The sequence below is a fragment of the Streptomyces sp. NPDC006339 genome (genome assembly GCF_040612775.1).
In the GTDB taxonomy this organism is placed as follows: Bacteria; Actinomycetota; Actinomycetes; order Streptomycetales; family Streptomycetaceae; genus Streptomyces.
The window spans coordinates 1-44473 of the sequence record NZ_JBEXQW010000061.1 but is presented as its reverse complement, the minus strand read 5'-3'; the positions used below and the strand labels follow the sequence as shown (position 1 = coordinate 44473).

Sequence of the window (44473 nt, the reverse complement as noted above, 5' to 3'; positions counted from 1 at the left end):
CTGGACGTCATGCGCGACCTGGCCGAGTCCGGCATGACGATGATCGTCGTCACCCACGAGATGGGCTTCGCCCGCGAGGTCGGCGACTCCCTCGTGTTCATGGACGGCGGCGTCGTCGTCGAGTCCGGCAACCCCCGGGACGTCCTGACCAATCCCCGGCACGACCGCACCAAGGCGTTCCTGTCCAAGGTCCCGTAGGTCACTACGGCACCGGCGGCCGCCCCCGGTAGGCCGCCGGTGCCTCCTCCAGCGCCGCCGGCGTCTCCAGCCCTTCCAGCGCCGCCGGCGCCTCCGATCCCTGCTTCGGTTCAGCGGCTTTCGGCCTGTTCATCTGTCAGGTTCCGTACGCCACCCGCCGTATTCGCGCCATCCATGGTGCGACGGGAAGGCCCTTCCCGGAGGAGAAGTCCGAGGACAGGGGCGTTTCCGGCGCCCTTTCGACGGCGTGATTCCGGCCGCCGTCGTGAAACGTGACGGTCCACACGGTGGACCGCCGCCTTCCCCGTGGTTCTAATTGTCGGGCCCATTCGAACGGGCTGTCCGAAAGGGCGTCACGGGGGCTTGCGAGGAGGTCACCGATCGGGGAAGGGCGCGCCGCTCCGCGCGGCGCCTTCGGCATGCCCGAGGAGCATGCCCGGACGCCTCGGTGTGACCGCGCCGAGTGGTCCGGCCTTCGCCTGATCCGTTTTCCTTACTCCTTCAACTCTCCCATCTTCAACAAATGGTATCCGGGCCGCACGACTTCCGCCGCGATCCGGCGGAAGCCGAAACTGACGAAGAGGGAAAACGATGACGGACAACAGTCGTACGATCCGGCCACCCCGGAGCGACGACCGGTTCGAGAAGTTTCCGCTGACGGAGATCCAGTACGCCTACTGGGTGGGCCGCGGCTCCAATTTCGTACTCGGCAACGTGGCGCCGCACGCGTACTTCGAACTCGAAGGACGACGGCTCGACCCCGACGTCCTCTCCCACGGCTGGCGGACCCTGATCGAGCGCCACGACATGCTGCGCGCGGTCGTGGACGAGGACGGCCGGCAGCGCGTCCTCGCCTCCGTCCCGGCCTTCGAGGTCCGATGTACCGACCTCCGGTCGGCACCGCCGGACGAGGCCGAACGCGTCCTGACGGACATCCGCGAGGAGATGTCCCACCACGTCTACACCGCCGCCGACTGGCCCCTGTTCGACATCCGCCTCTCCCGGCTGCCCGACCACGACCGGCTGCACGTCAGCGTCGACCTGCTCATGGTCGACCTCGCCAGCCTCACGCTCCTGTTCAGCGAGTGGAGCGCCCTGTGCCGGGACCCCGGGCTCGAACTGCCCCCGGTCGACGTGACCTTCCGCGACTACGCGCTGGCCCTCGAACAGGGCTCCCAGGCCCCCCGGCACCAGAAGGCCCTCGACTACTGGACCTCGCGCGCCACCACACTCGCCCCGCCGCCCGACCTCCCCCTCGCCAAGGCGCCCGTCGCCGTCCACAAGCCCCGCTTCACCCACCGCGAGTACCACCTGCCCGAGGCGGACTGGAAGCGTCTCCAGGAGCGCTGCGAGGCCCGCGGCCTCACCCCGACCGCCGTCCTCGCCGCCGTGTTCTCCGAGGTGCTCGCCGTGTGGAGCGGTACCCGCCGCTTCACCCTCAACCTCACCCTCTTCAACCGGCTGCCGCTGCTCCTGGACCGCAACGAGGCCGGCAAACGCGTCGTCCACCCCCACCTGCGCCGCATGGTCGGCGACTTCACCTCCATCTGCCTCCTCGAAGTGGACGCCTCGACCGGCCGCACGCTCGGCGAACGCGCCGAGGCCACCCAGACCCAGCTCCAGAAGGACCTGCGCCACCGCCAGGTCAGCGCACTGCAGACGCTGCGCGAACGGCGCCGGCTCGGCCTGCAGAGCGGCTTCGAGACGATGCCCGTCGTCTTCACCAGCGGCCTCGGCACCGCCGCCGACGTCAGCGACGCCATGGGCTACTTCGGCGACATCTCCTACCGCGTCAGCCAGACCCCGCAGGTCTGGCTCGACCACCAGGTCGTCGACTTCACCGGCTCCCTCGACCTGACCTGGGACTGCGTGGAGGAACTCTTCCCCGAGGGCCTCCTGGACGACATGTTCGCCACCTACTGCGCCACCGTCGCCCGGCTCGCCCAGGAGGACACCCCCTGGGACGAGGAACTGACCGTCACCCTCCCCGCGCACCAACTGACCGGCCGCGCCCGGGCCAACGCGACCGACGGCCCGCGCCCCGACGGCCTGCTCCACGAGCCCTTCCTCGACCGGGCCGCCGCCCACCCCGAGCGGCCCGCCGTGCTGACCGCCGACCGCGAGGTCACCTACGGCGAACTCGCCGCCCGCGCCTCGTCCGTACGGCACCAGGTGCGCCGCGCCACGGGGGACGGGGACGTGCGCGACCGGCTCGTCGGCATCACCCTCGACAAGGGCCCGGAGCAGGTGGCCGCCGCGTACGGCGTGATGATGGCCGGCGCCGCGTACCTCCCCGTCGGCGCCGCCCTCCCCGCACAGCGCCGCGCCCGCATCCTCGCCGACGGCCGGGCCCCCGCGATCGTCACCGACCGCGCCCTCGACGCCGCCCTGGAGTGGCCCGAGGGAGTGCCGCGCCTCCTCGTCGACGACCCCGAGGCCCCCGCCGGCGACGAGCCGGGCACCGGTCGGCCGGACGCCGGTCCCGCCCGCCCGGACGACCTCGCGTACGTCCTCTACACCTCCGGCTCCACCGGCACGCCCAAGGGCGTCATGATCGAGCACGGCGCCGTCCTCAACACCGTCGCCGACATCAACGAACGCTTCCGCGTCGGTCCCGACGACCGCGTCTTCGGCCTCGCCGACCTCGGCTTCGACCTGTCCGTCTACGACCTCTTCGGCACCCTCGCCGCCGGCGCCGCGCTCGTCCTGCCCGACCCCGACATGCGCTCCGAACCGGCCCACTGGGCCAAGCTCATGGCCCAGCACGGCGTCACCGTGTGGAACTCCGTGCCCGCCCAGATGCAGATGCTCGTCGAGCACCTCGAAGCCGGCGGCGAGGTCCCCGAACGGCTCCGGCTGATCATGCTCAGCGGCGACTGGATCCCCGTCGACCTGCCCGGCCGCATCCACGACCTGTGGCCGGACGCCGAGATCATCAGCCTCGGCGGCGCGACCGAAGCCTCCATCTGGTCCATCCACCACCCCGTCGACGAGGTCCCGCAGGGCGCGAAGAGCGTGCCGTACGGCGTACCGCTGCGCAACCAGACCTTCCACGTCCTCGACGAACGCATGGAGCCCTGCCCGGTCTGGACCGCCGGCCAGCTCCACATCGGCGGCGCCGGACTCGCCCGCGGCTACTGGGCCGACGAGGAGCGCACCGCCGAGTCCTTCGTCACCCATCCGCGCACCGGCGAACGCCTCTACCGCACCGGCGACTTCGGCCGCTACCGCACCGACGGGACCATCGAGTTCCTCGGCCGCCGCGACGGCCAGGTCAAGATCAACGGCCATCGGGTCGAACTCGGCGAGATCGAGGCCACCCTCTCCCGGCACCCCGGCGTCGACGCCTCGGTCGTCGTGAAGTCCGCCGACGGCGCCGGCGCCGCCCGCCTCCACGGCTACGTGGTGCCCTCGCCCCGCGACGAGACGCTGTTCGTGACCGAGCACGCCGAGCCCGGAACGAGCCGGGACCTCTGGCAGACCCTCGCCGCGACGGCCGGCCGGCCCGGCACCGGCCCCGCTCCCGAGCGGCTGCGCGCCGCCTGGGACGTGCTCGACGAGGTGTACACGCTCGCCACCGCCGCCGCCTTCCGCTCCTTCGGCCTCCCGCACGAGCCGGGCGCCGCCTTCGACCCGGCGGCGCTGCGGGGCGCGGGCGTCGCCCCCCGCTACGAGCGGTGGCTGGCCCGCGCCGTCGCCCGCCTGGAGACCACCGGACACCTCACCACGGGACCCGGCGGGACGACCGTCGCCCGCCCCCTGCCGGAGGCCCTGCCCGAGGAGCTGAAGGCCCGCGCCCGCGACGTCCTGGCGGACGTCCTCGGCATCGAGCGGGACGTCACCGACTGGATGCTCACCCTCGCCGACGGCCTCGCCGACGTCCTCACCCAGAGCGTCCACTCGGCCGAGCTGTACGCCTCCGACCGCACCCCCGGCGTCTACGACCGGCTCTTCGGCCCCACCTACGAGGCGGCCGCCGACGCCGTCCGCGCGCTCGTCGGCCGGTGGCCCGCCGACCGCACCCTCAAGGCGCTGGAGGTCGGCGCCGGCTACGGCTCGCTCACCCGGCACCTGCTGCCCCTGCTGCCCGAGGACCGCGCCGAATACCTGTTCACCGACATCTCGCGCTACTTCACCGACCGGGCCAGGACCGAGTTCGCGGACCATCCCGCCCTCCGCTACGACCTGTTCGACCTCGACCAGCCGCCCGCCGTCCAGGGCTTCGGCGACCAGGCCGCTGACCTCGTCGTCGCCGCCAGCGTGCTGCACGACATGCGGCGGATCCGCCCCACCCTGCGCAACCTGCGCTCCATGACCGCACCGGGCGGCATCCTGCTCATGGTCGAACAGACCACCTTCCACCCGTGGTTCGACCTCGTCATGGGCCTTCAGCAGGGCTTCGACAACTTCGAGGACACCGACCTGCGCACCGGGCACTGCCTGCTCGACCGCGAGCAGTGGGCCGCCGAGCTCGCCGCCGCCGGCTTCGCCCGCAGCCGGGTCCTCACCACGGCCGGCGGCCCCGGCTCCGTCGGCTTCGACGTGATCGTCGCCCAGGCCCCCGACACCCGCCGCCGCTTCGCCCCCGAAGCACTGCGGGACTTCGCGGCCGCACGCCTCCCCAAGCACATGGTGCCCGCCCAGATCCTCGCCCTGGACGAACTGCCGCTGAACGCCACCGGCAAGGTGGACCGGGCGGCCCTCGCCAAGGCGGGCGCGCGCGGAGCCGCCCGCGGCAGGCCGGCCAAGCCGCCGCGCACCGACCGGCAGCGCAAGCTCGCCGAGATCTGGCGCGAGGTCCTGGGACTCAGCCGGGTCGACCTCGACGACGACTTCCTCGACGCGGGCGGCGACTCCCTGCTGGCCGCGCGGCTCGTCGCCCATCTGCAGACCGCGTTCGACGTCACCGTGCCGGTCGGCACGGTCCTCCAGTACACGACGGTGGAGGCGCTCGACGGCTACCTCGAGCAGCTTCTCGGACCGTCCGAGCTCATGCCCGGGGAGAAGTGATGAACCAGAGCCAGCACACCGACAGCGGCCGGACGGCACCGCCCGCCGGCAGGTCCACCGGCACGTCCACCGGCACGTCCGCCGTCACACCGGGAAGCCGCCCCTCCGCCGACGCGATCGAGGCGTGGGTCCTCGGCTTCCTCGCCGAGATCCTCGACGTCCCCGCCGACGACCTCGACCCCACCACACCCCTCGACGAACTCGGCGTCGACTCGGCCACCACGCTCGTCCTGTGCGCCGGCCTCAGCGAGGAGTTCGCCCTGCCCGTACGGCCCCGGGACGTGTTCGACCACTTCACGGCCGACGCCCTCGCCCGGCACCTGACGGCACCTCAGCCCGCGGGAGTGTGAGAGTCCCGTGAGCACCTCCACGCCGCCCCGCTGGATCCTCGGCGGGGCGCCGCGGCCGGCCGCCCCCAAGGTCTACTGCTTTCCCCACGGGGGCGGCTCCGCCGCCGAGTACCTGCGCTGGGCCCGCGACCTCAGGGCCGGCGAACCGCAGGCCGTGCAACTGCCCGGACGCGGCTCGCGCCTGCGCGAACCCGCCCTCCCGTCGATGGACGCGCTCGTCGACGCGCTCCTCGACGGCGTCCGGCCCCCGGCCGGCGCACCCTTCGTGTTCTTCGGGCACAGCTTCGGCTCGCTCGTGGCGTTCGAGTTCACCCGCGCCCTGCGCGCCGCCGGCCGCCCCCAGCCCGCGCACCTGGTCGTCTCCGGCTACCCCGCCCCGCACCTGCCGCGCGCCGCGTCGCGCCTGCACCTGCTGGGCGACCGCGAGCTCCTCGACACGGTCGCCGCACTGCACGGCGGCATCCCGCCCGAGGTGCTGGCCGACGACGACATGGTGGCCCTCGCCGCCGGCGCCCTGCGCGCCGACTACCGGATCCTGGAGACCTACACCCACCGGCCCGAGGCACCCCTGTCCGTCCCCGTCACCGTCCTGGGCGGCACGGAGGACCGGGTCACCGCCGAACAGCTCGACGCCTGGCGGGAGCTGACCGACGCGGAGGTGACCGTACGGCGCTTCCCGGGCGGCCACTTCTACCTGCGGGACCGGCCGGGCCCCGTCCTGCGGGCGCTCTCCGGCGCCCTCGCCTCGGCGGCCGCGCGGGAGAGGAACGCACCGTGCTGACCTTCGCCGCCGCCTCCCTGGTCCTCATCATGATCCCCGGCCCCGACCAGGCGCTGATCACCCGCAGCGCGCTGGCGGGCGGCCGGCGCGCGGGCCTGCTCACCATGGTGGGCGGTGTGCTCGGCCTGGTCGTGCACGTCGGCGCGGCCGTCCTCGGCATCTCCGCGGTGCTGATCGCCTCGGCCACCGCGTTCACCGTCCTGAAGGTCGTCGGTGCCGTCTACCTGGTGTGGATGGGCATCGCGACCCTCCGCGGCGCCCGCCGCACCCTGCGGGAGAAGCCCGAGGACGCCGACGCGGCGGACCAGGGCGGCGCCGACGGCCGATACGTGCGCCACGGCTTCCTGTCCAACGCCCTCAACCCGAAGGTCGCCCTGTTCTTCGTGACCTTCCTCCCGCAGTTCCTGCCTCCCGACGGCCGTGTCTTCCCCAGAGCCATGGTCCTGTCCCTGGTGTTCGCCGCGCTGTACCTGCTCTGGTTCAGCCTCTACGTGATCACTGTCGACCGGCTCGGCAGAATCCTGCGGCGCCCCCGCGTCCGCGCCCGCGTCGAGCAGGTCACCGGCCTCCTGCTGATCGGCTTCGCGGTCCGCCTCGCCCTCCAGTCGCCCTGACGGGGCGGTGGCCGGGCGGGTCAGGCGCAGCAGGGGTCGTCCGGGCGGGTGGGCGCGGGGGCGGCGCAGCAGCCCTTGCCGCGCCAGGCGTCGCGGCCCTCCTTGACGGCGACGGCCGCGATGACGAGCGCGGCGACCGGGTCGGCCCAGGCCCAGCCCAGGGTGGCGTGGAGGAGCAGGCCGACGAGGAGGACGGCGGAGAGGTACGTGCACAGGAGCGTCTGGCGCGAGTCGGCGACGGCGCTGGCGGAGCCGAGTGCGCGTCCGGCGCGCCGCTGGGCGGAGGACAGGAACGGCATCACCGCGAGCGACAGGGCGGCGAGCACGATCCCGGCGATGGACCGTTCCGCCTCGCCGGCGCCGGTGAGCGCGCGGACGGCGTCCACGGTCACGTACGCGGCGAGCGCGAAGAACGAGAAGGCGATGATCCGCAGGGCGGTGCGCTCCCGTCCCTCGCGGACGGCGTGGTCGCGGGCGGAGAACTGCCAGGCGACCGCCGTGGCGGAGGACACCTCGATCACGGAGTCGAGGCCGAAGCCGATGAGGGCGGTGGACGAGGCGATCGTGCCGGCGGTGAGCGCGACGATCGCCTCGATGACGTTGTACGCGATGGTGGCGGCGACCAGGAGCCGTATGCGGCGGGTGAGCGCGTCACGGCGGGCGGGGGAGGGCCCGAGGGATACGGCCACGTCAGCAGCAGCCCTTCTCGTCGGCGTCCCGGCAGGTGCGGTCGGTCTCGACGGCGACCACGGCGGCGCGCAGGTCGTCCAGCGCGTGCCCCAGGCGCTCGTCGGCCAGCGCGTAGCGGGTCCGGCGGCCGTCGGGGACGCCGACGACGAGACCGCAGTCCCGCAGGCAGGCCAGGTGGTTGGAAAGCCGGGTCCGCGAGACCCCGAGGGCGTCGGCGAGGTCGGCCGGATAGGCCGGCTCCTGACGCAGGGCGAGAAGGATCCGGCAACGGATGGGATCGGCGAGTGCGCGCCCGAACCGGGCCAGCACCTCGACGTCGGGGGCGAGGGTCAGCATGCGGTGACCGTACACGGATCTCTGAATTCAGGAAAGCCTGAACTGTGGAGTGCGGGAGACGCCGGGGGGACGGTGAGCGGGCCCTCGCGTGTCAATCAAGGTTGACGCGAGGGGCGTGTCAACGTAAGTTGACGTCATGACCGATGCGACCGATCTCGCCGCACGGGCGGGCGACCGGGACCCCCGAGTCGGGCTCCGGGCCGTCTCCGCCCTGCGGCGACTGCTGGAACAACTGGAAGCCGTCCAGGTGCGCAGCGCGCGCAACCAGGGCTGGTCGTGGCAGGAGATCGCGACCGAACTGGGCGTCAGCCGACAGGCCGTCCACAAGAAGTACGGGAGGCAGTGATGTTCGAACGGTTCACCCGAGCCGCACGTTCCGTCGTCAAGGGAGCGGCGGTCCACGCGGAGCGCGGCGGCGCGACCGCCGTCACCCACGAGCACCTGCTGCTGGCCCTGCTCGATCAGGACGACACCCGGGCCGCGGCCGCGCTGCGCACGCTCTGCCCGGCGGACCGCCGCCCGTCCCTGGTGGCCGCCCTGAGCGACGCCCGGCGGCGGGCGGGACTGTCCCGGGCGGACACGGAGGCCCTGGCCGACCTCGGCATCGACGTCGGCGCGATCGTGGCCCACGTCGAGGAGACCCACGGCGCCGGCGCCCTCGCCGCCGACCGCAAGGACCCCGGTCGGTGGTCGGGCCGCCGCCCCTTCTCCCGCGAGGCCAAGACCGTCCTGGAGAAGTCCCTCCGGGTGGCACTGGCACGCAAAGACCGCGAGATAGGCGACGAACACATCCTCCTGGCCCTCACCACGACCGGCGGCGTCGTCGCGGAGACCCTGGCCGACCACGGCGTCACCTACGCCGCCGTCGACAGCGCTCTCGCGCTCCCGGCGACACCCTGACCCTCCGCCTCGCCTTCGGCCGGCAGCGCCGCCGGAGCCCGAACGGGCGTACGGGAGAATCCGGATGTGACGTCGACGAGAATCCTTGCCGATCTGGAAGCGGGCATGGCCGAGCTGGCCACGCCGATGCGGGTGTACGTGGTGGCCGGGCGGTTCGGGGAGGCGGGGGCCGATCTGCCGGAGCTGGCGGGGCGGATCCGCGCGCTCTTGGGCGTGGTCGCGGCGGACGAGGCGTGGGAGCGCTTCCTGCCCGGTTACGTGCCGCCGACCGTGCCGCAGATCTGCGCCGCGCTGGAACCGCTGGAGACGCACGAGGCCGCCGCGTTCCTGGCCGAGCTCGCCTCCGTCGACCTGGTCTGGCCGAGCCATCGGCACCTGCCCGCCGAGACCGCCGCGCGCGCCGCCGAGCGTGTGGTCTCCCTGCTCGGTCCGGAGGGGAGCTGGTGGACCAACCACGACGCCGCGTGCGGCGCCGTGAACGGGCTCACCCCGCTGTTCGACAGCCTCCTCGCCGTGACGGACGGGGAGCACTTCGCGGTGGCCCTGCAGATCGCCGACGACTGAGCCGGCGCTCACCCTCGCCGTCTCGACGCGCGCATTCGTCCCATCTCGCCTAGTTTGTGGTCGTCGAAGCGTTCTTCGGAAGGAGTTCCCCCATGGCTAAGAAGGCCAAGGGCAAGATGGAGCAGGCCAAGGGCAAGGCGAAGGAAGCCGCGGGCAAGATGACCGGCAACGAACGCATGCAGGCCGAAGGAAAGACGGACCAGGTCAAGGGCAAGGCCCGGGAGACCAAGGGCAAGGCGGAGGAGCAGACCCGCGGAGTCAAGGACTCCCTGCGCGGCCGCCGCCAGGAGTCCTGACCGGGACGTCCTCGCGGAGGCCCTCGGCGCCCGGCGTCGAGGGCCTCCGCGCGCACCCGTGCGGCACCCGCCCCGTCGTACGAGCCGCGTCATGCCACGCGACGGCGGGGCCCGGGGCGCGTCCCCGCCGGGGTCAGCCCGCCGGGACCTCGTCGACGAAGGCCGTGCCGGCGCTCCGGTAGGCGGCGATCTTCGCGGCCACCTGGGCCGGGGTCAGGACCTGGTCCTTGACGTGCAGGACGTAGTCGACCTGCTGGTCGTACGCGCGCGGCGTCGTCGAGGTCTGGCCGTCGAGGTCGATCAGCCACTGGTTGAAGTTGATCGACATGGGCCGTTCCGGCAGGTACGCGGCGTCATGCGTGCCGAACAGCCGCCCGTCGACGTAGTACGTGATCGCGCGGTCGTCGATGGTCACGACCAGGTCGTGCCAGCCGGCGAACGACTGCCGGCTCTCGCTGTGCTGGTTGACCGCCTGCCACGGGTCGGGGTTGTACGTCTCCCACGAGGTCGTGTAGAGGATGTTGGCCGGCTCGCCCCAGCCGCCGTTGGGCAGATACTCGAAGTCGTACTCCGCGTAGTCGTCGGCCATCGGCGCCTTGAGGTCGTTGATGGTGAAGAAGGTCTGGACGACGCGGTCGCCGTCGGGACCGGACCTCGGCGCGTCGGAGAACCGGACCCGCGCGGCGTAGGTGCCGTTCTTGAACTTCATGGCCCTGGTCAGGACTTCCGTGTGCCGCGTGGACTCGCCGGTGCCGGCGGTCGACGTCTCCAGGTTCATCACCGTGTTGCCGGACTGGTTCACGAAGGTGACCTTCGACGGGTCCCACGTGGCGCCGGGCACGCCGGGGCCGCCGGAGTTGGAGCGGACGCTCCAGCCGTGGGCGGACATCGCGGGGTCCGTGTGCGAGGTGTAGGTGAAGTCGTCGAAGAGGGCCTGGCCGCCGCCGGGCGGATCCGTCGGGTCGGTGGGGTCGGTCGGGTCCGTGGGATCCGTCGGGTCGTTGCCTTCGGGGGCGGTGCCCCACACCGTGGTGTCGGCGACCTGTGCGGTGACCTTCGACCAGTCGGCGTACACGGTCTGGGTGCCGCCGAAGGAGTAGTCGTCGCTCTGCCGCAGCGTCTGCCAATTGGACTGGTGGAAGCGCACCTGCATGTCGCCGGTGTCGGTCCCGGGGGCCAGCGACCCCGCGCTCGACGTGAAGCCGACCTCCAGGTAGCGGTCGGCCGTGGCGGTGGGGCGGGCCAGTGTGCCGAACGTGCCGGTGATCCCGGCGCAGCCGCGGACGGCCCAGGAGCAGGCGAAGCGGTAGGTGGCCGTGGGGGAGTCGGCCTTGAAGTAGTAGCGGATCCTGACCTGGCTGAGCGGGATCGTCGAGGAGCCGGTGTTCCGCACCTTGAACCAGGGCTCGCTCTGGTCCGCGGTGGCTCCGGAGGCGCTGGTGCGGTACTGCACGGCCACCGAGCCGGCGACCGCGTCGGCGGACGCGGAGGCGGTCGTGACGGGCAGCGTGGCCAGGGCGGTGCTCCCGAGCAGCGCCGTCAGGGCGAGGGCCGCACGGGTGCGGCGGGTCCGGCGGGGGCGGGTGGGTCGAGTGCTCATCCGTGTTCCTTTCGGTGACTCCCACCCCTTGCGGGGAGAGCAAGGGAGAGTTCGGGGCGTGGCGCCCGCACTTGACCAGTAGACCGTGAGGGGTTTACCAGTTGGTGCGGAGATGAAAGTGGCATGGACCACTGGGGGCGTCAACCCTGCGCGCGGCACACGGACTTGCGCGATGCGCTGCACCGTACGGCTGGATCGGCGGGCGTCCCGCTGTCTAGACTGGGCTGACCAGCTCACCAGTCACCCTGACCAGTTGCCGTGCCCGCGCCCGCGCCCGTGTCCGTAACGGGTGACCGCGGCCGTCCTCACGAACGAGAGGCCCCCTTGGAGATCGACACCGCAGCCTCCGGGGCGATGCTGAAGCGGGAGCGGGTCCGCCAGGCGATCCTCGAACTCATCGAGGCGCGGCGCCCCGGCGACGCCATCCCCTCCGAGCGGGTCCTGTGCGCCGAACTCGGCGTCTCGCGCCCGACTTTGCGTGCCGCGGTCGACGAACTCGTCGTCGCGGGCCTGCTCGTCCGCGAGCACGGCAGGGGCATGTTCGTGGCCGCGGAGAAGATCACGCAGGAACTGGTCTCGGACCGCAACGCCTTCAGCCTGCCGCGGGCCGGCGGCGTGTGGACCAGCAGACTGCTCGAGCTCCGTACCCTGCCGGCGGGCGCGCGGGTCGGTCGCAGGCTGCGGATCCCGCCGGCGGCGGAGATCCACTACGTGGCCCGTCTCCGGCTCGTCGACGGCACGCCCATGGCCATCGAGCACCTGCACGTCCGGGCCGATCTGGTGCCGGGTCTGACCGGTGAGGAACTGGAGCAGGGTGACCTGTACGAGCATCTGCGCGACCGGCACGGCATCCAGGTCAGCGAAGCCGTGCAGTCCATCGAACCCACCGTCGTCACCCGCGCCGAAGCGGACCTGCTCGACGTGCCGGAGTTCTCCCCGGCCCTGCTCTTCGAGCGGCTCACCACGGACGCCCACGACCGTCCGGTGGAATACGTGCACTCCCTCTACCGGGGCGACCGCTACCGCATCGTCTCCCGCCTCGCCCTCGGCCCCAGCGCCGCCCCCGCCGGAAGCCCCGACGGGCACCACCCCGGCATCCCCCCGGGCGACTTCGCCGGCGGTGACCCCGTCACCTTCTCGACCCGAGGAGTCGTCCAGCAGACCCTGTGACCGCGCCGGGCGGTGGGGGAAGGTCCCGGCCGGCGAGGCCGGAGCGGCTGTGCCGCAGATCACAACGGCCGCCTGTCAGGTCCGGGGCGCGCTCCTTGTCAGAGGGGTGTCACCGGCACGGAGGCCGGTGCCCGACCCTGGGAGACCTCGATGAGCCACCACCACCACGTCGTCGTTCTGGGCGCCGGCTACACGGGGATGTTCGCGGCCGTCCGGCTCGCCCACCGCACCCGCCGGACCGGTGTGAAGATCACCCTGGTCAACCCTTCCGGCCGGTTCGTCGAGCGGCTGCGGATGCACCAGATCGCGGCCGGGCAGGAGCTGGCCGTCCACCGGATCCCCGACCTGCTCGCCGGCACGGGCGTCACCTTCGTCCAGGGCGCCGCGACCGCCCTCGACCCCGAGGCCCGCACCGTCACCGTCGACGGCACCACGTCCCTCGGCTATGACACGCTCGTCTACGCGCTGGGCAGCTCGACCGACACCGCCACGGTTCCCGGCGCCGACGTCCACGCGTACACCCTCGACAGCCCCGAGATCGCCGGCCGGTTCGCCGCGCGGCTCCCCGAGATCGAGCGGACCGGCGGCACCGTCACCGTCTGCGGCGGCGGCCTGACCGGCATCGAGGCGGCCACCGAGATCGCCGAGAGCCACCCCGGACTGCGGGTCACCCTCCTCACCACCGACGAACCGGGCGCCATGATGGGCGCCAAGGCCCGCGGCCACCTCCACCGCGCGCTCGACCGCCTCGGCGTCACCGTGCGGGCCGGTGTCCGGGTCGCCAAGGTGCTGCCCCGGTCCGTCGAGCTGGCCGACGGCCGCGTCATCCCCTCCGACGCCTGTCTGTGGACCGCAGGCGTCACGGTGCCGCCGCTCGCCGCCGACGCCGGGATCGCCACCGACGGCCGCGGTCTGATCCTGGTCGACGCCACCCTGCGGTCGGTGTCCCACCCGACGATCCACGCCATCGGCGACGCCGCCGCCGTCCGCCTGGCCTGGGGGCGGATCCACGGCACCTGCCAGAGCGGCCTGCCCACCGCCCAGTACACCGCCGACACCATCGCCCGGCTCGTACGCGGCAAGGACGTGAAGCCCTTCCGCTTCGGCTACTTCCACCAGCCGGTCAGCCTCGGCCGCCGTGACGCCGTCATCCAGTTCACCAAGGCCGACGACACCCCGCGCCGCTCCTACCTGAGCGGGCGCGCTGCCGTCGCGTACAAGGAGATGGTCAGCGGCAGCCCCCTCATGACCTACCGCTTCAGCAAGCGCATGAACGTCACCACCATCGTCTCCAAGGGCGGCCGCGCCACCCGCCGGCCCGTGGCATGACCACGGCACCGGTACGCCGGGCGCGCCTGCTGCCTGGCGCCGTGCCCCACCCGCTCGTACGACCACGTCGGTCGCCCACCGGTGTGCACGACCGGTTACGGGGCAGCCGAGCGTCGAGCCCGGGCGCGGTGACCCTCGCGGAGTCACGGACGGCCGGGTGCGACGGGGGAGGGGATCCGCCCCTCGCCAGGACCGGGGAGGCTCCGTGGGGGTTACGCAGAAGGCTCAGGCGACGCGGACGACCGAGGACGGACGGGGGTTTCCCGCTCCCCTCGTCGCCGAGGCGCCGGACGGGCACCTGTCCGACGCGGAGCTCGGAAGGCCGGTCAGGGTGCGCATCGCACCCGAGGGCGGGGTCGTGTCCGGCGAGACGTACACACTGCTCTGGGCCGGCGGCCGGGACCAGCCGGTCGGCTACACGGACGCCGTATCGGTCGGCCGCCCCGCCGCGTACGTCGAGTTCGAGGTTCCTTCCGCTTATGTGACCCCGCACCTGGACCAGGTCGTGCCCGTCTCGTACGTGGTCGAGGACGGCGACGGCGAGCGCACCGGGGACACCCTGCGGCTGCTGATCGGCGAGGCCGATGCCGAGGCGTAGACCGCGGTGCCCGGGACAAGGGTGCCCGAGGCAAGGCGCGAGACCGGGTGGCCGGGGGCGGGCCGACGGCCGTTCGGGTCGAATTCCGCGCGGCCGAGCCCCTGTCCCCCGTGCGGCGCGCTCGGCGGGGTACCTGTCCGGCACGGGCGCACCCGGCGGCGAGCGACTGGTTCCCGCCCCCCATCCCGATCGACAAGGAGATTGCCGTCATGACCGATGCCGAGGTTCCCGGCCTGTCCGGTGTGGAGAGCGGTGCTGAGCGCGCCGCGGCGGAGTCCGTCGAGGCGGTGGTGCGGTGGTACGAGTCCCGACTGGACGCCGAACGCGGCGCTTCCGCGCCCGACCCTCAGCGGATTGCCGAGCTGAAGGCCGGCCGCGAGGCCGCGATGGCCGACCGGGCCCAACTGGCGACCGCCGACCCCAAGGAAGCGGCCCGGGTCACGGTGGCGTACGCGGCGCTGCTCAAGGAACTGGAGGGCTGACCGGTGCGCGCGTCGCACCCGGGAGGGCGCCGGGTCCCGGAGGGGTGACGTTCTGTTTCGGCCATGCGACAGACCTGTCCAATATCGACGATTGCGGTACGGGGGAGGGGCGAAACGACGCGCGGCCACCCGCGCCCGGCCGAACCGGCGCGGCTCTCGGAGGGGCGGGGAACGGTGCGAGGCGCCTGCGGCGCGCGAGAAGCAGGGTGATCCGCGTTGCGCGAGCATCGAGCGGGACGCGTCGGCAGCGGCGGCCCCTTCCCGCCCCTGCCGCCCTTCCCGCCGCCCTCGGCGTCGAGGCACGGAGCGGAGTCAAGAGGACCTGGAGCAGCGGCTTCCACTTCGAGGCGTCGTTCCGGAGCGCCGCGCGCGGCGGTGACGGCGCGCGTGCGGCGTAGTGCGCACCGGGGTGAAACGGATGGTTGAATTCCGATCGCAATCGTTTCCAGCGCATTTCTGACGGCCTTTCAGTCGTGTGAGCCCGTCCCGGGCCGCGGTGTTCCGCTTGATCGCGGGGCCGCGCCACGGGGAGACGCGCGTAGAGCGACTGAAAGGAAACCTTGCGGGCCGGAGTCGGGGGGCCGGAGGATCTCCCTCGATCGCGATTGACAGGTGCATGGCGCTACCTCGCCGTGTGCCCCGCACTTCACAGCCAGGCCGCCCACCCAGCGGCCTGCCCAACCCCCACTGGAGACTGCAGTGAAGCAAGCGTTCCGCAAGGGCTCGTCCTTCCGCGCCGGCCGTCTGGCCGCCGTCGTCGGCGCGGTCGTGGCCGCCTCGGTCCTCGCCGCCCCGACCTCCTCGGCGCAGCCGACCGACACCTTCCGCGCCACCACGGCCGAGCTCGCCGCCGCCAGCGAGGCCGTGCTCGACGCCGATGTCCCGGGCTCCGCCTGGTACACCGACCCGGCCACGGGCAAGGTCGTCGTCACCGTCGACTCGACCGTCTCCGAAGCCGAGGTCGCCACCCTCCGGCGAGCCGCGGGCGCCCACGCCAAGAGCCTGAAGATCGAGCGGACCCCGGGCCGGATCAACAAGCTGATCGCCGGCGGCCAGGCCATCTACGCGGGCGGCGGCCGCTGCTCGCTCGGCTTCAACGTCCGCAGCGGTTCCACGTACTACGCCCTCACCGCCGGGCACTGCACCAACATCGCCAGCACCTGGTACACCAACTCCGCCAACACCACCGTGCTCGGCACCCGGACGGGATCCAGCTTCCCGAACAACGACTACGGCATCATCCGTCACTCCAACGCCTCCGCCGCCGACGGGCGCGTCTACCTCTACAACGGCAGCTACCGCGACATCACCGCCGCCGGCAACGCCTACGTCGGGCAGTCGGTCCAGCGCAGCGGTAGCACCACCGGCCTGCGCGGCGGTACGGTGACCGGCCTGAACGCCACCGTCAACTACGGCAACGGCGACATCGTCTACGGCCTCATCCAGACGAACGTCTGCGCCGAGCCCGGCGACAGCGGCGGCGCCCTGTTCTCCGGCACCACGGCGCTCGGGCTCACTTCCGGCGGAAGCGGCAACTGCTCCTCCGGAGGCACCACGTTCTTCCAGCCCGTCACCGAGGCCCTGAGCGCGTACGGGGTGAGCGTGTTCTGATCCCGGGTCCGTGACGAGAGGGGGGCGGCTCCGGTGGCGGAGCCGCCCCTCCTCCGTGCGTCCCTGGTGAAGGCGCCGACCGCACGCCAGTCACAGGCCGGTCGCACGACGGTGGCGGCGTCTCCGACCGTACGACGACGGCCGGCCCGGCGCGCGTACGCCGATGCGTGAGAGCGCGGGGCGCGGGCAGGTGCGGACCATGACGACAACGCTCGGTGCCTTCGTTCTCGGTACTCCCGACCCTCCCGCGCTGGCCGACTTCTACCGGGCTCTGCTCGGCTGGGAGGAGGCCGAGCGCGAGCCGGAGTGGGTCCGCCTGAAGCCTCCGGGCGGGGAACGCCCCGGCCTCAGCTTCCAGTTGGAAACCGACCACACGCCGCCGACCTGGCCGCAGAGCCCGGGCACGCAGCAGATGCAGGCCCACCTGGACCTCCAGGTCGACGACCTGGAGGCGGAGACCGAACGAGCCCGCGCGCTGGGCGCCACCGTCGAGGCCCACCAGCCCCAGGAGAAGGTCCGGGTCCTCCGGGACCCGCACGGCCATCCGTTCTGCCTCTTCCTGCCCGGCGCCTGAAATCCGCGCGCATGGCCTCCGTTTTCGGGGGCACATGAACGTCGAGCGTCTGGGGCCGCTCAGCCGCAGCCTGCGGCCTCCCCCGTCCGCAGGCCGGCGGGGAGTGACCGGTCCGCACCTGGGGCGGGTGCGGGCCGGTCTTCCTCACCCTCAGGGATGTTCGGGTTCTTGAGCGCGTCGAGCAGGGCGCGCAGGACCGGCCGGTCCAGCGCACTCGACCGGATCACGGCATGGATCGCCCTGATCGGCTCGGGGCGCCGGACCGGGCGGATGACGACGCCGGGATGGCGGGCGCTCAGCCCGAGCCGGGGGATGAGGCTGACACCGAGGCCGGCGGCGACGAAGCCCTGGGCCGTGGCGTAGTCCTCCGACGTGGTGACGAAGTCCGGGCTGAAGCCCGCCGCGGCGCAGGCGTCGATGACCGGCGCGAGGCAGGGGCCCGGAGGCTCGCTCCCCACCCACGGCTCTCCGGCGAGGTCCGCCAGATCGACCACGCGATCCCCGGCGAGGGGATGCCCGGCGGGCAGGACCGCCCGGTAGGCGTCGTCGAGCAGATGGACGACCCGGATGCCCTGATGACGCGCCTCGGCCGGCCGACGGACGACGAGGGCCAGATCGGCGTCGCCTCGCTCCACCTCCAGGAGCGCGTCGTCCGGATCGGCCAGCCGGGGATCGATCGCGATCCCGGGGTGCTCGCGGCGCACCCGGGCCAGCGCGGGAGCCAGCAGGGTCGGGCCGACCGAGGCGAAGTAGCGAAGCGCGAGACGGCCCGTGCGCCCCGCCCGCAGGTCGCCCAACGCGGTCTCCGCCTCCGCCAGTTGCCGGCTCACGGCAGCGGCGTAATCGGCGAGCAGCAGGCCCGCCGCCGTGGGGGCGACGCCGCGACCGGCCCGTTCCAGCAGCGCCATCCCGGCCTCCTTCTCCAGGGTCGCGATCTGCTGGCTGACGGCGGAGGGCGTGTAACCGAGGTGCGCCGCCGCCGCGGTTACCGATCCGCTGGAGATCACCGCGCGCAGCACCTGCATCCGTCTCACATCGAGCATGTAGACGAACTTAACAGTGGTGCAGAACTTTTTTCTTGTCCTTGAAGGAGAGGTGCGGGACCGTTTCACCGGGGCCGATCAAGGAGGCGACGCTGAACGGAATCATCGACACCTGCCGGGCATGGGCACGCATCGGCGTGCTCGCTCTCCTGTGGGGCTCGACCTTCCTGTGGACGGAGGTGGCCCTGGACGCGCTGACCCCGGTGCAGGTGACCTTCAGCCGTTGCCTGCTGGGAGCGGTCACCCTGCTGGTGATCTGTCTGGCCACGGGCAGGCGGTTGCCCGGCAGCCCGGCGGTGTGGGGCCGTGTCGTCGTGGCGGCCTTCTTCTGCAACGCCCTGCCGTTCGCCATGTTCAGCTTCGGACAGCAGAGCATCGACTCGGGCGTCGCCGGCGTCCTGAACGCGACCACCCCGCTCTGGTCGCTGCTGATCGGCGTAATTGTGGGGTCCGAGCGCCGTCTGCGGCCGTCCCGCCTGGGCGGGCTCCTGCTCGGCTTCGCCGGAGTCGTCCTCATCCTCGCGCCCTGGCAGGCGACGGAAGCGGGCGGCTGGGGAGCACTCGCCATCGTCGTCGCGGCGGCCGGCTACGCGATCGGGTTCACGCTCATGGCCCGCTGGCTGGTGGGACGCGGCATCCCTACCATCTCGCTCTCCGCGGCCCAGCTCATCGCGGCGACCGCCCTCACCGCACCGACCCTGCCGGCGGGCGGTTTCGCACCGATCGAGATCGCTCCGAGGGAGCTGGCCGCCGTCGTCGTCCTGGGTGTCGTCACCACGGGCGTCACCTTCCACCTCACCTACCGGAACATCGCCGCGGAAGGCGCCACCAACACGGCCACCGTCGGCTATCTGCTCCCGGTCGTCTCGGTGGCACTGGGAGTCGTCCTCCTCCACGAGGACTTCAGCCTCCGCGTCGCCCTGGGGATGGCGGTCGTGCTCGCCGGGGTCGGGCTGACCCGCCGGCCGGCACGGCCGCCGGCACTCCAGCGGGCGAACCCCGCCGAGGGCACCACCGCCGACCGAACCACCGCCGACCCGGCGAGCGGCGACGGCGACGGTACGACTGCCGTCGGCAGCACCGCCGCCGCCGCCGACACCGCCGCCGCCGACACCGACCGCACCACCGGCACCGACCGCACCACCCGAGACCGCCCCGCCGCCCCTCCGGCGGGTGGCCTCCCACCACAGGAACGGAACGTACGACAGTGACAGCGCTGACAGTGACCACGACGAGCGCCGCGTCGGTGGCCGCCGACTGGCTCGTGATCGGCGTCGCCCAGGGCGACGAAGGACCCGTACCCGTACACGTACCCGTAGCCGGGGCGTTCGGCGACGGCCTGACCGGACTGCTCGCGGACCTCGGGGCGACCGGGGCCCGCGGCGAGGCGATCCGGCTCCCCGCGCCCGCCGGCATCCGAGCCGGGCTGGTCCTCGCGGTCGGCCTCGGCCCGGCCGACGCCGGCATGGACCCCGACACCGAGACGCTGCGCCGGGCCGCCGGCGTGGCCGCCCGTACCCTGGCCGGCGCCGGGACGGTCGCCCTGGCCCTGCCGGCCGGGACCGGCGAGGCGGTGGAGGCGGTCGCGCTGGGCGCCCTGCTCGGGGCCTACGACTTCACCACCTATCGCACCACCGCCCAGGCCCCGCCGGTCCGCGAGGCGACGATCCTCGTCGACCCCGGCCTCCTGGCGCCCGCGCGGGCCGCCGTACGGCGTGCCCGCACGCTGGCAGAGGAGCTGAACCGGGCCCGTGACCTCGTCAACACCCCGGCCAACGACCTGTATCCGGACAGCTTCGCCGGCGTCGTGGCCGCGGCGTGCCAGGACCACGGCGTGGACGTCCAGGTGCTCGACGACGAGCGGCTCGCCGCGGACGGCTACGGCGGCATCCTCGGCGTCGGGCAGGGCTCGGTCCGCCCACCCCGGCTCGTACGGATAGCCCACACCCACGCCGGGGCCTCCACGACGCTCGCCTTCGTCGGCAAGGGCATCACCTACGACTCGGGCGGCATCTCGCTCAAGCCCGTCGGCGCCAACGAGATCATGAAGCGCGACATGTCCGGCGCGGCGGCCGTGCTCGCCGCGGTGCTCGCCATCGCCCGGCTCGACCTGCCCGTCAACGTCACCGGCTGGCTCGCCCTGGCCGAGAACATGCCGTCCGGCTCCGCCCTGCGCCCCGGTGACGTCCTGCGGATGTACGGCGGGCGGACCGTCGAAGTCCTCAACACCGACGCGGAGGGCCGCCTGGTCCTGGCCGACGCCCTGGTGCGGGCGGGCGAGGAACGGCCGGACGCCGTCGTGGACGTCGCCACCCTGACCGCCGCGACACGCTTCGGCCTCGGCGACCACGTCTTCGCCGTCATGGCCGAGGACGACGCCTTCCGGGACCGGGTGCTGGCCGCCGCCCACGAGGCCGGAGAACGGGCATGGCCGATGCCGCTCCCCGAGGAACTGCGCGACAGCCTGCGTTCACGGGTCGCGGACATCGCCAACTACGGCCAGCGCATGGGCGGCGGTCTGGTGGCCGGCCTGTTCCTGCGGGAGTTCGTGCCGGCGGGGGTGCCCTGGGCCCACCTGGACATCGCCGGACCGGCCTTCAACGAGGGCCCGGCGTACGGCTACACGCCGAGCGGCGGTACCGGCTGCGCGGTGCGCACGCTGGTGCGACTCGCCGAACACGTGGCGGCCGGTGACGACCCACGAAGCCCCGCTCCGGCCGTGCCCACGACCACCGCGGACCGACGGGGGGCCGCCCGATGAGAGTCCTCTACCAGATCGACGCGTTCACCCCCACCCCCTTCAGCGGCAACCCGGCCGGCGTCGTCCTCGCGGCCGACGGGATGACGGACGCGCGGATGCTGGCCCTCGCGCGCGAACTCGGCCACTCGGAGACGGCCTTCGTCCTGCCCGCCGACGACACCGACCACGACGTGCGGGTGCGGTTCTTCACCCCCACGACGGAGGTGCCCACCTGCGGACACGCCACCGTCGCCACCCACTTCGCCCGCGCCGTCGAGTACGGGCTGCCCTCCGGGGCGCTCGTCCAGAAGACCGGCACCGGACTGCGGCAGCGCGTGCGGATCCACCGCGACGGCGACCGCGTCCGGATCGGCATGCACCAGGGAGCGGCCACCTTCGGACCCGAACTCGACGGCCCCCGGATCAGCCGCCTTCTCCGGGCCCTCGGAGCCGCCCCCGGCGACCTCGCGGACAGCGGCGGCCCGGTCCAGATCGTGTCGACGGGCCACGCCAAGGTCCTGGTCGAACTGCGCGACCGCGCCACCGTGGACGCCCTGCGCCCGGATCCGGCCGCGCTGACCGCCCTCAGCCATGACCTGGACACCAACGGCTTCTTCGTCTTCACCAGGGACACCGGCGAGGAACACCTGCTGACCTGGTCCCGGATGTTCGCCCCGGCGATCGGCATCACCGAGGACCCCGTGACCGGCAACGGCCACGGCCCCCTCGGGGCGTACCTCCTCCACCACGCCCTCGAGCCCGCCCCGGGCGGCCACCTGTCCTTCACCGGCCGCCAGGGAGCGGCTCTGGGCAGGCCCGGCGAGGTCGACGTCCATGCCGAGACGACGCCCGACGGCGCCGTCCGCGTCTCCATCACCGGTACGGCGGCGGTCGTGTACCGGAGGGAACTGGCCTAGGCCCGCGGGGCCGGGGTGCGGGACCTTTTCGGGGGAGGGACACCCCCTTCCCGGGTGACGCACGGGCGAACCGTCACCGACAGGGGGACAAGACCTTCATGCAGACGTTTCTCCCGTACGCGAGCTTCTCCGACTCCGCGGCCGTCCTGGACCCGAGGCGGCTCGGCAAGCAGCGCGTCGAGGCGCTCCAGGTGTTCCGGGGGCTGACGGTGCCGACGTACGGCTGGCGCCGACACCCCGCCGTGCGGATGTGGGCCGGCTACGAGGAAGCGCTGGTGCGGTACGGCCTGGACGTCTGCGCCGTGTGGACCGCGGGCGGCCGGGCCGACACCTGTGCCGTCACCCTGATCGACGACTACCGTGCCTGGCGGCCCTCGGGCGAGGTCCGCGCACAGGGCGGGCTCGCGGCGGCCGGGGAGCTGCCGCCCTGGCTCGGCGACCCCGCGTTCCACCGCAGCCACCGGTCCGCGCTGGTGCGCAAGGACCCGGAGTACTACCGGCCCCGCTTCCCCGACGTGCCGGACGACCTTCCGTACGTGTGGCCGGGGTCCGACCGGGACCGCGGCCGCCCGGAGGGGTGATTCCGGACTTCTCGTAGAATGGGACAAACGCCCCGGTAGCGGTCACACCACGAAGGCGCGACCGGGGCACGAGGAAGCGGAGTGGACATGCGACGGCGTCCCCAGGATCCGGCCGGTGAATCCGAGGGCCTGTTCGGCATGGCGGATCTCCTGGCCGCCGCCACGTCCGCCGATGCGGGGGAGGACCGGCCGTTCCGCGACGGACCCGAGGGGCGCGGCCTGCTGCGGGTGACGGAGATCCACGCCGAGCCGGCCGCCGCCGCGTCCTGGCGAGGCCGCCAGATCATCGCGCGCTTCCCCGAGGCCCGGCTGATCGAGACGGACAACCACTGGCGCATCCCGCACCTGCACGGCAACGAGGGGAACGTCGAGCGCTGGGTCAGGATCAAGCGCGAGACCCTGGTCCTCGGCGAACGCAGCTCCCTCACCGTCCGGCCCAATGGGCGATCCGCCGACTGGATCGCCCCCGGCCTCTCCAACGGGTGCGCCATGGCCTGCGCGTACTGCTACGTCCCGCGCCGCAAGGGCTTCGCCAACCCCATCACCGTCTTCACCAACGTCGACCGCGTGCTCGCCGCCCTCGGCCGCCACATCGCCGCCACCGGACCGAAGACGGAACCCAACCAGTGCGACGAGCGGGCCTGGGTCTACGACATCGGCGAGAACGGCGACTGCTCGGTGGACGACCTGATCAGCGACAACACCGCCGACCTCGTCCATGCCTTCCGCCGCTGGCCCACGGCCAAGGCGTCCTTCGCGACCAAGCTGGTCAACCCCGACCTGCTGCGGCTCGATCCGCAGCGGCGGACCCGGATCCGCTTCTCCCTCATGCCGCCGGAGGACTCCCGCCTCCTGGACATCCGCACCAGCCCCGTCCCCGCCCGGCTCGCGGCGGCCGCCGACTTCCTCGACGCCGGCTACGAGGTCCACTTCAACCTCTCCCCGGTGGTGCTCAGACCCGGCTGGCGCGAGGCATGGGGCGAGCTGCTGGGCATGATGGACGACGTCCTGCCGCGACGGGTGAAGGAGCAGGCCGCGGCGGAGATCATCATGCTCACCCACAACGAGCCCCTGCACGCGATCAACCTGGGCTGGCACCCGCGCGCCGAGGACGTCCTGTGGCAGCCGGACATCCAGCAGCCCAAGCGGTCCGAGAACGGCGCCCTGAACGTCCGCTACCGCAACACGGTCAAGCGGGAGGCCGTCGAGGCCCTGTCCCGCATGATCGAGACCCGCACGCCCTGGCTGCGGGTGCGGTACGCCTTCTGACGTCTGGGGGACACGCGATCGGCGGTGCCGGCGTCATCCTCGGGCCGACTCGGGGACGTCGGCCGCGTCGGCCTCGGACGTGGCCGGGTCCGGTACGGGGGAGTCCCAGGGAGCCGGAGCCGTCGAGGCGGTCCACGCGGCCAGCGCGGCGCCGTCGACGCAGAGGATGCCGCACTCGGCGGCGTAGGCGAGGGCCGGTTCGGTGAAGGTGCCGGTCGTCACGAGGACGGCCACGTCGGCCTCGTGGACCGTGAAGCACGTACCGCCGAAGCGCTGGAGGTCCGGGGAACCGACGCGGTGATCGCCCGTGTACTGCTTGCACTGGAGCACGACACGGCGGCCGTCGGCGGTGGTCGCCACGACATCGGCACCGAGGTCGCCGGCGCCGCCCACCACCTCCACCACGCTGCAGCCGTCCCGGACGCACAGCGCCGCGACGGTGTGCTCGAACCCCTCGGGGTCGACGGAGGTGTGGTCCAGCGCCTCCGCGTCGACGGAGGGCTGTTCGGGGAGCGGTGCCGTCCTCCGTGCCGGCCTCCGCCCCCGTCCGCGTCGCCCGGCAGCGGCGCGCGGGCGGACCCGGCGGCGGGTGGGTGCGATGCTCCAGCGGGCCATCACCACCCCCAGGCCCAGGACGAGGAGGAGCGCGAGGGGCGTCAGGGGCGCCCCGGCCCCCGCCGCCCGGGCCGTCTTGACCAGCAGCACCGATCCGCCGACGACCGCGCCGACGAGGCCGACCGCGAGCGCCAGGTCCCGCCCGACCCGGACCCGGCCGCTCCCGTCCGTCCCCCTGCCCTCGCCGTCGACCACCGTCATCCGGACCCCTCCCACGTCGTCCCCGCGCCGCCCCTCCCGTCCCCGGCTCGCTCGACCGCGATCCCGTCCAGGGGCACGGGGTTTCCTGCGACCGGCCGATTGCGCCGGCACCTTCCCGCCTGGCCCGGAACGCGGCCCCGAAACCTGGGACCGAACATGGGTCCGAACGTGGGTCCGAACGTGGGCCCGCGTCATGGGCCGCCCTGCGCCGACGCGGATGTCCCCTTCGCCGTGGGCGCCTCGGAGTCCGCCCGCAACCGGTCGGTTTCCCGGGGGAGTTCGGGGGAAGGCGGGATGGTGAGCGTATGGGTTCGCTCGCGCCGTTTCCGCGGATGTCCCCCGTTTTCGCGACACGACGGCGCCATGGCCGTGGCCCGCACTCCTCGGAAGCGGAGTGCGGGCCACGTGCCGCTTGCAGTGCTCAGCGGCGACGTTGCGAGGGCTGCTTCCCGGGCACATGGGTACAAGCGCAAGCACCGTGATCGGCCGAAGGAGAGACGATGCCGCAGGACCCCTCACTGAGAGCTGTCGGATGGGCTCGCTCGCTGCCGATCAGCAGGGGAGTGAAGACGGCGAGGGACTGGACGCGCGAACACCTCGCGAAGCTCGGCTGGGACCGGACCGCACCGGATCTGGTGGACTCCGTCGTCCTGACCGTCTCCGAGCTGGTCACCAACGCCCACATCCACGCCCGCAGCGACGCCCAGCTCATCCTCACCTGGGACGAGGAATGCCTGCACGTCACCGTGCACGACGCCTCGCCTCACATTCCCGAACCGCGCCACGCGGATGAAGGCGCCACCGGGGGCCGTGGGCTGCTGCTCATCGACGCCCTCGCCGACGAGTGGGAGACCCATCGCTGCCCGCGCGGCAAGGACGTCACGGCCTGCTTCCCGCCGCCTCCGCCCGCCGAGCCGGCCGACTCGTAGACCCCCGCCGGAAGCCGGAAGCCGGAAGCCGGAAGCCGGAAGCCGGAAGCCGGAAGCCGGGGCCGGTGCTCGACTCCCGGCTCCCGGCTCCTGGCTCCCGGCGAGGCCGTGCGACCGCTCGCGCCGGGCCGGGTCAGCCCTCCGACGGAAAGGCGTCGGCCCGCACGTGGGGCATGGGGACGCTGTGCACCCTGTACGGCGTACCCGAGGGCAGCGGCGTCGGGGTGATGTGCACGGTCAACGGCCCCGCCCATTCGTAGCCCTGACGGCGGCCGTAGCGTGCGAGGTTGTCGGTCAGGAGCGTTCCCACGTCACCGCAGTCGTGGTGCACCAGCTCCGCGTACACGCCGGTGTCCAACTCCACCTCGTACGCGTTCGGGACCACCACGCGGCTCTCGCTGCACACCACGGCGTGACTGTCGCACTCCTCGTGCAGCGCGTCGACCAGCTCCACGGGCTCACGGGTGGGACGGAGCCGGGAGACGAGAGCGCTCTGCCACCGCTCCAGGGCCCGTTCCCACCGTGTCAGCGTCTCCCAGGCCATGCTCGCGTCCTCCCTCGCCGCCGGTCACCGCCGCCCGCGCAACCGGCCGAACAGGCTGCGCGCCTGGGCCCGCTTGCGCGGGTCGGCGGCGGCGCGCCGGGCCGACTCGACGGCGCGCCGCCCCTGCGGGCTGCGGGCGAACTCCTTGAGACGTGTGATCAGGCCGGACATGTGGTCCTCCTCGGTCGTATGTGTGGGAACCGCCTACCCGGCCGGGCCCCGAGGATGCCTCGCGCACGCGGCACCGTGCCGGCGTCCAGGGCCGGTCGCGGCGGGCGGCGGAAGGTTCAGGTGGCCGCGTCCAGGAGGTGGGGGCCGTTGTTGCGGACGTTGTTGACGGCCATGGAGACGGGCCGCGCGTCGAGGTGGCCGTCCGCCGGCTGGGTGAGCAGGGCGCGCAGCGCTTCGGGGTCGTGGTGGTGGGGGTCGAGCCAGGCGTCGTAGTGGTCGGGTGCGAGGGCGAGCGGCATGCGGGGGTGGACGCGGCCGGCCGCGTCGGTGGCCTCGGTGGTGAGGATCGTGCAGGTGGTCAGCCACGCGCCGGGGTCGTCGTCGCTCGTGACGTCGGGGTCGCGCCAGTACTCGTACAGGCCCGCCATGGCCATCACCCGCCCGTCGGCGGGCCGGATGAAGTACGGCTGTTTGCGGGGCTTGCCCGTCGTCTCGTCCCGCACCGTCTCCCACTCGTAGAAGCCGTCCGCCGGGAGCAGGCAGCGCCGCTTGGCGAAGGCGCGTCGGTAGGCGGGCTTCTCGTGCACGGTCTCGACCCGGGCGTTGATCATCCGGGAGCCGGTCTTCGGGTCCTTCGCCCAGGAGGGGACCAGGCCCCACCTGAGCGCCCGGAGCTCACGGCGCACCTCCTCGCCGTCGCCGCGCGCGGCGCGCTCCAGGACCGCGTAGACCTCGTCGGTCGGCGCGACGTTCCAGCTCGGCTCCAGCGTCTCTTCGGGGTTCCAGACGGTGACGTCGAAGAGCCGGGTCAGATCCTCGGGCCCACGGGTGGAGGTGTAACGGCCGCACATACCGCCACTGTGCCACGACACCCGCGGGCCGAGGCGCTCATCCGCGGCGGGGCGGAGCGCCACGGGCTCGGGTCCGGTCAGACGCGGGCGAGGGAGGCGGCTCCGAAGGACACGTCGAACCGGTCGCACCAGATGCTGACGCTGGTGTACGTCGACCAGTCGACGTCCGCGGGCAGCGGGTAGTTCTGGTCGCCCTTGTTGCCCTTGAGCTTGGCGAGGTCGACGTACCGTCCGTCGTCGAAGACGCCCCAGCCGGCCTTGCCCTCCCTGACCGGTGCGTCGCTCAGCCACACGCGCAGGTCGGGGCCGTTGCTCGTGTCGAGCCCTTCGAGCCGCAGGGTGTGGGTGCCGTCCGCGAGACGGACGACCTTCACCGCGCCGCTGGTGGTGTGCTCGTGGCTGATGAAGGTGCCCTGCGCCACGGTCGTCGGGCCGGCCGGTGCCGGTGAGGGCGACGGGGAGGCGGAGGTGGACGGGGAGAGGGAGGCGGAGGTGGAGGGCGGCGGTGCGGTGACCGGTGCGCTCGCCGAGGGAAGCGCCTCGTTCACCGTCTCGTCCACCCACAGCGCCCAGGGCTTGAACCACACCAGGGCGGCTCCCGCCACCACCGCGGCGACGGCACCACCTGCCCACCAGACCCGCCTTCTTCGGCGTTCCATGGCCCTCCTCTTTCGATCGACATCGGCTTGCCCTGTCATCGCGTGCCATCCAACGCGACGGACCGCCGCACCGGAAGCCGTACGGGGTGACGACATCACGACCGCGGGCCCCCGCTGCGGGCGGCCAGGCCGTGGAGGAAGCGGACGTACGCCGTCCAGCGGGCCGGACGGGCCACCGTACCCGTGCAGGCCAACTCGGCCCGGTCGAGCGCGTCCTCCATGCAGCCGTCGTGCATCGGGCGCCAGGCCAGCGGCCAGGTGAGGCGGGCAAGGCCGCTGGTGGTCATCGTGAGGGTGTGGTGCAGCCGCGTCCGCCGCGCGTCCACGGGCACCACGGCGAACTCGTGGAAGCCGTGGAAGCCGCGCGGTCCCGTGAAGTCGAAGCGGATCCAGCGCCCCGGCGCGTATCCGGCGACGGTGTAGCGCACCGGCCCGTGCCCGCCCACGGCTCCGGGCCCCAGCGGCCGGTCGAACAGCATCGGGCCCCAACTGGTGCCCGGCCACAGGCGGTCGTCCGCCCCGCTCGCGAGTGTGTCGATGAGCGCGCCCACCTCCGACTCCGTGGCGGTCAGCAGGCGCTCGTGCACGTTGTGGACGCCCATGCGTCCTCCCCTCGACAGTATTAGAGGACTCCCTCTAATAAATTGGAGGGTACTCTCTGATTCATGGCCAGGCCACCCCGGTTCGACACTGACCAGCTTCTCGACGCAGCCGTCCGCCTCGCCGCCGAAGGGGGGCCGGCGGCGGTGACCATGGCCGCCGTCGCCCAGGCCGTCGGCGCCCCGAGCGGCTCCGTCTACCACCGCTTCTCCGGCCGTACGACGCTCCTCGCGGAGGTGTGGCTGCGGACCGTGGAGCGCTTCCAGGAGGGGTACTTCGCCGCCCTCACCGACGCGTCCCCTCCCTCCGGAGGGGCGGGCGGGCCCGGCCCCGACCCCGCACGGGCGGCGGCCCGCGCGGCCGCCCGCCACGTGGTGGTCTGGAGCCGCGCCCACCGCGACGAGGCCACCCTCCTCCTCTACGGCGCCCAGGACTTCGGACGCGCTGAATGGTCCGAGGAGCACATCCGGCGCGCGGACTCCGGCAACGCGCGCGTCTTCGCCTCGATCGGCGGGCTCGCCGCGGACCTGGGCGCCGCCGACGAGCGCGGCCGCGACCGTGTCGTACTCGCCCTGATCGACCTGCCGCTGTCCCTGGTCCGCAGGCACCTGCGCGCCGGAGAACCCCTGCCTCCGCACGCCGAGGACCTCGCCGAGGAGTGCACCGCCGCCCTCCTCCGCTGACCCGCGCCACCGCCGAAGCCGCGGGCATTCGTGGTCGACGGAAATGTTCGGGCCCGCGCCGAAGGTCACCCGGTCGCCGCCGAGGCGGTCCCGAGTGGCCGACGGGCGGGCCGGTCGGAGAAGTGATCCCCGCGGGTCAGCAGGTGTGGTCGACCAGGTCGAAGGACGCGTAGTGGTCGGCGGTGTAGTAGTCCTCCCGGTCGGCGCTGCCGGTGACGATACGGCGGGCACCGCGCGTCTCCGAGCCGGGGGTGATGACCGTGTACTCGTGGTAGTAGCCGGTGGTGCGGCTCGGCAGGATGCCTTCGCGGTTCTGGAAGACGGTGCCGTCCTGGCGGTAGGGGAAGGGGCCGCCGGCCTCGATGAGGTCGAGGGTGTCGTGTGCCTGGGGAGGCAGGTGGGAGTAACAGATGTCGCCCACCGCCGCGGTGCTGCTGGGGACGGTGAAGGCAGTGGCGGTCGAGGTGGTGGGGACGGTGGAGGCGGTGGGGGCGGCCGCGGCCGGTCCGGTGAGCAGGGTGGACAGGAGCGCGGCGGCACCGAGCAGGGTGAAGCGTGGGGGGATTCGCATGGCACGAGGATGACGCGTGTAGATGTGGGCACGTCAACGCCAAGTCCGGCATGTTCCCAGGATGTTGTCGTTCCGGACACTTATGGGGTGAGACGGTGAACGCCTGTGCCCGACCGCGGTGCGACGCGGTCGGGCACAGGCGGACGTCTCGCGGCCACCCTCGAGGGTCAGGGCGTGTCCCTCAAGGGGTCAGGGCGCGTCCACCAGGACGCGGCCGTCGGCCGGAACGGCGGCGCCGCTCCCGTACGCGGCCTCGACCCGGGCCTGTTCGGCCGCGTCGGGCACGGGGTTGCGGCAGGCCGTGCCGGCGCTGGAACCGGACATCAGTTGGGAGCAGGGGCCGGGCTTGGTGTCCGGCAGGCCGAGGCTGTGTCCGAGCTCGTGGGCGGCGATGCGCGTCTTGTCGTAGCCCTGGGCCACCGCCTGGCTGCCGAGCTCCACGCGGACCCGGCCACCCGGGCGGACCGGGCCGAGCGTGGCCTGTGGCCAGCCGGTGGTGGCCACGATCTGGATCTCGGCGCGGCTGCCCGGCGCGACCTTGACCAGTCTGACGTTGTCGACGTTTCCGTTCCACGCGGCGACCCCGGCCTCGATCGCCGCCTCCCAACCGGCGGCCCGGCTCGCGTCGTAGCGGAGCGTGACCACGGCGGACGAGGACTGCGCCGTGCCGGACTCGGCCGTGCGCGCGGGCGCGGAGACGGCGTGCGCCGCCGGGAGCGCGGTCAGAAGCACCGCCGCCGCGGTGCCGGCTATACCCAGCCGTAGATAGTGCACCATCGCTGTCCTTTCACGTGGGGGGGCTCGGTCCCGTTCCGGAACCGAGCGTGTGGGGCAGGAGTGGCGACTCCGGCACCGCCCGGCTCCTCGCCGCTCGGGCGGGGGAGGCCGGAGCGGTGCGCGACGAGTGTGCGCCCTGGAGGGGGGAGCCGGGGAGGCTGTCAACAGCCGATAGCCCGACGCTATCGGGGTGGGGGAGACGCCGCTGACGGGGCGGCAGGGGAGGCGGGCGCTCTCCGCTCGCGTGCCGGTGACCGGCCGTCATCCGGCCGTGTCACCACGGAACAGCCTTGCCGGCGGGCGCGTTGGGGGCGGCGCAGCGGCTGGTGAGGTGACCGCAGAGGGCGGGTGCCCCGGCCGGGCGTACGTACGTGTGTACGGGGCTGCCGCCTGCGGGAGGCCCCGCAGGCGGCACACCACCCTTCGCCGCCGTCCACGCCTCGGGGGAAAGTCCGTGAACGGCGGCGCTCCGCTCGTCTGCCCGCGCGATCACCGTCCACACCTCACTTCGCGGGGAAGATTCAGGGGGTACGGGGTGGGGCCCGGCCCGCCGCCGGCTCACGCGCCGTGGCGCGCCGTCACCAGGCCCGTCTCGTACGCGGCGATGACCGCCTGGGCCCGGTCGCGGACGCCGAGCTTGGCGAAGAGTCCGGTGATGTGGTTCTTCACGGTGGAGGCGCTCACGCCGAGCCGGTCGGCTATCTCCGTGTTGTCCAGGCCGCCGGCGATCAGCCGCCACACGTCCCGCTCGCGCGGGGTGAGTCCGTCGGCACCGTCGGGCAGCGTGCGCCCCCTGGGGGCCGTACGGTGAGCGGGGCCGGTGACGTGGGTCGCGAGGAGACGGGTCAGCAGCCGGGGAGCGAGGATGGCCTCGCCGTCGCGGACCACGCGCAGGGCGTCGACGAGCTCCTCGGGCGAGATGTCCTTGGGGAGGAAACCGCAGGCCCCGGCGCGCAGGGCGGCCACCACGTGCTCGTCCATGTCGAAGGTGCTCAGGGCCAGGACACGGCAGCCGGGCAGCTCGGCGGTGAGCCGCTCCGTGGCGGCGATCCCGTCGAGGACCGGCATCCGGATGTCCATGATGACCACGTCGGGCCGCCGTTCGTGGGCCAGGCGCACCGCCTCGGCGCCGTCGGACGCCTCCGCCACGACCTCGAAACCGGGTTCGGGGCCGAGCATCAGCGCGAGGCCGCGGCGGACGAGGGGCTGGTCGTCGGCGATGAGCACCTTCACGATCGCGGTCGTCCCCGTCGCCGTCGTCCCCTGCGCGGTCGTCGCGCTCATCCCCATGCCTCCAGAGGGTCGATGGACAGCGCAGGACGATGGTGCAGCGGGAGACGGGCCCGGACGGCGAAGCCCGTGCCCTGCGGTCCGGCGTGCAGGGTCCCGCCGTGCAGCCCGACCCGTTCGCGCATCCCCATGAGCCCGTGGCCCGAGCCGCCCGCGGCCGGACGGTCGCGGCGCGGACCGTCGTCGGTGACGGACACCCGTACCTCGTCGGCCACGTAGCTGAGCCGGACGTCGACCCGCGCACCGCGACCGGCGTGCTTCCGGGCGTTGGTGAGGGCCTCCTGGACGATACGGAAGACGGCGAGCGCGACGCCGGGCGGCAGCGCCCGCGGGTCGCCGTCGGTGGTGAGCGTGGTGGGCAGGCCGGCGCGGCGGCTGTCCTCGACGACGCGGTCGAGGTCACCGATGCCGGGCTGCGGCGCCGTCGCCTCGCCCTCCTCGTTCTCGTCACCGGCCCTGAGCACGTCCAGCAGATGACGCATCTCGCGCAGGGCGGTGCGGCCCGAACCCTCCAGCTCGACGAGTGCCTCGCGGGCCGCGGACGGCGACCGGTCGATGTTGGCGCGGGCGCCGCCCGCCAGAAGCTGCATCGTGGTCAGGTGATGGGCGACGATGTCGTGCAGCTCACGGGCGATGCGGCGCCGTTCGTCGGCGACGGCCCGGTCGGCGAGAAGCCGCCGATGCGTCTCGGCGTTGCGCTGCCAGCGGCCGACGGCGACGGCGGCACCGGCCACGAACAGCGCGGACGCGACGTTGGCCGCGAGCTCCAGCAGGGCGGGCGCGGACGCGCCCGGGTGGACGAACTGCAGGACCGCGACGCAGCCGACGACGGCCGCCGCGGCGACCGCGGCACGGTGGTGCCGTACGACGGTGAACAGCGCGACGACGGTCGCGGCGCCGTAGTGCTGGCCCACGGCGCTGAACCAGGTGAGCGACACGTTCACCGCCAGGACACCCGCGAGGACGCTCAACGGCGCCCGGCGGCGGGCCGGCAGGAGCAGCGACGCGGCCACCACGATCAGGCAGCCGGCGGCCGGGACGTGCCCCTGGTCCATCTGACTGGTGACGGCGAAACCGACGAGATCGACGGCCGCGGCCCCGGCGGCGACGAGCCCGTCGTGCTGACTCCACACGGCCCCGCCGTACCGGCCCCGGCCTGCACCGCCCGCGCCCTCGCCCTCGCCCTCGTCCTCACGCCGTTCCACGCCGCCCCGCCCCCCTGTGTCCATCCGTCAAACCCACCCCGCCACGCTGCCCTCACGCCGGTGACCTGCGGCTTGTCCCTGATGTGCCCCATTGTGTCAGCGCCCGGCGCGGCACGGCGTCGGCACCGGGAACCGGCACCGACCAGGAGCAGGCTCCCAGAGCCGGGGCGGGTCCGGGGCCGGGCTCCCAGACGGTTTCTCCTCCCCGGCTCCGAGGTGCGGGCCGTACCGCGCTGATGTGCTGGACGAGTGCCGGGGACCGCCCGGTACGGCTCGCCGCCCGGCCCTCGCGCCGCAGCGGCCCGCCCACCCCCGTACGCGCCTTGGAGGCCCTCAGTGATCCGCGCCCTGACCGGATTCTCGACCCGCAGACCCTGGCGGGTCATCGTCGTATGGGCGGTGCTCGGCATCTTCGTGGCCATCGCGGGCCAGGCGCTCGTCTTCCGCGTGACCCAGACCGACAGCGCCGGATTCCTGCCCGCCGAGTACGACGCGGCCGCGGCGCTCCGGGTCGCCCGCGAGGAGTTCGGCGCCGAGCCCGACACCGACGCCGTGACGGTGCTGGTCGCGCGGCGCGACGGCGAGCCGCTCCAGGACGCGGACAGGACCGGCGTGGCCGAGGTGGCGCGCGAGCTGAGCGCCACCCGCCTGACGATGCCGTGGACGGACGAGCAGATACCGGGGATCTCCACGGACTACTCCCAAGTGCCCCGCGTGGAGCCGGTGATGACCGCACCCGACGGGTCCTTCACGCTGCTCGGCGCACGGCTGCGCGGCAACGCCACCGACCCCGGCATGCACTCCGTCTACCGGGCCTTCCACGACCGCGCCGAGCAGGAGTTCGCCGAGGCCGGGATGCGCACCGGCTTCACCGGCGGCCTGGCGGACACGGTGGACCGTGCCGACGCGGAGGAGTCCACCCAGACGGTGGTGGGTCTCGTGATGGTCGGACTGATCGTGCTCATCAACGTGCTGGTGTTCCGCAGCGTGCTGGCCGCGTTCCTCCCGCTGTTCGCGGTGTCCGTGGTGGGCGGCGCGGCCGCCGGCACGGTCGTGGGAGCGGCCCTGCTGACCGGCTTCCGCCTGGACCCCGGCACTCCCGGCATGATCGGCACCGTACTGATCGGCATCGGCGTCGACTACTTCCTCTTCCTGCTGTTCCGCTTCCGCGAGGAGCTGCGACGCCGCCCCCGGGACCACCACCGCCTGGTGGCCGCCGACGTCGCCGGACGGGTGGGGACGGCGGTGACGTCCGCGGCCCTGACGATCGTCGCGGCCTTCGCCACCCTCGGCCTGGCGACGTTCGGTCAGTTCCGTGTCCTCGGGCCCTCGGTGGCCGTGTCGGTGCTGGTGATGCTGCTGGCGAGCCTGACCCTGATGCCGGCGCTGCTGGCGGTGACCGGGCGGCGCATGTTCTGGCCGTCGCGGAGCCTGACGAAGGTTCCGCGTTCCGGCCTGGCCGACCGTACGGCACGGCTGGTGGCACGCCGCCCGCTGCCGGTCCTCGTGGCGTCGGTCGCCTGCCTCGGCGCGCTGTCGTTCGGCGTGGCGGGCATCCGCATGGACTTCGCCACCGGCGGCACGCCCCGCGAGACGGCGGCCGCGGCGACGGCACGGGAGATCGCCGGCGCCCTGCCGCCGGGGGTGTCCGACCCGACCACGGTGTACGTCACCGCCGACGACGGCCGCCCCCTGAGCACCGGCGCGTTGGGCGGCCTCCCGCGCGCCCTCGCCGACGCGGACGGCGTCGGCAAGGTGTCCGCCCCCGTGTTCAACGCCGACCGCACCGCCGCCCGTCTCGACGTGTACCTCACCGCCGGCGCTCAGACACAGCAGGCCCGGGACCTCGTGACCGGCCCGGTGCGCCACGCCGCGCGAGCAGCGGCTCCCGCCGGGCTGACGGCCCATGTGGGCGGCACGGCCGCCGTGTTCGCCGATGTGGCGGAGGCGGTCGACCGGGACCTGCGGACGGTGTTCCCCGTGGCCGCGGCCCTGATCGCGCTCATCCTGCTCGTCCTGCTGCGCAGCCTGCTCGCCCCCGTGGTGCTGATGCTCGGGGTGGGGCTGTGCTTCACCGGGACGCTCGGCGCCTCCGCGCTCGTCTTCCAGCACCTGGGCGGCGAGCCGGGCGTGAACTTCGTGCTGCCCCTGGTGCTGTTCCTGTTCGTGGTGGCGCTGGGCACCGACTACAACATCCTCATCAGCGACCGGCTGCGCGAGGAGATGACCCGCACCGGCTCGGCCCGCGCCGCCGTCACCCGCGCCGTACGCCACACGGCGCCGGCCATCGCCACCGCCGGCGTGGTCCTGGCGGCCTCCTTCGGCAGCCTCGCGGTGAACGCGGAACCGTCCACCCGGCAGATCGGCTTCGCCACCGCCCTGGGCATCCTCCTGTCCGCCTTCCTCCTGTCGCTCCTCCTGGTGCCGTCGGCCGCCGCTCTGCTGGGCCGGGGGATGTGGTGGCCGGTACGCGTGGGGCAGGACCGCGACAACGCCCCCGGCACCGGCACCGCACCGGATGTCCCAGGTGTCGCGGATGTCGCGGGCGCCTCGGGCGCTCCGGGTGACCCCGGCGTCCCGGCGGAGCACGGCGTGCACCGGGCCGGCCCCTCCGCCTGAGGCTCGCGGCCAGAGGTCCCGCCCCTCCGCCTGAGGCTCGCGGCCGGAAATCCCGCCCCCCATCGATGTCAGTGCTCGTTCCTACGATCACCCCATGTCTGATGCCTTCACCGTCCTGTGGACCCATGACACATGCCGTGCCCTGCGCAAGGCGGGCCGCGTGGGGGAGCGGCCGCCGGTGGCCTACTCCGGCGTCCACCAGTCCCTGCCCGCCTGGTCCGGGGCCCGCGCGGGCGACGAGGTGTACGCGGTGCACGTGAACCGGTGCGAGGTGTTCGTGGTGAGCCGCATGCGGATCACCGGCATAGGACGTGGCGACTGCTGCGGCACGCCCCCGGCGACGATGTGCGACCCCTCGTTTCCCGGCCACGACGACTGGTCGATGCTCGGCGCCGGCGGCTGCGGCGCCACCGCGGTCCACGTGGACGCGACACCCGTACGGTTCGACACCCCGGTACCCGGCGACCTCCTGCCGACGCTGACCTGGCGCAACGCCAAGGGCAGGACCCGCCACCTCAAGTACGTCGTGGACGGCCGCCTGGAGCGCTCGGTCAGCCTCCAGGGCTTCTACCGACTCACCTCCGCATCGGCCGACGCGCTGGCGGATCTGGTCGCCTCCGCGACGACCGCGGTCGGGTGAGGCGCGGGTCCGGCGGTACGGACCTGCGCCGCGGCACCAAAGAAGGAGCGGGTTTCTGGCCTCCGGGGCCGAGAGCCGGGCCGGGCTCCGCCGGTTGACTCGGGTGCGTGGCCGGCGGACGTCGGTCACACACACCGAGGTCGCCTCCGGGCACCTCGGCGTTCCCGCACCGATGTGGAGGTGGCGCGCCATGCGCACAGCCAATGTCCAGGACCGTCTCGTGCTCGTCTTCGACGACGGCGTGGTGGACGTGGAGACGGCCGCCGAAGGACGGTTCTCGTCCGACCCGCAGGCCGTCTTCGACCGCTGGGCCGAGTTCCGCGCCTGGGCAGAGTCCCCGGCCGCGACCGGTCACGAGCGGGTCCCGTTCGACGAGCGGGACCTCGGCGCGCCCGTACCCCGTCCCCGGCAGGTCTTCGCCGTGGCCCTCAACTACTCCGACCACGTCGAGGAGTCGGGGGCGGCGACGCCCGCCCGGCCCGCCGTCTTCACCAAGTACCCCACCTCGCTCACCGGCCCCCGCGACACCGTCGAGCTGCCCAGCGCGCTCGTGGACTGGGAGGTGGAACTGGTCGTGGTCATCGGTGCCGAGGCCCGTCGGGTGGCGGCCGCGGACGCGTGGCGGTACGTCGCGGGACTCACCGTTGGCCAGGATCTGTCCGAGCGGCGCGTGCAGTGGGAGGGGCCGATGCCGCAGTTCTCGCTCGGCAAGTCCTTCCCCGGGTTCAGCCCCACCGGACCGGTCATGGTCACGCCCGACGAGTTCGCGAACCCCGACGACCTGGCGCTCGGCTGCGCGCTGGACGACGCGACGATGCAGGAGTCCCGCACGAGCCGGATGATCTTCTCGGTGTCCGAGCAGATCGCCTGGCTCTCGGCCGTCTGCCCGCTGCTGCCCGGCGACCTGATCTTCACCGGCACCCCCGCCGGCGTGGGCGGAGCCCGTGAACCGCGCCGCTTCCTCGCCCCCGGCGAGGAACTCCACAGTTGGATCGAGGGCATCGGGGAGCTCCGCAACCCCCTGGTCGCCGGCCCGGCCCATCCCCACGGTCCCCACGGCCCCGGCAACCCGCCCGGCTCCCCCGTGCACCGGTGACGCCTTCTCACCCTCTCCGCGGCCCAGCCCGGTCCTGCCTCGTCCTGTCCCGCCGTGCCCGGCCTCGCCTTGCCCTGACCTGTCCTGCCCTGACCTGCCCCGAGGAGCCCACCATGGCCCTGCACCGTCTCGCCCGCATCACCATCGGCGTGCCCGACGTCTCCGCGACCGCCGCCTACTACGCCGACTTCGGCCTCACCGCCCTGGGCGACGGACGCTTCGCCTCCACCGACGGCGGTGAGCAGCTCAAGATCGTCCCCGCGGGCCGCCGCCGCCTCGAGGAACTGGTCGTCGGCACCGACGACACCGACGATCTGGCACGCATCGGAGCGGCCCTGGACCGGCTGGACGTCCCCTGTGTCCGTGACACGCACTCCCTGCGCGCGGTCGACCCCGGCACGCAAGTGACCGTCACCGTCGAGGTCCAGGCCCGCGTCGCCCAGGCCGCACCCGCGCCCGTGCCGTACAACGCGCCCGGCCGCGCCGAACGCCCCGACGTACGCGCCCCCGGGGTCCTGCGCGAGAACACCGTCCGTCCCCGGCGCCTGGGACACGTCGTGCTCGGGTCGACGGACCAGGAGGCGTCCCAGCGGTTCTTCACCGAGGGCCTCGGCTTCAAGGTCAGTGACCTGGTGCCCGGCGCGGCGTTCCTGCGCTGCTCGACCGACCACCACAACGTCCTCGTCCAGCAGGCCCCCCTGGCCTTTCTGCACCACTCGTCCTGGCAGGTCGACGACGTGGACGAGATCGGCCGGGCGGCGACCCGGATGCTGGAGGGCCACCCCGAGCGGCACGTGTGGGGCCTGGGCCGCCACCACCTGGGCTCGAACTTCTTCTGGTACCTCAAGGACCCGGCCGGCAACTTCTCCGAGTACTTCGCCGACATGGACTGCATCGTCGACGACCACCTGTGGACCCCGCGCGTCTGGGAGGACGTCCGCGCGCTCTACAACTGGGGTCCGCCCGTGCCGCCGTCCTTCCTCCACCCCGAAGACCTCGCCGCCCTCATGACCGGCGCCCACGACGCGAACTGACGGGAGCGCGAGCATGCACACGAGCGAGACCACCGGCACCCCCCACGCCGATCCCCGGCACGCGACCACGTCCGATGCGGCCACGCCGTACGCGCCCACTCCGCACGCCGACGCACCGACCCTCTACGACGTGCTGATCGTCGGCGCGGGACCCGTCGGCCTCACCACGGCCCTCCAGCTCGCCGCCCGGGGCCGCCGGGTCGGCGTGGTCGAGCGCTGGCCCCGCCCCTACCCCCTGCCGCGCGCGGTCGTCTTCGACCACGAGGTCGCCCGCATCCTCGCCTCGCTCGGCCTGGCGGACGTCCTGCCGACCCTCAGCGAGCCCGCGGAGGACTACGAGTGGCGGAACGGCAAGGGCGAGACCCTGCTGCGTCTCGCCTTCGACGACACCAGCCACTCCGGCTGGCCCTTCATGAACATCTTCACCCAGCCCCGGCTCGAAGCCGCCCTGGAGGCCCGCGCCCACGCCGTCCCCGGCATCGACATCCTGCGCGGCTGGGAAGCCGTCGACCTTGCCGAAGAACGTACGGGCGTGCGGCTCACCGTCGCCGAGAGCGCCGGTGACCGCCCCCTCCGCCACGACGGCGTACGGGAACACCGCACGCTGCGAGCCGCGTACGTCGTCGGCTGCGACGGCGCGAACAGCTTCGTACGCTCGCGCATGCGGACGCCGATGACGGACCTGGGCTTCCAGTACGACTGGCTCGTGCTCGACGTCGTCCCGCACGACCGGGGCCGCGCGTGGTCCCCCCGCAACCTCCAGTTGTGCGATCCGGCGCGGCCGAGCACCGTCGTGTCCGGCGGGCCGGGCCGCCGACGGTGGGAGTTCATGCGGCTGCCCGGTGAGACGATCACGGAGCTGAACCGGGCCGAGACCGCCTGGCGCCTCCTCGCCGACTGGGACCTGCACCCCGGCAACGCCACCTTGGAGCGGCACGCCGTCTACACCTTCCAGGCGCGCTGGGCCGACAACTGGCGCGAAGGACGGCTCCTGATCGCCGGGGACGCCGCTCACCAGATGCCTCCGTTCGCCGGCCAGGGCATGTGCTCGGGCATCCGGGACGCCGCCAACCTCGCCTGGAAGCTCGACCTCGTCCTGGCCGGCCACGCCGACGGGGACCTCCTCGACACGTATACCGCCGAACGCTCCCAGCACCTGCGGCACGCCATCGAGCTCTCCGTGCATCTGGGCCGGATCATCTGCGAGCCGGATCCCGCGGCGGCTGCCGACCGCGACGCCCGGATGCTCGCCGACCAGCGGTCCCGCCGCGACCCGCTGGCGGGCCTGCCGCCCCAGACGCTCACCGGGGGAGTCGTCCTGCGCGGTGCCGACGGAGCCCCGGCGGGGCCGGCGGGCGAACTCGGCCGGCAGGGACGGGTGCGCTTCCGCGGCCGCACGGGGCTGTTCGACCAGGTGGTCGGCACCGGCCTCACCCTCCTGGCGGTCGAGGACCCGCGGCGTGCGCTCGACGTCGGCACGGTCGCGTGGTGCGAGCGGCTCGGGATGCGTCTGCTGAGGATCACCGACACCCCGACGGACGACGGCCAGGACGACGTCCTGGACATCGACGGAACGTATCGTCGGTACCTGTCGAACGCCGGGCAGCGGGCCGTGCTCCTCCGTCCCGACCACTACGTCTTCGGTGGGGCGGCACACATGGACGACGTGCCCGGTCTGATGACCGCCTTCCGGGACGGACTGATCCCCGCCCGGGACCCCGCCCGCGCCCGGGACCGCGCCCGCCAGGTCCGGTGAACCGCCTCGCCGACGAGGTGGCCCCCCTGCTGGAGGGAACGGCACGCACCCGAACCCCGACCATCCCACGACGGAGGCACGGCTCATGACTCGACGATGGCTCCTGCGGCTCCGGCCGGACCCGCACCGTACGGTCGAGCCGGCCCTGCCGCCGGCTGTCGTCGAGGCCGCCGCCGAAGCCCTCGGCACGGGACCGGTCGGTTGGGCGGTGCAGACCGCCGAGGCGATCGCGACCGACATCCTCGACCAGGTCCCCGAACACGGGGGCGGCCGGGGCCCGGTGAGCACCCTGCGCCGGTCGACCGAGTCGGCCGTCCTGGCCGCCCTGCGTCTGCTGGTGTCTCCGTCTCCGTCTCCGTCTCCGTCGTCGCAGCCGTCACCGTCGTCGCGGTCGTCGCGCCGCGTCGCGGACCTGACCGACGAGACGCTGGAAGGGTGCCGCGAGTTCGCCCGGCGCGGCATCACGCTCGACCAGGTGCTGCGGGGCGTACGGCTCGGGCACGCCCGGCTGGCGCACGAGCTCGCCGCCGCGATCGAGGAACACGTCCCCGCCGAGGAGCGCCTGGCCGAGCTGCGCCGGGTCAACGACCTGCTGTTCGCCTACGCCGACAGCCACGCCGGCATGATGGCCGAGGAATACGTCACCGAACGCGACCGCTGGCGCGGCAGCGGCGAAGCCGCCCGCCGGGCGATCGTCGACGACGTACTCGCCGGCCGGCCCGTGGACACGCGGAACGCCACGCGGCGCCTGCGCTACGACCTCTCCCGCACCCACCTCGCCGCCGTCCTGTGGTGCGACGACACCGACGGCGGGCTCACGGCGGCGGAACGGCTGCACCGGACGGCCCTGGCGATGAGCCGCGCCATGGCGGCGGCCGGCGTCCTGCTCGTCCCCGCCGACAACACGACCGCCTGGGTCTGGTTCGCCGTCGCGGCGGAGGACGCTCCCGCCCGGGGCGGGTACCCGCGGGACCTGCGGGACCGTCTCGACCGGCCCCGGGGCGTACGAGCGGCCCTGGGCCCGCCGGCCGCCGGCCCGCAGGGAATGCGGCGCAGCCATCTGGGCGCCCTCCAGGCGGCGCGCGTCGCACCCGCCACGGGGCAGTGGCTGTGCGACTACCACGACGTCCGCCTGGCGGCCCTGGTGACGGCAGAGCCCGAACACGCCCGGTGGTTCGTCCACGAGGTCCTCGGCCCGCTGGCCTCGGAGGGGGACAGGGTGCGGGAACTGCGCGAGACCCTGCGCGTCTACCTCGCGGAGGAGCGGAGCCTGCGCGCCGCGGCGGACCGTCTGCACGTGGCCCGCAACACCGTCACCTACCGCGTCAAGCGCGCCGAGGAACTGCTGCCGGCCGCCCTGACACCGGTCGCCTCGCTCGAACTGCGCGTGGCCCTGGAGATCGCCGAGCACCTCCCGAAACCGGCTGACCGGCACCGGCCTTGACCGCGCCGGCCACGCGGTCCCGGCCCCCCACTGGTGCGTAGCCGCCCGGGCCGGTCACGGCATCCAGCCGGCGACCACCCGCTCCGCCACCGAGAAGACCGTCCCGCAGTCCGGGCAGGCCGCTCGCCCGAACAGGTACGGCACACCGCGGGCCAGGCTCTCCTGCCCGTCCGCCCGCGCTCGTGTGAACAGCCTCCGCGGCAGCCCCTCCAGGTCTCGGTCGCGCGCCGGCCGGAGCGGCGCCTTCTCCACTCCGGGCGACGCGGGGTCACCGCTGCAACTGAAGGAGCCGCCGCCCTGGCCGAACACGATGAAGAGGTCGACACCGCAGTACGGGCAGTCGACCTCGTACTCCCCGCTCAACAGACCGTCCAGGCAGCGGTCCCAGATCTCGACGCCCTCGAAGGACAGCAGCGCCTGCAGCAGGTTCACGTACTCCTCCGCCTCGGCCACCCGCCCAAGGCGCCGATCGGTGAGAGCGTGCAGCACCCCGACCGGGGCCGCGTACACCGTCAGAGGGCTGTCGGGCTCCGACGATCCGGGCGCACAGGCCGCGATCGCTCCGGCCGCCAGCAGCACCCAGTCCAGGTCCTCGTCCTGCGCGCGGGCGGTCGCGATCCCGGCCAGACGCGGGAGAGCCGCGTAACTGGCGGTGAAGGCCGTGTCCAGTTGAGGACACAGATGATCCATCACCTCGGACCACACGCCGCTCGGGTCGTCCTCGAACCGGTCCAGGAGTTCAGGCACGTGTTCCGCGGAACCACACGCGTCCGTCAGCGTCGACCACTCCGTCATGCCTCGGTCCCACCTTTCAGGCGGGCGATCTCCGTGGCGCCCTCCCAGACGCCCTCCCGCTCAAGACGCTCCACCAGGTCCGGCGACGCCGCCACCAGACCTCCCGCCGGCTCACCGCCGGTGGCGCCGGACGCGCACGCCTGGCAGAGGTAGTCGAAGGTGCGCTGCCCCGGGTGAAAGGCCCTCCAGTAGGCGCCGCTTGCCGCGGCACGGTGCTCACATGCTCCCCGGGCGTCACGGTGGGCCCATCGGGGTATCGCGATCGACATGCCGCCGACCCTATCCGCCTGCCCGGAGGTGAGGCGTTGTCAGTGGCCGCGCGTATGTTGTGATCACCCCGCTGAACAGCGGCGGGAGTGCGGCGGGGGAGCCGGCCGCGAGGTGGCGCACGGGCGGGGGAGAGTGGCATGGGTTCGATCAGTACGTGGCAGGCGGTCGGGGGGTACGAGGTGGCGGTCGACGCCTGGAGCGGGCCCCGGCCGGTGCTTCGTTGGCGCAGCGCCGCGGGGCGCGAGCTGAAGAGGCCGCCTGCCGCGCTCAAGGACGAGCCGCGGGTGCGGGAGCTCGGCGCGCTGGCCGGCTGGATCGGGGACCACGCCGCGCAGGCGCTGACGACCGTCGAGCGGTGGATGACGCGGTCCCTGCCGGTGCCCGCCGCGCTGATCCGGCAGGTGTGGCCCGACCCCTGCTGGCGGCGCGTTCTGCGGTACGCGGTGGTCGCACCGTGCGGCGGGCCCGGCGAGGTCCCGGGCGCACCGGACGTGCGGCGCGCCGGAGTTCTCACCGGCGTCGCGGCGGGCGAGGACGGCGCGCTGCTGGTCACCGGACTCGACGGGGACCGTGAGCTGGACGCCCCCCTCGTCGTGATCCCGCACCCGGCGCTCCTCGACCCGCGCGGTACGGGGCTGCTCGCGGCCTGGCGGAAGCTGCTGGAGACGCTGGGCGGGGAGCAGGGCGTCGAACAGTTGCACCGCGCCGTGTACGCGCGGCCGGACTGCTCGCCGGCACCGGGGGAGTGGGGCGCCCCGCACGGGCTCACCGTCTTCGGCGGCGCCTGTTTCCCCTCAGGGGCCCACTTCGAGCGGGTGGTGAACCGCTTCGGCGGCCGGATCGACGGAGAGACGGCCCGGTTCGGCCTCGGCCACGGCGGCCGGACCTACCGCATGGCGGCCGGCCTGCGCTATCAGGGCCCCCTCGCCCCGGTCGACCTGCGCAACTTCTCGTTCGCCGAGTGCCCGGCAGGGCACGGCGTCGGGGCGTACGACGCGGTGCCGCCGCCCGTCTGGTCCGAGGGGATCAGAGCGATGGCGGCCCTCTACGACGAGCGGGACCCCACGGAGAGCGCCCGCGCCGACGCTCGGGCGGCCGACAGCGCCGACGCGTATCAGTCCTTCCTCGTCGCCTGCGCTCGATACGCCGCCGAGGGCGCACCGCGTGCGGCCTCGCCGCCGCCCACGCCCGACGACGAGCGGCGACTCCTCGACGCGGGCGCGGTGCTGCCCGGTGCCCCCGAGGGCGCCGACGAGGAAGCGCTGACCGCGCGCCGCTACGCCTGGCCGCTTCTGGCGGAGGACGGCGACGGCTTCGTCCGGCTGCTCACCCCGCGTACGGTCTCGGCGCAGGACGCGGTGGCGCGTGCCCTGGGCCTGGAGCCCGACGCGGGCGACCCCGTGCCGGTCGGCCGCGTCCCGGTACGGCGCCTGGACTTCCTCTCCCGGGTCTGCGGGGCCCACCCCGAGCTCGTACGGGAGGCGATGGGGCTGCTCCCCGCCTTCCAGAGCTGCGCGAAGACAGCCCTGACGAAGCCCGGACGCGCCGCGAACCAGTTGCGGGCCGGCCTGAAGAAGGTGACGGCGGCGCACCCCGAGCTCCTGCCCTACGCGCTGGACGAGGGTGCACGGATCATCGCGGAGGCGGGCAGCACCGCGATGGCCAGGACGCTCTACACGCAGGCGAGAGGCGCCGAGAAGCGGACCGGGGCTGTCGACGAGGCCGTCCTGCGGGACCTCGTGGCGGAGTTCACCGAGCTGGGCGTGGTCGACCCGACGGGGCTCGCGCGCTACCGGGACGACCTCGCCGCGCGCACCTCGCCGCAGGAGGCGCACGAGGCGTACCGGCACCTCGTCCTGGAGTGGTGCCGCACAAGGAGCGGCATCGGGAGGAGCGGTCTCGGGAACGGAGGCGGCTCCGCCCCGGACGGCGTCCCCGGCGAACCGGGGCGCGAACTGCCCGCCTCCTTCGCGGTCGAGCTGGCCAAGGGCTCGGCCCGGTGCTCTCCACCGTCGACGCCACCAAGGGCGCCGCCGCCAACTGGGTCACCAAGGTCCTCACCAAGCTCGC

General features: G+C 73.5%; 44 protein-coding genes and 1 pseudogene. 29 read left to right on the top strand and 16 right to left on the bottom strand.

From position 1 onward, the window contains the following. The 5 genes and pseudogenes from ABZ135_RS33950 to ABZ135_RS33930 form a co-directional block, all read left to right on the top strand. Positions 1–198: pseudogene (locus ABZ135_RS33950) on the top strand (ectoine/hydroxyectoine ABC transporter ATP-binding protein EhuA); the annotation flags it as partial. Positions 199–789: 591 nt separating this feature from the next. After that, the gene (locus ABZ135_RS33945) at positions 790–5208 is read left to right on the top strand and encodes an amino acid adenylation domain-containing protein (RefSeq protein ID WP_356701408.1); all 4419 of its coding nucleotides are present in this window, start codon (positions 790–792) and stop codon (positions 5206–5208) included. Continuing rightward, entirely contained in the window at positions 5208–5558 is a 351-nt protein-coding gene (locus tag ABZ135_RS33940) for an acyl carrier protein (RefSeq protein ID WP_356701406.1), read from the top strand. The genes ABZ135_RS33945 and ABZ135_RS33940 overlap by 1 nt, the downstream gene beginning before the upstream one ends. 7 nt (positions 5559–5565) lie before the next feature. Further along, positions 5566–6339 (top strand): alpha/beta fold hydrolase, encoded by a 774-nt coding sequence (locus ABZ135_RS33935; RefSeq protein ID WP_356701404.1) that lies wholly within the window; start codon positions 5566–5568, stop codon positions 6337–6339. Further along, entirely contained in the window at positions 6333–6953 is a 621-nt protein-coding gene (locus ABZ135_RS33930; protein WP_356701402.1) for a LysE family translocator, read from the top strand. Before ABZ135_RS33935 ends, ABZ135_RS33930 begins: the two co-directional genes overlap by 7 nt. 20 nt (positions 6954–6973) lie before the next feature. Here the strand turns inward: ABZ135_RS33930 and ABZ135_RS33925 are convergent, their stop codons facing one another. Next, positions 6974–7642, bottom strand: coding sequence for a cation transporter (locus tag ABZ135_RS33925; protein WP_356701400.1), 669 nt, complete (start codon positions 7640–7642; stop codon positions 6974–6976). Position 7643: 1 nt separating this feature from the next. Further along, positions 7644–7979, bottom strand: coding sequence for a metalloregulator ArsR/SmtB family transcription factor (locus ABZ135_RS33920; protein WP_356701398.1), 336 nt, complete (start codon positions 7977–7979; stop codon positions 7644–7646). A gap of 136 nt (positions 7980–8115) precedes the next feature. Here ABZ135_RS33920 and ABZ135_RS33915 point away from each other — a divergent pair, with 136 nt between their 5' ends. From ABZ135_RS33915 to ABZ135_RS33900, 4 genes are all read left to right on the top strand, one after another. Next, on the top strand, positions 8116–8325 hold the full coding sequence (locus tag ABZ135_RS33915; RefSeq protein ID WP_030315760.1) for an HTH domain-containing protein: 210 nt from the start codon (positions 8116–8118) through the stop codon (positions 8323–8325). Further along, positions 8325–8879, top strand: a complete 555-nt coding sequence (locus tag ABZ135_RS33910) for a Clp protease N-terminal domain-containing protein (RefSeq protein ID WP_356701397.1) — start codon at positions 8325–8327, stop codon at positions 8877–8879. Before ABZ135_RS33915 ends, ABZ135_RS33910 begins: the two co-directional genes overlap by 1 nt. Before the next feature lie 66 nt (positions 8880–8945). Further along, positions 8946–9443 (top strand): hypothetical protein, encoded by a 498-nt coding sequence (locus tag ABZ135_RS33905; protein WP_356701395.1) that lies wholly within the window; start codon positions 8946–8948, stop codon positions 9441–9443. A 92-nt stretch (positions 9444–9535) separates the two neighbouring features. Further along, the gene (locus ABZ135_RS33900) at positions 9536–9739 is read left to right on the top strand and encodes a CsbD family protein (protein ID WP_356701393.1); all 204 of its coding nucleotides are present in this window, start codon (positions 9536–9538) and stop codon (positions 9737–9739) included. 133 nt (positions 9740–9872) lie between these two features. Here the strand turns inward: ABZ135_RS33900 and ABZ135_RS33895 are convergent, their stop codons facing one another. Beyond that, the gene (locus ABZ135_RS33895) at positions 9873–11339 is read right to left on the bottom strand and encodes a cellulose binding domain-containing protein (RefSeq protein WP_356701391.1); all 1467 of its coding nucleotides are present in this window, start codon (positions 11337–11339) and stop codon (positions 9873–9875) included. A gap of 324 nt (positions 11340–11663) precedes the next feature. Here ABZ135_RS33895 and ABZ135_RS33890 point away from each other — a divergent pair, with 324 nt between their 5' ends. From ABZ135_RS33890 to ABZ135_RS33865, 6 genes are all read left to right on the top strand, one after another. Further along, positions 11664–12509 (top strand): GntR family transcriptional regulator, encoded by an 846-nt coding sequence (locus tag ABZ135_RS33890; protein WP_356701389.1) that lies wholly within the window; start codon positions 11664–11666, stop codon positions 12507–12509. A gap of 150 nt (positions 12510–12659) precedes the next feature. Then, on the top strand, positions 12660–13838 hold the full coding sequence (locus ABZ135_RS33885; protein ID WP_356701387.1) for an FAD-dependent oxidoreductase: 1179 nt from the start codon (positions 12660–12662) through the stop codon (positions 13836–13838). Positions 13839–14043: 205 nt separating this feature from the next. Next, entirely contained in the window at positions 14044–14436 is a 393-nt protein-coding gene (locus tag ABZ135_RS33880; protein ID WP_356701385.1) for a hypothetical protein, read from the top strand. Between the two features lie 209 nt (positions 14437–14645). Continuing rightward, complete coding sequence (locus ABZ135_RS33875; RefSeq protein ID WP_356701383.1) at positions 14646–14918, top strand: hypothetical protein; 273 nt, start codon at positions 14646–14648, stop codon at positions 14916–14918. Positions 14919–15662: 744 nt separating this feature from the next. Further along, complete coding sequence (locus ABZ135_RS33870) at positions 15663–16529, top strand: S1 family peptidase (RefSeq protein WP_356701410.1); 867 nt, start codon at positions 15663–15665, stop codon at positions 16527–16529. A 199-nt stretch (positions 16530–16728) separates the two neighbouring features. Beyond that, positions 16729–17103 carry a VOC family protein gene (locus tag ABZ135_RS33865; protein WP_356701381.1) on the top strand — a complete coding sequence of 125 codons (375 nt, stop codon included), beginning with the start codon at positions 16729–16731 and terminating at the stop codon, positions 17101–17103. Positions 17104–17162: 59 nt separating this feature from the next. Here the strand turns inward: ABZ135_RS33865 and ABZ135_RS33860 are convergent, their stop codons facing one another. Then, positions 17163–18146, bottom strand: a complete 984-nt coding sequence (locus tag ABZ135_RS33860) for a LysR family transcriptional regulator (RefSeq protein ID WP_356701379.1) — start codon at positions 18144–18146, stop codon at positions 17163–17165. A gap of 137 nt (positions 18147–18283) precedes the next feature. Between ABZ135_RS33860 and ABZ135_RS33855 the strand changes: the two genes are divergently transcribed. From ABZ135_RS33855 to ABZ135_RS33835, 5 genes are all read left to right on the top strand, one after another. After that, on the top strand, positions 18284–19357 hold the full coding sequence (locus tag ABZ135_RS33855) for a DMT family transporter (protein WP_356701377.1): 1074 nt from the start codon (positions 18284–18286) through the stop codon (positions 19355–19357). Further along, the gene (locus ABZ135_RS33850) at positions 19354–20907 is read left to right on the top strand and encodes a leucyl aminopeptidase (RefSeq protein WP_356701375.1); all 1554 of its coding nucleotides are present in this window, start codon (positions 19354–19356) and stop codon (positions 20905–20907) included. The genes ABZ135_RS33855 and ABZ135_RS33850 overlap by 4 nt, the downstream gene beginning before the upstream one ends. Continuing rightward, positions 20904–21803, top strand: coding sequence for a PhzF family phenazine biosynthesis isomerase (locus tag ABZ135_RS33845; RefSeq protein WP_356701373.1), 900 nt, complete (start codon positions 20904–20906; stop codon positions 21801–21803). The genes ABZ135_RS33850 and ABZ135_RS33845 overlap by 4 nt, the downstream gene beginning before the upstream one ends. A gap of 98 nt (positions 21804–21901) precedes the next feature. Next, the gene (locus ABZ135_RS33840) at positions 21902–22384 is read left to right on the top strand and encodes an MSMEG_6728 family protein (RefSeq protein WP_356701371.1); all 483 of its coding nucleotides are present in this window, start codon (positions 21902–21904) and stop codon (positions 22382–22384) included. Between the two features lie 87 nt (positions 22385–22471). Further along, complete coding sequence (locus ABZ135_RS33835; protein ID WP_356701369.1) at positions 22472–23653, top strand: spore photoproduct lyase family protein; 1182 nt, start codon at positions 22472–22474, stop codon at positions 23651–23653. A gap of 33 nt (positions 23654–23686) precedes the next feature. On the opposite strand, the gene ABZ135_RS33830 is transcribed toward ABZ135_RS33835, so the two are convergent. After that, positions 23687–24469, bottom strand: a complete 783-nt coding sequence (locus tag ABZ135_RS33830; RefSeq protein WP_356701367.1) for a restriction endonuclease — start codon at positions 24467–24469, stop codon at positions 23687–23689. A gap of 500 nt (positions 24470–24969) precedes the next feature. Between ABZ135_RS33830 and ABZ135_RS33825 the strand changes: the two genes are divergently transcribed. Further along, complete coding sequence (locus ABZ135_RS33825) at positions 24970–25398, top strand: ATP-binding protein (RefSeq protein ID WP_356701365.1); 429 nt, start codon at positions 24970–24972, stop codon at positions 25396–25398. A 133-nt stretch (positions 25399–25531) separates the two neighbouring features. Here ABZ135_RS33825 and ABZ135_RS33820 read toward each other — a convergent pair whose 3' ends face one another. From ABZ135_RS33820 to ABZ135_RS33800, 5 genes are all read right to left on the bottom strand, one after another. Then, entirely contained in the window at positions 25532–25942 is a 411-nt protein-coding gene (locus ABZ135_RS33820) for a DUF3662 domain-containing protein (protein ID WP_356701363.1), read from the bottom strand. A gap of 24 nt (positions 25943–25966) precedes the next feature. Continuing rightward, positions 25967–26113, bottom strand: a complete 147-nt coding sequence (locus ABZ135_RS33815; RefSeq protein ID WP_356701361.1) for a hypothetical protein — start codon at positions 26111–26113, stop codon at positions 25967–25969. A gap of 116 nt (positions 26114–26229) precedes the next feature. Next, entirely contained in the window at positions 26230–26964 is a 735-nt protein-coding gene (locus tag ABZ135_RS33810; protein WP_356701359.1) for an SOS response-associated peptidase, read from the bottom strand. Between the two features lie 77 nt (positions 26965–27041). Next, on the bottom strand, positions 27042–27623 hold the full coding sequence (locus ABZ135_RS33805) for a DM13 domain-containing protein (protein ID WP_356701357.1): 582 nt from the start codon (positions 27621–27623) through the stop codon (positions 27042–27044). A 95-nt stretch (positions 27624–27718) separates the two neighbouring features. Continuing rightward, positions 27719–28225 carry an SRPBCC family protein gene (locus ABZ135_RS33800; protein WP_356701355.1) on the bottom strand — a complete coding sequence of 169 codons (507 nt, stop codon included), beginning with the start codon at positions 28223–28225 and terminating at the stop codon, positions 27719–27721. Positions 28226–28288: 63 nt separating this feature from the next. Here ABZ135_RS33800 and ABZ135_RS33795 point away from each other — a divergent pair, with 63 nt between their 5' ends. Further along, entirely contained in the window at positions 28289–28906 is a 618-nt protein-coding gene (locus ABZ135_RS33795; RefSeq protein WP_356701353.1) for a helix-turn-helix domain-containing protein, read from the top strand. Positions 28907–29042: 136 nt separating this feature from the next. On the opposite strand, the gene ABZ135_RS33790 is transcribed toward ABZ135_RS33795, so the two are convergent. The 4 genes from ABZ135_RS33790 to ABZ135_RS33775 form a co-directional block, all read right to left on the bottom strand. Next, positions 29043–29477 (bottom strand): ribonuclease domain-containing protein, encoded by a 435-nt coding sequence (locus ABZ135_RS33790; RefSeq protein WP_356701351.1) that lies wholly within the window; start codon positions 29475–29477, stop codon positions 29043–29045. A 189-nt stretch (positions 29478–29666) separates the two neighbouring features. Next, on the bottom strand, positions 29667–30254 hold the full coding sequence (locus tag ABZ135_RS33785) for a snapalysin family zinc-dependent metalloprotease (protein ID WP_356701349.1): 588 nt from the start codon (positions 30252–30254) through the stop codon (positions 29667–29669). Between the two features lie 558 nt (positions 30255–30812). Next, the gene (locus tag ABZ135_RS33780) at positions 30813–31538 is read right to left on the bottom strand and encodes a response regulator transcription factor (RefSeq protein ID WP_356701348.1); all 726 of its coding nucleotides are present in this window, start codon (positions 31536–31538) and stop codon (positions 30813–30815) included. Beyond that, entirely contained in the window at positions 31535–32749 is a 1215-nt protein-coding gene (locus ABZ135_RS33775; protein ID WP_356701346.1) for a sensor histidine kinase, read from the bottom strand. The genes ABZ135_RS33780 and ABZ135_RS33775 overlap by 4 nt, the downstream gene beginning before the upstream one ends. 336 nt (positions 32750–33085) lie before the next feature. Between ABZ135_RS33775 and ABZ135_RS33770 the strand changes: the two genes are divergently transcribed. The 6 genes from ABZ135_RS33770 (at position 33086) to ABZ135_RS33745 (ending at position 41338) form a co-directional block, all read left to right on the top strand. Then, positions 33086–35368, top strand: a complete 2283-nt coding sequence (locus ABZ135_RS33770) for an MMPL family transporter (RefSeq protein WP_356701344.1) — start codon at positions 33086–33088, stop codon at positions 35366–35368. A gap of 94 nt (positions 35369–35462) precedes the next feature. Further along, entirely contained in the window at positions 35463–36008 is a 546-nt protein-coding gene (locus tag ABZ135_RS33765; protein WP_356701342.1) for a hypothetical protein, read from the top strand. Positions 36009–36198: 190 nt separating this feature from the next. Next, positions 36199–37104 (top strand): fumarylacetoacetate hydrolase family protein, encoded by a 906-nt coding sequence (locus ABZ135_RS33760; protein ID WP_356701340.1) that lies wholly within the window; start codon positions 36199–36201, stop codon positions 37102–37104. Between the two features lie 113 nt (positions 37105–37217). Then, on the top strand, positions 37218–38138 hold the full coding sequence (locus ABZ135_RS33755) for a VOC family protein (protein ID WP_356701339.1): 921 nt from the start codon (positions 37218–37220) through the stop codon (positions 38136–38138). A gap of 13 nt (positions 38139–38151) precedes the next feature. Then, positions 38152–39894 (top strand): bifunctional 3-(3-hydroxy-phenyl)propionate/3-hydroxycinnamic acid hydroxylase, encoded by a 1743-nt coding sequence (locus ABZ135_RS33750; protein WP_356701337.1) that lies wholly within the window; start codon positions 38152–38154, stop codon positions 39892–39894. Positions 39895–39979: 85 nt separating this feature from the next. Then, positions 39980–41338 (top strand): helix-turn-helix domain-containing protein, encoded by a 1359-nt coding sequence (locus ABZ135_RS33745; RefSeq protein WP_356701336.1) that lies wholly within the window; start codon positions 39980–39982, stop codon positions 41336–41338. Positions 41339–41392: 54 nt separating this feature from the next. On the opposite strand, the gene ABZ135_RS33740 is transcribed toward ABZ135_RS33745, so the two are convergent. Together ABZ135_RS33740 and ABZ135_RS33735 are read right to left on the bottom strand one after the other, a co-directional pair. After that, entirely contained in the window at positions 41393–42133 is a 741-nt protein-coding gene (locus ABZ135_RS33740; protein WP_356701334.1) for a hypothetical protein, read from the bottom strand. Next, positions 42130–42402, bottom strand: coding sequence for a hypothetical protein (locus tag ABZ135_RS33735; RefSeq protein WP_356701332.1), 273 nt, complete (start codon positions 42400–42402; stop codon positions 42130–42132). The genes ABZ135_RS33740 and ABZ135_RS33735 overlap by 4 nt, the downstream gene beginning before the upstream one ends. Positions 42403–42540: 138 nt before the next feature. Between ABZ135_RS33735 and ABZ135_RS33730 the strand changes: the two genes are divergently transcribed. After that, positions 42541–44473 (top strand): DUF4132 domain-containing protein (locus tag ABZ135_RS33730; RefSeq protein WP_356701330.1); only part of this gene is annotated, 1933 nt, incomplete at its 3' end.

Coding starts and splice junctions, on each gene's coding strand:
- ABZ135_RS33885 (WP_356701387.1), top strand. CDS start 12,660: ATGAGCCACCACCACCACGTCGTCGTTCTGGGCGCCGGCTACACGGGG.
- ABZ135_RS33805 (WP_356701357.1), bottom strand. CDS start 27,623: ATGGAACGCCGAAGAAGGCGGGTCTGGTGGGCAGGTGGTGCCGTCGCC.
- ABZ135_RS33815 (WP_356701361.1), bottom strand. CDS start 26,113: ATGTCCGGCCTGATCACACGTCTCAAGGAGTTCGCCCGCAGCCCGCAG.
- ABZ135_RS33860 (WP_356701379.1), bottom strand. CDS start 18,146: ATGCTCGATGTGAGACGGATGCAGGTGCTGCGCGCGGTGATCTCCAGC.
- ABZ135_RS33945 (WP_356701408.1), top strand. CDS start 790: ATGACGGACAACAGTCGTACGATCCGGCCACCCCGGAGCGACGACCGG.
- ABZ135_RS33755 (WP_356701339.1), top strand. CDS start 37,218: ATGGCCCTGCACCGTCTCGCCCGCATCACCATCGGCGTGCCCGACGTC.
- ABZ135_RS33740 (WP_356701334.1), bottom strand. CDS start 42,133: ATGACGGAGTGGTCGACGCTGACGGACGCGTGTGGTTCCGCGGAACAC.
- ABZ135_RS33810 (WP_356701359.1), bottom strand. CDS start 26,964: ATGTGCGGCCGTTACACCTCCACCCGTGGGCCCGAGGATCTGACCCGG.
- ABZ135_RS33795 (WP_356701353.1), top strand. CDS start 28,289: ATGGCCAGGCCACCCCGGTTCGACACTGACCAGCTTCTCGACGCAGCC.
- ABZ135_RS33895 (WP_356701391.1), bottom strand. CDS start 11,339: ATGAGCACTCGACCCACCCGCCCCCGCCGGACCCGCCGCACCCGTGCG.
- ABZ135_RS33820 (WP_356701363.1), bottom strand. CDS start 25,942: ATGGCCTGGGAGACGCTGACACGGTGGGAACGGGCCCTGGAGCGGTGG.
- ABZ135_RS33835 (WP_356701369.1), top strand. CDS start 22,472: ATGCGACGGCGTCCCCAGGATCCGGCCGGTGAATCCGAGGGCCTGTTC.
- ABZ135_RS33780 (WP_356701348.1), bottom strand. CDS start 31,538: ATGAGCGCGACGACCGCGCAGGGGACGACGGCGACGGGGACGACCGCG.
- ABZ135_RS33765 (WP_356701342.1), top strand. CDS start 35,463: ATGTCTGATGCCTTCACCGTCCTGTGGACCCATGACACATGCCGTGCC.
- ABZ135_RS33910 (WP_356701397.1), top strand. CDS start 8,325: ATGTTCGAACGGTTCACCCGAGCCGCACGTTCCGTCGTCAAGGGAGCG.
- ABZ135_RS33875 (WP_356701383.1), top strand. CDS start 14,646: ATGACCGATGCCGAGGTTCCCGGCCTGTCCGGTGTGGAGAGCGGTGCT.
- ABZ135_RS33760 (WP_356701340.1), top strand. CDS start 36,199: ATGCGCACAGCCAATGTCCAGGACCGTCTCGTGCTCGTCTTCGACGAC.
- ABZ135_RS33865 (WP_356701381.1), top strand. CDS start 16,729: ATGACGACAACGCTCGGTGCCTTCGTTCTCGGTACTCCCGACCCTCCC.
- ABZ135_RS33825 (WP_356701365.1), top strand. CDS start 24,970: ATGCCGCAGGACCCCTCACTGAGAGCTGTCGGATGGGCTCGCTCGCTG.
- ABZ135_RS33830 (WP_356701367.1), bottom strand. CDS start 24,469: ATGACGGTGGTCGACGGCGAGGGCAGGGGGACGGACGGGAGCGGCCGG.
- ABZ135_RS33785 (WP_356701349.1), bottom strand. CDS start 30,254: ATGGTGCACTATCTACGGCTGGGTATAGCCGGCACCGCGGCGGCGGTG.
- ABZ135_RS33800 (WP_356701355.1), bottom strand. CDS start 28,225: ATGGGCGTCCACAACGTGCACGAGCGCCTGCTGACCGCCACGGAGTCG.
- ABZ135_RS33940 (WP_356701406.1), top strand. CDS start 5,208: ATGAACCAGAGCCAGCACACCGACAGCGGCCGGACGGCACCGCCCGCC.
- ABZ135_RS33845 (WP_356701373.1), top strand. CDS start 20,904: ATGAGAGTCCTCTACCAGATCGACGCGTTCACCCCCACCCCCTTCAGC.
- ABZ135_RS33915 (WP_030315760.1), top strand. CDS start 8,116: ATGACCGATGCGACCGATCTCGCCGCACGGGCGGGCGACCGGGACCCC.
- ABZ135_RS33920 (WP_356701398.1), bottom strand. CDS start 7,979: ATGCTGACCCTCGCCCCCGACGTCGAGGTGCTGGCCCGGTTCGGGCGC.
- ABZ135_RS33750 (WP_356701337.1), top strand. CDS start 38,152: ATGCACACGAGCGAGACCACCGGCACCCCCCACGCCGATCCCCGGCAC.
- ABZ135_RS33790 (WP_356701351.1), bottom strand. CDS start 29,477: ATGCGAATCCCCCCACGCTTCACCCTGCTCGGTGCCGCCGCGCTCCTG.
- ABZ135_RS33900 (WP_356701393.1), top strand. CDS start 9,536: ATGGCTAAGAAGGCCAAGGGCAAGATGGAGCAGGCCAAGGGCAAGGCG.
- ABZ135_RS33840 (WP_356701371.1), top strand. CDS start 21,902: ATGCAGACGTTTCTCCCGTACGCGAGCTTCTCCGACTCCGCGGCCGTC.
- ABZ135_RS33735 (WP_356701332.1), bottom strand. CDS start 42,402: ATGTCGATCGCGATACCCCGATGGGCCCACCGTGACGCCCGGGGAGCA.
- ABZ135_RS33745 (WP_356701336.1), top strand. CDS start 39,980: ATGACTCGACGATGGCTCCTGCGGCTCCGGCCGGACCCGCACCGTACG.